The 55,762-nt window shown below is 67.4% G+C and carries 55 protein-coding genes (2 of these 55 running past the window's edge); 39 read left to right on the forward strand and 16 right to left on the reverse strand.

Features of this window, described 5'->3' with window-relative positions:
* The 4 genes in view from fliP to FBZ88_RS30695 are tightly spaced (each overlapping or abutting the next) and all read right to left on the reverse strand, a layout consistent with a single transcriptional unit that may run on beyond the window.
* A protein-coding gene (gene fliP, locus FBZ88_RS03900) for a flagellar type III secretion system pore protein FliP (protein WP_145615520.1) crosses the window boundary here: on the reverse strand, positions 1–695 show its 5' portion. Its footprint begins 79 nt before the window's first position; the window shows 695 of its 774 coding nt (coding positions 1–695); its start codon is at positions 693–695; its stop codon lies off the left edge, out of view.
* Positions 692–1,054, reverse strand: coding sequence for a FliO/MopB family protein (locus FBZ88_RS03905; RefSeq protein ID WP_246138480.1), 363 nt, complete (start codon positions 1,052–1,054; stop codon positions 692–694). Before FBZ88_RS03905 ends, fliP begins: the two co-directional genes overlap by 4 nt.
* Positions 1,044–1,376, reverse strand: coding sequence for a hypothetical protein (locus FBZ88_RS03910; RefSeq protein WP_145615521.1), 333 nt, complete (start codon positions 1,374–1,376; stop codon positions 1,044–1,046). Before FBZ88_RS03910 ends, FBZ88_RS03905 begins: the two co-directional genes overlap by 11 nt.
* Entirely contained in the window at positions 1,373–1,786 is a 414-nt protein-coding gene (locus FBZ88_RS30695; protein WP_326485934.1) for an EscU/YscU/HrcU family type III secretion system export apparatus switch protein, read from the reverse strand. The genes FBZ88_RS03910 and FBZ88_RS30695 overlap by 4 nt, the downstream gene beginning before the upstream one ends.
* A gap of 396 nt (positions 1,787–2,182) precedes the next feature.
* Here FBZ88_RS30695 and flgB point away from each other — a divergent pair, with 396 nt between their 5' ends.
* From flgB to recA, 8 genes are all read left to right on the forward strand, one after another.
* Entirely contained in the window at positions 2,183–2,590 is a 408-nt protein-coding gene (flgB, locus tag FBZ88_RS03920; RefSeq protein ID WP_145615522.1) for a flagellar basal body rod protein FlgB, read from the forward strand.
* A gap of 73 nt (positions 2,591–2,663) precedes the next feature.
* Complete coding sequence (gene flgC / locus FBZ88_RS03925) at positions 2,664–3,074, forward strand: flagellar basal body rod protein FlgC (RefSeq protein ID WP_145615523.1); 411 nt, start codon at positions 2,664–2,666, stop codon at positions 3,072–3,074.
* Between the two features lie 27 nt (positions 3,075–3,101).
* Positions 3,102–3,407 (forward strand): flagellar hook-basal body complex protein FliE, encoded by a 306-nt coding sequence (gene fliE / locus FBZ88_RS03930; protein ID WP_004272110.1) that lies wholly within the window; start codon positions 3,102–3,104, stop codon positions 3,405–3,407.
* 122 nt (positions 3,408–3,529) lie between these two features.
* On the forward strand, positions 3,530–3,808 hold the full coding sequence (fliQ, locus tag FBZ88_RS03935; protein WP_004272109.1) for a flagellar biosynthesis protein FliQ: 279 nt from the start codon (positions 3,530–3,532) through the stop codon (positions 3,806–3,808).
* A complete protein-coding gene (gene fliR / locus FBZ88_RS03940) occupies positions 3,808–4,569 on the forward strand; it encodes a flagellar biosynthetic protein FliR (RefSeq protein ID WP_145615742.1) in 762 nt (253 codons plus the stop codon). Before fliQ ends, fliR begins: the two co-directional genes overlap by 1 nt.
* A gap of 13 nt (positions 4,570–4,582) precedes the next feature.
* Positions 4,583–5,665: a flagellar biosynthesis protein FlhB gene (flhB, locus tag FBZ88_RS03945; protein WP_145615524.1), complete on the forward strand. Its 1,083-nt coding sequence runs from the start codon at positions 4,583–4,585 to the stop codon at positions 5,663–5,665.
* 131 nt (positions 5,666–5,796) lie between these two features.
* Positions 5,797–8,391, forward strand: a complete 2,595-nt coding sequence (locus FBZ88_RS03950) for a hybrid sensor histidine kinase/response regulator (protein WP_281290102.1) — start codon at positions 5,797–5,799, stop codon at positions 8,389–8,391.
* 270 nt (positions 8,392–8,661) lie between these two features.
* Positions 8,662–9,738 (forward strand): recombinase RecA, encoded by a 1,077-nt coding sequence (gene recA, locus FBZ88_RS03955; protein WP_145609610.1) that lies wholly within the window; start codon positions 8,662–8,664, stop codon positions 9,736–9,738.
* 89 nt (positions 9,739–9,827) lie between these two features.
* On the opposite strand, the gene FBZ88_RS03960 is transcribed toward recA, so the two are convergent.
* Positions 9,828–10,319: a DUF2867 domain-containing protein gene (locus FBZ88_RS03960; RefSeq protein WP_145615525.1), complete on the reverse strand. Its 492-nt coding sequence runs from the start codon at positions 10,317–10,319 to the stop codon at positions 9,828–9,830.
* A gap of 145 nt (positions 10,320–10,464) precedes the next feature.
* On the opposite strand from FBZ88_RS03960, the gene FBZ88_RS03965 reads away from it, so the two are divergent.
* The 6 genes from FBZ88_RS03965 to FBZ88_RS03990 all read left to right on the forward strand — a co-directional run bounded on the left by FBZ88_RS03965 (position 10,465) and on the right by FBZ88_RS03990 (position 19,927).
* Positions 10,465–11,499, forward strand: a complete 1,035-nt coding sequence (locus FBZ88_RS03965) for a hypothetical protein (RefSeq protein ID WP_145615526.1) — start codon at positions 10,465–10,467, stop codon at positions 11,497–11,499.
* Positions 11,500–11,785: 286 nt separating this feature from the next.
* A complete protein-coding gene (gene alaS / locus FBZ88_RS03970; protein WP_145615527.1) occupies positions 11,786–14,443 on the forward strand; it encodes an alanine--tRNA ligase in 2,658 nt (885 codons plus the stop codon).
* Positions 14,444–14,597: 154 nt separating this feature from the next.
* Entirely contained in the window at positions 14,598–15,443 is an 846-nt protein-coding gene (locus FBZ88_RS03975) for an AAA family ATPase (RefSeq protein WP_145615528.1), read from the forward strand.
* Positions 15,444–15,653: 210 nt separating this feature from the next.
* Positions 15,654–16,241, forward strand: a complete 588-nt coding sequence (locus FBZ88_RS03980; protein ID WP_145615529.1) for a hypothetical protein — start codon at positions 15,654–15,656, stop codon at positions 16,239–16,241.
* A 372-nt stretch (positions 16,242–16,613) separates the two neighbouring features.
* Positions 16,614–18,305, forward strand: coding sequence for a methyl-accepting chemotaxis protein (locus FBZ88_RS03985; protein WP_145615530.1), 1,692 nt, complete (start codon positions 16,614–16,616; stop codon positions 18,303–18,305).
* 143 nt (positions 18,306–18,448) lie between these two features.
* Positions 18,449–19,927 carry a methyl-accepting chemotaxis protein gene (locus tag FBZ88_RS03990; protein WP_145615531.1) on the forward strand — a complete coding sequence of 493 codons (1,479 nt, stop codon included), beginning with the start codon at positions 18,449–18,451 and terminating at the stop codon, positions 19,925–19,927.
* Between the two features lie 62 nt (positions 19,928–19,989).
* On the opposite strand, the gene FBZ88_RS03995 is transcribed toward FBZ88_RS03990, so the two are convergent.
* Positions 19,990–21,294 (reverse strand): ABC transporter substrate-binding protein, encoded by a 1,305-nt coding sequence (locus FBZ88_RS03995; RefSeq protein ID WP_145615532.1) that lies wholly within the window; start codon positions 21,292–21,294, stop codon positions 19,990–19,992.
* Between the two features lie 326 nt (positions 21,295–21,620).
* Here FBZ88_RS03995 and FBZ88_RS04000 point away from each other — a divergent pair, with 326 nt between their 5' ends.
* The 5 genes from FBZ88_RS04000 to FBZ88_RS30700 all read left to right on the forward strand — a co-directional run bounded on the left by FBZ88_RS04000 (position 21,621) and on the right by FBZ88_RS30700 (position 26,077).
* Positions 21,621–22,814: a vWA domain-containing protein gene (locus tag FBZ88_RS04000; protein WP_145615533.1), complete on the forward strand. Its 1,194-nt coding sequence runs from the start codon at positions 21,621–21,623 to the stop codon at positions 22,812–22,814.
* Positions 22,815–23,039: 225 nt separating this feature from the next.
* A complete protein-coding gene (locus FBZ88_RS04005) occupies positions 23,040–24,491 on the forward strand; it encodes an NADP-dependent isocitrate dehydrogenase (RefSeq protein ID WP_145615534.1) in 1,452 nt (483 codons plus the stop codon).
* Between the two features lie 413 nt (positions 24,492–24,904).
* Positions 24,905–25,264, forward strand: a complete 360-nt coding sequence (locus tag FBZ88_RS04010) for a GcrA family cell cycle regulator (RefSeq protein ID WP_004272076.1) — start codon at positions 24,905–24,907, stop codon at positions 25,262–25,264.
* A 161-nt stretch (positions 25,265–25,425) separates the two neighbouring features.
* Positions 25,426–25,701: a BrnT family toxin gene (locus FBZ88_RS04015; protein WP_145609600.1), complete on the forward strand. Its 276-nt coding sequence runs from the start codon at positions 25,426–25,428 to the stop codon at positions 25,699–25,701.
* Complete coding sequence (locus tag FBZ88_RS30700) at positions 25,685–26,077, forward strand: helix-turn-helix domain-containing protein (RefSeq protein WP_145615535.1); 393 nt, start codon at positions 25,685–25,687, stop codon at positions 26,075–26,077. Before FBZ88_RS04015 ends, FBZ88_RS30700 begins: the two co-directional genes overlap by 17 nt.
* An 84-nt stretch (positions 26,078–26,161) precedes the next feature.
* On the opposite strand, the gene FBZ88_RS04025 is transcribed toward FBZ88_RS30700, so the two are convergent.
* Together FBZ88_RS04025 and FBZ88_RS04030 are read right to left on the reverse strand one after the other, a co-directional pair.
* On the reverse strand, positions 26,162–27,385 hold the full coding sequence (locus FBZ88_RS04025; RefSeq protein ID WP_145615536.1) for an NADP-dependent isocitrate dehydrogenase: 1,224 nt from the start codon (positions 27,383–27,385) through the stop codon (positions 26,162–26,164).
* A gap of 243 nt (positions 27,386–27,628) precedes the next feature.
* Positions 27,629–28,213: an LOG family protein gene (locus FBZ88_RS04030; RefSeq protein WP_145615537.1), complete on the reverse strand. Its 585-nt coding sequence runs from the start codon at positions 28,211–28,213 to the stop codon at positions 27,629–27,631.
* Positions 28,214–28,456: 243 nt separating this feature from the next.
* Here FBZ88_RS04030 and FBZ88_RS04035 point away from each other — a divergent pair, with 243 nt between their 5' ends.
* The 3 genes from FBZ88_RS04035 (at position 28,457) to FBZ88_RS04045 (ending at position 30,850) form a co-directional block, all read left to right on the forward strand.
* Positions 28,457–28,960 carry a c-type cytochrome gene (locus FBZ88_RS04035; RefSeq protein WP_145615538.1) on the forward strand — a complete coding sequence of 168 codons (504 nt, stop codon included), beginning with the start codon at positions 28,457–28,459 and terminating at the stop codon, positions 28,958–28,960.
* A 7-nt stretch (positions 28,961–28,967) separates the two neighbouring features.
* Complete coding sequence (locus FBZ88_RS04040) at positions 28,968–29,684, forward strand: cytochrome b/b6 domain-containing protein (RefSeq protein WP_145615539.1); 717 nt, start codon at positions 28,968–28,970, stop codon at positions 29,682–29,684.
* A 155-nt stretch (positions 29,685–29,839) separates the two neighbouring features.
* Positions 29,840–30,850 (forward strand): Ig-like domain-containing protein, encoded by a 1,011-nt coding sequence (locus FBZ88_RS04045; protein WP_186464188.1) that lies wholly within the window; start codon positions 29,840–29,842, stop codon positions 30,848–30,850.
* Positions 30,851–30,947: 97 nt separating this feature from the next.
* On the opposite strand, the gene FBZ88_RS04050 is transcribed toward FBZ88_RS04045, so the two are convergent.
* Positions 30,948–31,256: a hypothetical protein gene (locus FBZ88_RS04050; protein WP_145615541.1), complete on the reverse strand. Its 309-nt coding sequence runs from the start codon at positions 31,254–31,256 to the stop codon at positions 30,948–30,950.
* Positions 31,257–31,292: 36 nt separating this feature from the next.
* Positions 31,293–31,757 carry a hypothetical protein gene (locus tag FBZ88_RS04055; RefSeq protein WP_040849383.1) on the reverse strand — a complete coding sequence of 155 codons (465 nt, stop codon included), beginning with the start codon at positions 31,755–31,757 and terminating at the stop codon, positions 31,293–31,295.
* A 239-nt stretch (positions 31,758–31,996) separates the two neighbouring features.
* Between FBZ88_RS04055 and FBZ88_RS04060 the strand changes: the two genes are divergently transcribed.
* The 4 genes from FBZ88_RS04060 to FBZ88_RS04075 all read left to right on the forward strand — a co-directional run bounded on the left by FBZ88_RS04060 (position 31,997) and on the right by FBZ88_RS04075 (position 34,585).
* On the forward strand, positions 31,997–33,268 hold the full coding sequence (locus FBZ88_RS04060; protein ID WP_145615542.1) for an FAD-dependent monooxygenase: 1,272 nt from the start codon (positions 31,997–31,999) through the stop codon (positions 33,266–33,268).
* A gap of 126 nt (positions 33,269–33,394) precedes the next feature.
* Positions 33,395–33,898, forward strand: a complete 504-nt coding sequence (locus FBZ88_RS04065) for a hypothetical protein (protein ID WP_040849387.1) — start codon at positions 33,395–33,397, stop codon at positions 33,896–33,898.
* 192 nt (positions 33,899–34,090) lie between these two features.
* Entirely contained in the window at positions 34,091–34,276 is a 186-nt protein-coding gene (locus FBZ88_RS31490; protein WP_425465778.1) for a hypothetical protein, read from the forward strand.
* 3 nt (positions 34,277–34,279) lie between these two features.
* A complete protein-coding gene (locus tag FBZ88_RS04075) occupies positions 34,280–34,585 on the forward strand; it encodes an addiction module antidote protein (protein ID WP_145615543.1) in 306 nt (101 codons plus the stop codon).
* 12 nt (positions 34,586–34,597) lie between these two features.
* On the opposite strand, the gene FBZ88_RS04080 is transcribed toward FBZ88_RS04075, so the two are convergent.
* On the reverse strand, positions 34,598–35,425 hold the full coding sequence (locus FBZ88_RS04080) for a DUF2189 domain-containing protein (protein ID WP_246138481.1): 828 nt from the start codon (positions 35,423–35,425) through the stop codon (positions 34,598–34,600).
* 299 nt (positions 35,426–35,724) lie between these two features.
* Here FBZ88_RS04080 and ccoN point away from each other — a divergent pair, with 299 nt between their 5' ends.
* The 13 genes from ccoN to FBZ88_RS04145 all read left to right on the forward strand — a co-directional run bounded on the left by ccoN (position 35,725) and on the right by FBZ88_RS04145 (position 47,269).
* Positions 35,725–37,206 carry a cytochrome-c oxidase, cbb3-type subunit I gene (gene ccoN, locus FBZ88_RS04085; RefSeq protein WP_145615544.1) on the forward strand — a complete coding sequence of 494 codons (1,482 nt, stop codon included), beginning with the start codon at positions 35,725–35,727 and terminating at the stop codon, positions 37,204–37,206.
* Between the two features lie 15 nt (positions 37,207–37,221).
* Positions 37,222–37,947 carry a cytochrome-c oxidase, cbb3-type subunit II gene (ccoO, locus tag FBZ88_RS04090; protein ID WP_004274100.1) on the forward strand — a complete coding sequence of 242 codons (726 nt, stop codon included), beginning with the start codon at positions 37,222–37,224 and terminating at the stop codon, positions 37,945–37,947.
* A gap of 10 nt (positions 37,948–37,957) precedes the next feature.
* A complete protein-coding gene (locus tag FBZ88_RS04095) occupies positions 37,958–38,164 on the forward strand; it encodes a cbb3-type cytochrome oxidase subunit 3 (protein ID WP_088871312.1) in 207 nt (68 codons plus the stop codon).
* Between the two features lie 9 nt (positions 38,165–38,173).
* Positions 38,174–39,067 (forward strand): cytochrome-c oxidase, cbb3-type subunit III, encoded by an 894-nt coding sequence (gene ccoP, locus FBZ88_RS04100; RefSeq protein ID WP_145615545.1) that lies wholly within the window; start codon positions 38,174–38,176, stop codon positions 39,065–39,067.
* Between the two features lie 329 nt (positions 39,068–39,396).
* Positions 39,397–40,947 (forward strand): cytochrome c oxidase accessory protein CcoG, encoded by a 1,551-nt coding sequence (gene ccoG, locus FBZ88_RS04105; RefSeq protein ID WP_145615546.1) that lies wholly within the window; start codon positions 39,397–39,399, stop codon positions 40,945–40,947.
* 32 nt (positions 40,948–40,979) lie between these two features.
* Entirely contained in the window at positions 40,980–41,495 is a 516-nt protein-coding gene (locus FBZ88_RS04110) for a FixH family protein (protein WP_244411132.1), read from the forward strand.
* 20 nt (positions 41,496–41,515) lie between these two features.
* Positions 41,516–43,906, forward strand: coding sequence for a heavy metal translocating P-type ATPase (locus FBZ88_RS04115; protein WP_145615547.1), 2,391 nt, complete (start codon positions 41,516–41,518; stop codon positions 43,904–43,906).
* Positions 43,906–44,070: a cbb3-type cytochrome oxidase assembly protein CcoS gene (gene ccoS, locus FBZ88_RS04120; RefSeq protein ID WP_004274417.1), complete on the forward strand. Its 165-nt coding sequence runs from the start codon at positions 43,906–43,908 to the stop codon at positions 44,068–44,070. Before FBZ88_RS04115 ends, ccoS begins: the two co-directional genes overlap by 1 nt.
* Positions 44,071–44,095: 25 nt before the next feature.
* Positions 44,096–44,311, forward strand: coding sequence for a hypothetical protein (locus FBZ88_RS04125; RefSeq protein ID WP_145609584.1), 216 nt, complete (start codon positions 44,096–44,098; stop codon positions 44,309–44,311).
* 54 nt (positions 44,312–44,365) lie between these two features.
* Positions 44,366–44,896 (forward strand): mismatch-specific DNA-glycosylase, encoded by a 531-nt coding sequence (locus FBZ88_RS04130; protein WP_145615548.1) that lies wholly within the window; start codon positions 44,366–44,368, stop codon positions 44,894–44,896.
* 189 nt (positions 44,897–45,085) lie between these two features.
* Positions 45,086–46,309, forward strand: coding sequence for a GGDEF domain-containing protein (locus FBZ88_RS04135; protein ID WP_186464189.1), 1,224 nt, complete (start codon positions 45,086–45,088; stop codon positions 46,307–46,309).
* A gap of 159 nt (positions 46,310–46,468) precedes the next feature.
* Complete coding sequence (fliN, locus tag FBZ88_RS04140; RefSeq protein ID WP_186291285.1) at positions 46,469–46,771, forward strand: flagellar motor switch protein FliN; 303 nt, start codon at positions 46,469–46,471, stop codon at positions 46,769–46,771.
* A 51-nt stretch (positions 46,772–46,822) separates the two neighbouring features.
* Positions 46,823–47,269: a PaaI family thioesterase gene (locus FBZ88_RS04145; protein ID WP_145615551.1), complete on the forward strand. Its 447-nt coding sequence runs from the start codon at positions 46,823–46,825 to the stop codon at positions 47,267–47,269.
* 33 nt (positions 47,270–47,302) lie between these two features.
* Here FBZ88_RS04145 and FBZ88_RS04150 read toward each other — a convergent pair whose 3' ends face one another.
* From FBZ88_RS04150 to FBZ88_RS04170, 5 genes are all read right to left on the reverse strand, one after another.
* A complete protein-coding gene (locus FBZ88_RS04150; RefSeq protein ID WP_145615552.1) occupies positions 47,303–53,416 on the reverse strand; it encodes a beta strand repeat-containing protein in 6,114 nt (2,037 codons plus the stop codon).
* A 197-nt stretch (positions 53,417–53,613) separates the two neighbouring features.
* Complete coding sequence (locus tag FBZ88_RS04155; protein WP_145615553.1) at positions 53,614–53,844, reverse strand: hypothetical protein; 231 nt, start codon at positions 53,842–53,844, stop codon at positions 53,614–53,616.
* A 101-nt stretch (positions 53,845–53,945) separates the two neighbouring features.
* Complete coding sequence (locus FBZ88_RS04160) at positions 53,946–54,638, reverse strand: Crp/Fnr family transcriptional regulator (protein ID WP_326485930.1); 693 nt, start codon at positions 54,636–54,638, stop codon at positions 53,946–53,948.
* Positions 54,639–54,816: 178 nt separating this feature from the next.
* Positions 54,817–55,344 (reverse strand): isoprenylcysteine carboxyl methyltransferase family protein, encoded by a 528-nt coding sequence (locus FBZ88_RS04165; protein ID WP_145615554.1) that lies wholly within the window; start codon positions 55,342–55,344, stop codon positions 54,817–54,819.
* A gap of 3 nt (positions 55,345–55,347) precedes the next feature.
* Positions 55,348–55,762 carry the 3' end of a type III polyketide synthase gene (locus tag FBZ88_RS04170; RefSeq protein ID WP_246138482.1) on the reverse strand. The gene runs 689 nt beyond the window's last position, so only the last 415 of its 1,104 coding nucleotides appear in the window; the start codon falls outside the window, past its right edge — the gene reads right to left on this strand; the stop codon is at positions 55,348–55,350.

Genomic DNA, 55,762 nt, shown 5'->3' on the forward strand with positions numbered 1-55,762 from the left:
AGGGAGATCATGGCCGGCGGCAGCATCATCATGCCCATGGACTGCAGCACCGACGACACCACCATGTCGATGACCAGGAAGGGCACGAACACCAGGAAGCCGATCTCGAACGAGCGCTTGAGCTCGGACAGCATGAAGGCGGGGATGACCACCTGGATGGGCAGGTCCTTGGCTGTCGTCACCTTGTCGATCTTGGCGATGTCGGTGAACAGCTGCAGGTCGCGTTCCCGCGTGTGCTTCAGCATGAAGTCCTGGAAGGGGACGACGGCGTTCTTCAGGCCCGTCAGTTCATCCACCTGTTCATCGATCATGGGTTTGATGCCCGCGTCGTAGGACGCCTGGAAGGTGGGCGCCATGATGAAGAAGGTGAGGAACAGGGCCAGGCTCAGCATCACCTGGTTGGGCGGCACCTGCTGCGTGCCCATGGCGGAGCGCAGGAAGCCCAGCACGATGATGATGCGCACGAAGCTGGTCATCATCACCAGGATGCTGGGCGCCACCGACAGCACGCTGATCAGCACCACCAGCTGGATGATGCGGCTGGTTGAACTGCCCCCCTGCGAGCCCAGGTCCAGGTTCAGGCTTTGCGCATAGGCGGTGCCGGCCAGCAGCGAGGCCGCCACCGTCAGCAGGATGGCCAGGAGGGGCACGCCCCAGCGGAACAGGCGGGAGGGGGGGCTGGGGGTGGTGCTCATGGTACAGGCCCCGGGGCGGGCGCCATCGGGGCGGCGGCCTCGTTCAGAACGGTCTCGAAGGTGGAGGTGCCGCCCGGCGGTATGGGGCCCTCCAGGTGCAGGTCCTGGGTGCCGCCCAGCAGCAGCAGATGCTCCACCCCATCGCGCCGGATCAGCACCAGGCGGCGGCGCGGGTCCAGGGCCATGGCTTCCACCACGCCCAGGCGGCGCTGGGCCCGGCCAGGCAGGCGCATGAGGGCGCCGCCGCCGAAGCGACGCACCAGCCAGCCGGTGACCAGGATGAAGCCCAGCACCAGGCCCAGCATCAGGGCGGCGTAGACATAATAGGCGGCGGAGGTGGCCATGGGGTCAGCCGACATCCGGATCTTCGGCCCGGCGGTAGGCGGCGGCCGCCCGGCCCACCGTGGCCTTGCCCTGCGTCAGCTCATTGGCCTTCCTCACCACCGTCTCCAGCCGCTCCAGGGCCGCCAGCACGTCCTCCAGTCGCGGCAGGAAGGATCGGGCTTCCTGCGGCGGCAACTGGACAACTGCATTGCATAATGCAGTGGCTTCATCCTCCAGGCCGGCGAACTCCACCGCGTCGCCGGCCGCGACAAGGTCGGCGGTGCGGTTCAGGATGGCCAGCAGGTCGTCCATGGCCGTGGCCAAGGCATCCGCTTGGGGGGAAAGGAGCGGGGTCATCTGAGCGGCGGTGTTCCGGACGTGGTGCCGGGCCCCGGACCGGGGGCCTGGCCATAAGGGTTGGGGGGCTGGACGCCCCCGGGGAAGGGTGCATCCAGCGGGACGCCGCTGCTGAGGCGGCCGTTGGCACGGTAGACGTGGGCCAGGATTTCCGCCACTGCCGCCAGCGCCTCGATGGGAATTTCGCTGTCGATGTCGATGACCGACAGGATATCCGCCAGGTCCGCATCCTGCCGCACCTTCACGCCGTTGGCGAAGGCCAGCTCCAGGATCTGCTCGGCCACGGCGCCCTGGCCGGTGGCGACGATGCGGGGCAAGCCCTCGGCCATGTGCTGCAAGGCCACGGCCACCTGGCGGCGGGGCTTGTCACTGTCGTCCTTGGGGTCCTGGGGCGGGGGGCCAGAGGGCAAAGGGGGATGAGTCCTTCGTTGAATTGAAAAGCGGCACCGGCCGGCCATATGGGGCCTGGTCGGCACATGCAGGGACGGGGCCAGGGTATATCCCGCCGCCCCCGGACGCAAATGGGCAGCCGCCTGACAGGGCGTCGCCGATGGGCCCGAAACGCTACTGTCGTTGGAAAATGCGGGGATGCCGGACCGGTGCCCGGATCCAGGACGTGGATGCCGGCAAAAAATGCTGGAATCCCATTTGGTTTAGAGCGATTCTCCGGGCGATGGCTTGCAGATTGCATATGACCCTGTGCATATGACCCATCTATCGCGGTAGGGGTGCCTGGGCCTGGTGTTTGGCGCATTTGGGGATGGTGACCCCTGGTTTGACCCTTATGGGGTAGGTGAGTACGGATCATGGACCTGAACAGGCTGGGTATCTTCAAGCTGATGTCGGACAAGATGGCCTGGGACAACCAGCGCCAGGAGGTCCTGGCGCAGAACGTCTCCAATTCCGACACGCCGAACTATCAGGCGCAGGACCTGGTGCCTTTCGATTTCAAGCATCAGCTGCGCGAGGCCGGCCATCTGGAGCTGGTGTCGACGGACCCGGCCCACCTGGCGTCCAGCGGCACGGGCGCGGGCGGCTTCCGCTCCGCCAAGGATCGAACCGCCTATGAGACCTCGCCCACCGGCAACGCCGTGGTGCTGGAGGATCAGATGACCAAGATCGGCCAGAACGCCATTGATTTCCAGGCGCTGACCAACCTCTACCGCAAGCAGATCGGCATGCTGAAGATGGCCCTGGGCAAGGGCTCCGGCTGACCGGTTCTGGTTAACGTGTTCTTGATGGTTCGCCTGGTATTTTAGATTTCAAGGTTGTGGGACGAGGGTTCCGATGGATTTGATGAACGCGCTGAACTTGTCCACCGCCGGGATGAAGGCGCAGGGCACCCGCCTGCGCATCATCGCGGAGAACCTGGCCAACACCGACAGCACGGCCGCCAGCCCGGGCGACCTGCCCTACCGCCGCAAGGTGGTGCTGTTCGCCAACAGCCTGGACAAGGCGCTGGGCATCAACACCGTCAACGTGAAGAAGGTCGATGTCGACCGCAGCGACTTCCAGCGCAAGTTCGACCCCGGCCATCCCAGCGCCGACAGCGAGGGCTATGTGCTGATGCCCAACGTCAACGGCCTGGTGGAATCGATGGACATGCGCGAGGCTCAGCGGTCGTATGAGGCCAACCTGGGTGTCATCGACGCCACCCGTACCATGCTGACCAAGACCATCGACCTGCTGCGCAACTGAGCCGCGAACCGGAGCTGAGTTACCAAGATGGCCATCCCCATTCCGAACGCGATCGCGGCCTACGCCAACACCGCCCGCCAGGGCTCCGGCCCCGGCATGGCGGCCCCCGCCAGCGGCCCCAGCTTCGGCGAGTTGATGAAGCAGGCGGCGGTGGACGCCATCGACACGATGCACCAGGGTGAGCGCATGACCGCGGCCGGTGTGGTGGGCAAGGCCGACCTGACCGACGTGGTGAACGCCGTGAGCAACGCCGAGGTGACGCTGCAGGCCGTGACGGCCGTGCGCGACAAGGTCATCTCCGCCTACCAGGAAATCATGCGCATGCCGATGTGACGCCGGTGCCGGAGGGCACCCTCCGGGCTGGCCCAGTTTCACATTTGTCGGGCGGGTGGTTCTGGGGCAAGCTGGCCCCGACGGGGCGTCCGCCGCCCCTTTTCGCGTCTGTGGACCCGCGCATGAACGAACAGGAAATCATCGAGATCGTGCGCCAGTCGCTGCTGACGGTCATCATCGTCAGCGGGCCCATCATGGCCGTGTCCATGGTGGTGGGCCTGGCCGTCTCGCTGTTCCAGGCGCTGACCCAGATCCAGGAACAGACGCTGACCTTCGTGCCCAAGATCATCGCCATGTTCGTGGCCCTGGTGTTCCTGGCCCCCTTCATGATGCACCACATGGTGACCTTCACCGAAGGCATCATGGACAAGATCGTCGGGGTTGGAACGGGCAGCGAGTGATGTTGCAGACCTTCCTCGTCAGCCAGTTCTACGCCTATCTGATGGTGTTCGTGCGGCTGGGCGCGGCCTTCCTGATCATGCCCACCGTGGGTGAAACCTTCGTCTCCACCCGCATCCGCCTGCTGTTTGGCGTGATGGTCGCGCTGGCGGTGACGCCGGCCGTGGGCGGCACCCTGCCGCCGGAGCCGGCGCAGCCCGCCGACATGGCCGTGCTGATCGTCGGCGAGGCCTTGATCGGCATCTTCATCGGCACCATCGCCCGCACCATGATGGGTGCCCTGGAAACGGCGGGCAGCCTGATCGCCAACCATGTCGGCCTCAGCTCCGCCCAGGCCTTCAACCCCGCCATGTCGCAGCAGACGACGGTGGTGAACTCCATCCTGGGCATCCTGGGTATCCTGCTGCTGTTCGCCACCGACATGCACCACATGCTGATCCTGGCGGCGGTGCGCAGCTATGGCCTGTTCCCGCCGGGCGGGGCCATGCCGCTGGGCGACTTCACCGAACATCTGACGCGCATCTTTTCGGAAAGCTTCATGATCGGCTTGCAGATGTCGGCGCCCTTCGTCGTCATCGGCCTGCTGTTCTTCCTGGGCATGGGACTGGTGGCGCGGCTGGTGCCGTCCATCCAGGTGTTCTTCGTGACCCAGCCGCTGCAGATCGCCCTGGGCCTGCTGCTGCTGGGCGGCAGCCTGTCCGGGCTGATGGTCTATTGGCTGCGCGCCTTCCAGGGGCAGATGATGCCCTTCCTGTCGTCGTAAGGGGAAGGGAGCCATGTCGGAAGACCAGGATCCAGATTCCAAAACGGAAGAGCCGACAGGCAAACGGCTGTCCGAGGCCCGGGGGAAGGGCAACATCCCCAAGTCGCAGGAGGTGCCGCATCTCTTCATGCTGGGCGCGATCCTGGTGCTGGTGGTGGCCGTGCTGCCCTGGACGTTCGGGCGCATCCATAGCGTGCTGGTCCCCTTCATAGAACGGCCGGAGACCATGCCGGTGGACAGGGGCGGGTTGGGCCATCTGCTGACCGAGTTGCTGGGCCAGGTGGCCGTCGCCATGTCCGTGCCCTTCGCCCTGCTGGTGATCGCGGCCTTCCTCGGCTCCGTCCTGCAGGTGGGTTTCGTCTTCAGCGCCGAACGGGTGTTGAGCTTCGACCTCAACCGCTTCAACCCCGTCACCAATCTGCTGAACAAGTTCAAGGTCAGCAACCTGATCGAGTTCGCCAAGTCGGTCATCAAGCTGACGGTTGTCTCGGTCATCGTGCTGCCGGGCCTCATCCCCCTGGGCCACGCCGTGGACCATTTCATCGGCCTGCCGCTGATGGGCCTGGTGAATGAGACCAAGAGCCAGGCGGTGGGCCTGATCTTCCGCGTGCTGATCGCCCTGGGCCTGCTGGCCGGCGCCGACTGGTGGTACCAGCGCTGGAAGTTCATGCGCGACATGCGCATGACCAAGCAGGAAGTGAAGGACGAGCATAAGCAGACGGAAGGCGACCCGCTGATCAAGGGCAAAATCCGCGCCCTGCGCATCCAGCGCGCCCGCAGCCGCATGATGGAGAATGTGCCCAAGGCCGACGTGGTGGTGACCAACCCCACCCACTACGCCATCGCGCTGAAGTACGACCCGCTGACCATGACGGCACCCATGGTGGTGGCCAAGGGCGTGGACTTCATCGCCGCCCGCATCCGCGAGCTGGCGGAGGAGCATGGCATTCCCCTGGTGCCCAACCCGCCGCTGGCCCGCGCCCTGTATGCCACCGCCGAGGTGGACGACGAAATCCCGGCCGAGCATTACAAGGCCGTGGCCCAGGTCATTTCCTATGTCTTCAAGTTGAAGAAGAAGACATTCCCCAAGCGCTGACCTGAAGTGCCCTGCCGGAAGGGTCCCGGCGCCCCCGTTTTATTTCGTCCCCAATTTATTTCAGCGGGCCATCTCGTGCCGCGCGGCCGGTGCTGGTAGGATCGGGGCCCCCGATCCCGAGGTGCCTGCCGGTGGCCGTTTTCCCCTCCCGCCCGTCCTCCGCCCCGTCCGCGACGCCGCCGGAAAACCTGGCTGGCGGGGCGGGCACCAGCGTGGCGTCGGTGGGCGCGGCGCGGGTGGGCCTGGCCCTGGTGGCCGGGGTGCCATTGCTTGCGGCGGCGCTGTTCCTGGCCGCGGCCCTGTCCTGGTGGGGATTGCCGGACCGCACCGCCAGCTTGGCGGCCATCGTCGCCGGCGGCGGCTTTCTGCTGATGGCTTTGCTGGGCGTTCTGTGGCTGCGACAGGTGGCGGCGCGCACCGCCGTGCTGCGCGCGGTGGTGGAGGCGGTGCCCGACGCCCTGGCCGTGGCCAGGTCGGATGGGCGCCTGCTGGCCGCCAACGGCGCCTTCGCCGCACTGGCCAATGCCGTCGATGGTGGGCGGGTGGTCGATATCCTGGCCCGCCATTGCCGGGAGGGGGCCGACAGCCAGCGGCTGCGCGAGTTGGAAGAGGCGGTGCGCCGGGGCGAGGGGGGCGAGGCCTTCGTCGTCTTCGTCGATGACACGTCGGGCCAGGCTGGCGGGGGGCATTCCGCCGGCGGTGTGGGCAGACCGGCGCCGCGCCTGGTGGTGGCGCGGCCCCTGGCCATCACGGGCCAGGCGGGCTTGTCGGAATGGCGGGTGCGCAGCGGTGGCGCCATTCCTGCGCCGGGCAGCCATCCCTGGCGCGAGCTGTGGGACCTGGCGCCCCTGGGCGTCATGCTGGTCGACGGTGCCGGCACCCTGCTGCGCGTGAACCTGACGCTGGCTGATTGGCTGGGCCATACCCGCGACCTGCTGGAGGATGGCAGCCGCCACCTGCGCGACCTGCTGGCCACCCCGCCGCAGGGCGAACTGTTTCCCGGGCGCTTGGCCGGCATGGCGGAGGTGGAGCTGGCGGCGGCCCGCGCGGCCCCCTTGCGCGCCAGCGTGCTGCACGTGGCGTCGTCGTCCGGCGGCAGCCTGATCTTCCTGGGCGACCTTACCCGCGAGACGGCGCGGGAGGAGGAGTTGCGCCGGGCCGAGCAGCGCTTCCAGCGCTTCTTCCAGTTCGCGCCCACCGGCTTCGCCTTCGTGGATGGGGAATTCCGCCTGGCGGAGTGCAACCCCACCTTCCTCACCATGGCCGACCTGCGATTGGGTGACGTGCAGGGCGAACCCATCGCCAGCCTGTTCCAGCCGGAACACCGCGCCAACCTGCTGGCCCGCCTGGGCGAGGTGCTGGAGGGGCGGCAGCCCGTGGGCGCCGGCGGGAGCATGGGCGGCGGCATGGGCACGCCGGTGGAGGCGCGGCTGCGCGGCACGTCGGGCGCCGTGGTGCATGTCTATTCCCGCCGCTTCGACGGCGAGGGCGACGGCGATCGCGGCCTGATCCTGCATCTGGTGGACATGACCGCCCAGAAGAACCTGGAGGCGCAGTTCGTCCAGTCGCAGAAGATGCAGGCCATCGGGCAGCTGGCCGGCGGCGTGGCGCACGACTTCAACAATCTGCTGACGGCCATGATCGGCTTCTGCGACCTGCTGCTGCTGCGGCACAAGCCGGGCGACCAGTCGTTCAGCGACATCATGCAGATCAAGCAGAACGCCAACCGCGCCGCCAACCTGGTGCGCCAGCTGCTGGCCTTCTCCCGCCAGCAGACGCTGCAGCCCCGGGTGCTGAGCATCACCGACGTTCTGGCCGAATTGTCCAACCTGCTGCGGCGCCTGATCGGCGAAAACATCGAGCTGCGCATGCTGCACGGCCGTGACACCGGCCTGGTGCGGGTGGATCAGGGGCAGCTGGAACAGGTCATCATCAACCTGGCGGTGAACGCCCGCGACGCCATGCCCAAGGGCGGGCGGCTGACCATCGTCACCGGCAACCTGCACACGACCGAGCCCATCCGCCATGAGACGGAGGAGATGCCGCCCGGCGACTGGGTGGTGGTGGAGGTGATCGACACCGGCATCGGCATCCCGCCGGAGAACCTGCAGCGCATTTTCGAACCCTTCTTCTCCACCAAGGAGGTGGGGTCGGGCACGGGGCTGGGGCTGTCCACCGTCTATGGCATCGTGCGCCAGACCGGCGGCTTCGTCTTCGTGGAGAGCAAGCCGGGGGAGGGGGCCAAATTCTCCATCCACCTGCCGCGCCTGGACGAGAAGGCGGCACAGGCCGCGCCGGCGGAAGAGGCCAAGGACAAGGCCGCCGCCGACCTCACCGGCATGGGCACCGTGCTGCTGGTGGAGGATGAGGACGCCGTGCGCGTCTTCGGCGCCCGCGCCCTGCGCAACAAGGGCTACACCGTGCTGGAAGCCCGCAGCGGCGAGGAGGCGCTGGACCTGCTGCAGGGGGAACGGGGCGGGGACGTGGACCTTATCGTCAGCGACGTGGTCATGCCCCAGATGGACGGCCCCACCATGATCGAGCAGGTGCGCCGCTTCCGCCCCGACGTGAAGGTCATCTTCATCTCCGGCTATGCCGAGGACCGCTTCCGCCATTCCCTGAAGGACGGCGCCGTGGTCGACTTCCTGCCCAAGCCGTTCAGCCTGAAACAGCTGGCGGCCAAGGTGAAGGAAGTGATGGAAGGCGCCCCGCGCACGGGGGCGTGAAGGCCCGGTTGACTGCAGGCGAATCCAGAACGCGCCCACTAGGCCGCGACCGCGGCCGCCGCAGCTTTCCGGGGAACGCAGTGGACTGGAAAGCGAGGAAGCCCAGCCGGCGGACGCCGGCACCCGGCGCCTGAGGGCATCATAACAAGAACAAAAAAGAACAAACGGCAAACTTTCGAGCTTGGCGAATGAGAACATAGAGGGTACATTCCCCTTCACCGCAGCCGTTGAACGCCCGTTGGCCGTATGCGACAAGAGGGGGACAGCAAGATGTCGGCACCACTTCGTCTGGTAGAAACACCCATGGATAAGCAAAAGGCCCTCGACGCCGCTCTCGGCCAGATCGAACGCGCGTTCGGCAAGGGCTCCATCATGAAGCTCGGCGCCAAGGAGGCGTCGATGGAGGTGGATGCCATCTCCACCGGCTCCCTGGGCCTGGACATCGCGTTGGGCATCGGCGGCCTGCCGCGCGGCCGCATCATCGAGATCTACGGGCCGGAAAGCTCGGGCAAAACCACGCTGGCGCTGCATGCCATCGCCGAGGCCCAGAAGGCCGGCGGCACCTGCGCCTTCGTCGATGCCGAACACGCGCTGGACCCGTCCTACGCCCGCAAGCTGGGCGTGAACGTGGACGACCTGCTGGTCTCCCAGCCTGACGCCGGTGAACAGGCCCTGGAGATCACCGACACGCTGGTGCGCTCCGGCGCCATCGACGTGCTGGTGGTGGACTCGGTGGCGGCCCTGGTGCCGCGCGCCGAACTGGAAGGCGAGATGGGCGACAGCCACGTCGGCCTGCAGGCCCGCCTGATGAGCCAGGCGCTGCGCAAGCTGACCTCGTCCATCTCCAAGTCCAACTGCCTTGTCATCTTCATCAACCAGATCCGCCTGAAGATCGGCGTGATGTTCGGCAACCCGGAGACGACGACCGGCGGTAACGCGCTGAAGTTCTACGCCTCCATCCGCCTGGACATCCGCCGCATCGGCGCCATCAAGGACCGCGACAACGTCGTCGGCAACCAGACCCGCGTGAAGGTGGTGAAGAACAAGCTGGCCCCGCCGTTCCGCGTGGTCGAGTTCGACATCATGTACGGCGAGGGCGTGTCCAAGGTGGGCGAGCTGATCGACCTGGGCATCCAGGCCGGCGTGGTGGAGAAGTCGGGCGCCTGGTTCTCCTACGACGGCCAGCGCGTCGGCCAGGGCCGCGAGAACGCCAAGCAGTTCCTGCGCACCAACCCGGCCATCGCCAAGGCCATCGAGGAAAAGGTCCGCGCCAACGCCGGCCTGGTGGCCGGCGCCATGATGGTGGGCTCGCCCGAAGCCGACGGCGACGCCGACAGCCCCGAGTGACCGGCGCCTCCGGGACATGCGAATGAAAAGGCGGGCCGGGGACGGTCCGCCTTTTCCTCGTCTGCGGGGCATTGTCTGCGGGGCAGGGCTCAGGGCCCCGCCACCTGGCCCAGCATGGTGCGCACCACCAGGCGGTGGAAGGGCATGATCAGGGTGAGATAGGCACGGCCCAGCCAATTGTGGGTGCGCACCACCGTGGTGGCGGTGACCTGCCAGCCGCCCGCCTCTTGGCGCACATCGATCACGGCGCGGAAATCCAGGTGTTTGTCCGCCATGCCCAGCACCACCCGGTCCGGCCCGCTGCTGAGGATGGGGAAGATGCCGATATGGCCGGCGCGCGAAGCCTCCGCCGCCGCCGGCGGCCGGGGCGCCTTCAGGCCCAGCGGCGCCACGATGGCGTTGCGCAGGGCCATCAGCCGGCGCACCCAGTCGGGGGAGGTGCCCATCATGCGTCGGGCTGCGGCCGGGGCATCGATGACGGTCCCGCCAGGGGCCAGCACCAGGCGAAAGGCGTCGGCGAACTGGGCGCCGGGCAGCAGGGCCCAGGTGTCGGCCCCGGGGGTGACTTCGTGCATGGTCATGGCGGGACTTCCTCGCGATCCGCCGGCATTTTACCCGCTCCACCCCCAAAGGTGTAACGCCGCTTAATTGCAGAACTGAGATCAAAAGCGTATCATTCGCACCGATCGCATGAATGCGAAGATCATGGACCCAAAATGGGGGCGGATGATGGTTTCGACCACTGGCGCGTACGGCTATTCCCAGGCGCAAAGCCTGGCTTCTTCGGTGACGCAGCAGACGTCGCTGTTCGGTGGCGCGTCCACCGCCAACGCCCCCAAGACCACCGCTGAAAAGGTCGCCGCCGCCCTGCAAAAGGGCGATACGGCCGGGGCTATCGGTGCCTTCGTCGATGAAAAGACCCTGAAGAAGCTGACCAAGCTGCAGGCCGACGCCACCCAGTTGGACAAGCAGATCAAGCAGAAGTCCGCCGACAACGACAAGAAGGCCGCCCAGGACAAGGTCGATAACGCCAAGCGCCAGCTGAAGGCCCTGCGCATGCGCGCCCAGCTGGCCGCCGCCATGGGCGACAAGCAGGCCGCCGCCCGCATCGCGCGCGAGGCGGCGGACGTGGCCAAGTCCCTGGGCTCCGCCGCGCAGGAATACGCTGGCGCCGTGAAGGACGGCGCCTCGGTCGGCGCCACCGGCGGCGAGTCCTCCGTCGCCACCGGCGCTTCGGGCACCAGCGGGGCCGGCACGGGTGGTGCCACCACCGACATCGCCGGCGTGGGCAGCGACGCCGCCCAAATCCAGGCCACCGCCGCCGGCGCCGGCCAGGCCCCGACCACTTCCACCCAGTCCGCGTCGGCGCAAGCCGCCACCGCAGCCGGTGCCGACGCCACCTTGCAGACGGGCGACGCCCAGGCCGCTGCCAATGACGGCAAGACCGACAAGGCCGGCATCATTCAGGTGCCCGACAGCGAGAAGGACACGGCGGCCCGCAAGGAGCGCATGGATTTCATGGGCAACGTCCGCACCCTGATGGACCAGGCGCGCAGCGTCTACACCCAGGCCAAGCACATCCTGGAGCGCAAGCGCAAGCCGGGCGATCCCCAGGACGCCGACCACAGCGCCCAGGACATCGCCGACGCCGCCAAGCAGGTGGACGCCGCCGACCAGGATCTGGCCGCCGGCACCACCCCCGCCGTGCCCGCGGCGCCCACGGTCATCGCCACGCCCAACAACACCCTGCTGTTGGTCTGATAAGACGCGCTTTCCCAGCTACCATGAGATAATCGTTTTGCTTGGGGATCGCGGTTTCCCAAATAGCGGCCGCATTTTTGCCGGCGATGGCTTTCCTTGCCATCCAAGCCAATTTTCCTTGCTCCCGCAGTTGGGCAAGGATTCATAAATCGGGGAAAAGCCCTATCGCGCCGCTTTTCCTTGTCCCCATACCATGGACAGGTAGCGCGCTCGCAGGCTACAAACCCTGTCCCGGGGTTTTGAGCTACCCCAAGATATTCGCCCGCATGCTTAAGGCTGTTGCCCGATGAAGACCGCCAACGAGATCCGCTCCGCTTTCCTGGACTACTTCGTAAAGAACGGCCACACGGAGGTGGAGTCCAGCCCGCTGGTGCCGCGCAACGATCCGACGTTGATGTTCACCAACGCCGGCATGGTGCAGTTCAAGAACGTCTTCACCGGCAATGAGGTGCGCCCCTATACCCGCGCCACCACCTCGCAGAAGTGCGTGCGCGCCGGGGGCAAGCACAACGACCTGGAGAATGTGGGCTACACCGCCCGGCACCACACCTTCTTCGAGATGCTGGGCAACTTCTCCTTCGGCAACTATTTCAAGGCCGACGCCATCGAGCTGGCCTGGAACCTGATCACCAAGACCTTCGCCCTGCCCAAGGACAAGCTGCTGGTCACGGTCTACCACACCGATGACGAGGCGCACGGCCTGTGGAAGAAGGTGGCCGGCCTGTCGGACGACCGCATCATCCGCATTCCCACGGCCGACAATTTCTGGGCCATGGGCGACACCGGCCCCTGCGGCCCATGCTCCGAGATTTTCTACGATCATGGTGAGGGCATCCCCGGCGGCCCCCCCGGCAGCCCGGACCAGGACGGTGATCGCTTCATCGAAATCTGGAACCTGGTGTTCATGCAGTACGAGCAGGTGACGAAGGAGGAGCGGGTGTCCTTGCCCCGGCCCTCCATCGACACCGGCATGGGCCTGGAGCGCCTGGCGGCGGTGCTGCAGGGCGTGCACGACAATTACGACACCGACCTGATGCGCGCGCTGATCGAGGCGTCGGCCGATGCCACCAACAGCGATCCGTCGGGGGCGCACGCCGTGTCGCACCGCGTGATCGCCGACCATCTGCGCGCCTCCTCCTTCCTCATCGCCGACGGTGTGCTGCCGGCGAACGAGGGGCGCGGCTATGTCCTGCGCCGCATCATGCGCCGCGCCATGCGTCATGCCCATATGATCGGCGCCCGTGACCCGGTGATGTACCGGCTGGTGCCGGCGCTGGTGCGCGAGATGGGCGGCCATTACACCGAGCTGCAGCGCGCCCAGGCCCTGATCACCGAGACCCTGCGGCTGGAGGAAACCCGGTTCAAGCAGACGCTGGACCGCGGCCTGAAGCTGCTGGACGAGGAAGAGGGCAAGCTGGGCGCCGGCCAGCCTTTGGCCGGCGAGGTGGCGTTCAAGCTGTACGACACCTACGGCTTCCCCCTGGACCTGACGCAGGACGTGCTGCGTGGCCGCAACCGCACGGTCGAGGTCGATGGCTTCACCGCCGCCATGGAGCGCCAGCGGGCCGAGGCGCGCAAGGCCTGGGCCGGCAGCGGCGAGGCCGCGACCGAGCGCGTGTGGTTCGAGCTGAAGGATGAGCTGGGCGCCACCGAGTTCCTGGGCTACGACACCGAGAACGCCGAGGGCAAGGTCACGGCCGTGCTGGACCGCCAAGGCAACAAGCTGGACAAGGCCACCGCCGGCCAGGACGTCATCGTCCTGGTGAACCAGACGCCGTTCTATGGCGAGTCCGGCGGCCAGGTGGGCGACAGCGGCGTGATCTTTGGCGCCGGTGGCGTCGAGGTGGCCGTCAGCGACACGCAGAAGAAGCTGGGCGCCGTCTTCGCCCACATCGGCACCGTCACCCACGGCACCCTGGCCCCGGGCCAGTTGGTGGAGCTGCGGGTGAATGGCCGCCGCCGGGGCGACATCCGCGCCAACCACTCCGCCACCCACCTGCTGCACGAGGCCCTGCGCCAGCGCCTGGGCGAGCATGTCACGCAGAAGGGCTCGCTCGTGTCGGCCGAGCGCCTGCGCTTCGACATCAGCCAGCCGACGCCGCTGTCGGACGATGACGTGCGCGTGGTCGAGGCGGCGGTGAACGCCCGCATCCTGGGCAACAGCGAGGTCGTCACCCGCCTGATGACCCCGGCCGAGGCCATTGAGCAGGGCGCCATGGCCCTGTTCGGCGAGAAGTATGGCGACGAGGTCCGCGTCGTCAGCATGGGCGGACAGGACGAAGGCCTGAACCGTCAGTACTCCGTGGAGCTGTGCGGCGGCACCCATGTGCGCCGTACCGGTGACATCGGCCTGTTCAAGATCGTGTCGGAGGGCGCCGTCTCCGCTGGCGTGCGCCGTATCGAGGCGCTGACCGGCCGGGGCGCGTTCGAGTATCTGGAAGGGCAGGAGGGCCGCCTGCTGGCCGCCGCCGGCGCCCTGAAGGTGTCCGCCGCCGAGGTGCCGGCCCGCGTCGCCACCCTGGTGGAGGAACGCCGCCGCCTGGAAAAGGAAGTGGCCGACCTGAAGCGCCAGCTGGCCCTGGGCGGGGGCGGCGGTGCCGCCGCCACGCCGGAGAAGGTGATCAACGGCGTTAAGCTGTCAGCCCGCGTGCTGGACGGCATCGAGGCCAAGGACCTGAAGCCCCTGGCCGATGAGATCAAGGGCCAGCTCGGCAGCGGCATCGTCCTGCTGGTGGCCAAGGGCGAAGGTAAAGTCACCCTGGTGGCCGGCGTGACCGCCGACCTCACGGGCCGCTTCAACGCCGTGGACCTGGTGAAGGCCGCGGCGGCGGCCGTGGGCGGCAAGGGCGGCGGCGGCCGCCCCGACATGGCCCAGGCCGGCGGCAGCGAGCCCGACAAGGCCGACGCCGCCGTGGCGGCGGTCGAGGCGGCGCTCGCCGGCTAATCGCTACTCCTCAAGCAGCGGCATGAGAATTTTCTCATGCCGCTGTAGGACGCGACTGCGTCTGCCGGAACTTTTCGGGTAGCGTAGCGGACTGAAAAGTGAGGACAAGCCAAGGGCGCGGATGCGCCTGCCCGGCGTCTGAGGGAACGCGCACATGAAATTCCAGGGCACGGAAAACTACGTCGCGACCGATGACCTGCGGGTCGCCGTCAACGCCGCCGTCACCTTGCAGCGCCCTCTCCTGGTGAAGGGGGAGCCGGGGACGGGCAAGACCGTGCTGGCGCAGGAGGTGGCGAACGCTCTGGGCCGGCCGCTGCTGCAATGGCATGTGAAGTCCACCACCAAGGCGCAGCAAGGCCTGTACGAGTACGACGCCGTCAGCCGCCTGCGCGATGGCCAGTTGGGCGACGCCCGCGTCAACGACATCGCCAACTACATCCGCAAGGGCAAGCTGTGGGAGGCGTTCGAGGCCGACGTGGCCCCCGTGCTGCTGATCGATGAGATCGACAAGGCGGACATCGAGTTCCCCAACGACCTGCTGCAGGAACTCGACCGCATGGAATTCTTCGTTTACGAGACGGGGCAGACCATCAAGGCGCGGCAGCGGCCGGTGGTCATCATTACGTCGAACAACGAGAAGGAACTGCCGGACGCCTTCCTGCGCCGCTGCTTCTTCCATTACATCCGCTTCCCCGATGCGGAAACCATGGCCCGCATCGTCGAGGTGCATTTCCCCAAGCTGAAGCAAGACCTGCTGCGCGATGCCCTGACCCTGTTCTATGAGGTGCGCGAGGTGCCGGGCCTGAAGAAAAAGCCCTCCACCTCCGAACTGCTGGACTGGATCAAGCTGCTGATGATTGAGGATATCGACCCGGCGGTGCTGCGCCAGCGTGACGTGAAGAAATCCATCCCACCCCTGCACGGCGCCCTGCTGAAGAACGAGCAGGACGTGCATCTGTTCGAGCGCCTGGCCTTCCTGGCGCGGCGGGAGCGGGATTGAGGGCAGGCGTCATGCTGCGCTGCGATGTTTGCTTTTAACGCAAATCTCCCCAGCTTTGGGCACGGTTGAATAGAGAAATGGCGGGCTTCCAGCCCCCTTAGGGTAGGCAGCAGCACCAGCATGTGTGCACTGCAACATTCGTCACAGCACAGTTCCACCTGTTTGCGCTAACACTGTTGACATCTCAACAGCGGGCGAAGGATTGCGGTCATGATTGCCGGTGCCGTGCGGCGGTGGATGGTGGCTTTGGCGCTGGGCGGGCTGGCGGCGGTGCCACGGGTGGCCCATGCCGGGGCCGGACTGGGCTTGGAGATGGTGTGCGCCGACGCGGTGAACGCCGCCCCGGTGGTGGACCGGCTTCCCCCCTTCGCCCGGATGCTGGGCCTGATGCCGGCGCACCCCGCGCCGGTGCCCACGGCCGCCTGCGCGGCGGGGTACCAGGCGCTGTGGACGCCCAAATCCGCGCCTGTCCCTGAAACGCCAGTCGGGGCTGAAACCCCACCCGGCACGATCCTGGGACCGCAGGCCTTCGATGGCCTGGCCGGGGCGCGCGATCTGGGGCTTTACACCCACTATGCCGGTGCCCTGCTGGCGGGCCTGCCCGCTGATCTGGCGGCGCGGGGGGATCGGATGCGGACCGCCGCCGTGACCCGGCTCATCATCATTGGCCAGAGCTTGGCCGCAAGCGCTTACCGCCCGGTCGCGGCCCTGCACCGCGCCTATCGCGATCCCACGGAACCGTCGCCCGTGCGCATGGCCCGTCTGCTGCGTCCCGAGGTGGACACGCAGAGCCCCTGAAGGCGTAGGGCTGTGAGTTGGGTAACGATGCCAGCCCCAGCGCTTTGCGGGAGCTTGAGCGGACAGTACCCGTTTCAATGCGCGGCCCGCCCATTGGCTAATTTATCCGATATGCAATTTTTTACTGCGCGCGCTGACTCCTGTATACTCACGAAATGCAATCGGTTGTATAATTACTATTGTATGCTAACAAGTATATATTAGAGATATTGTGCTCAAGATTTCAGTATTTTTTCCGTTTTGTCGGCGCGGATTCCTCATGCTATGCTTTAGGATATGTTGGATGTACCTTGCTTAATGTGGGCTGTTAGCACTTCGTTAATGTCGCATAGGGGATCATCCGGCCTAAGATATTAACTCCACGGGCTAGAGATGATGAACTTCCTATCCAGCATGAAGGTCGGGCGGAAGCTGGCGGCCGCTTTCACGATCATCGTCGCCATCACCTTGATCGCTTCGGGCATCAACTACCGGGCGCTGTCCACCATTCGCGACACCACGCAGTGGACCGACCATACCTATAAGGTGCTGGAACGGCTTGGCCACGTCATGGCGGCCATGGTCGATCGGGAATCTGGCCTGCGCGGCTATCTGATCGGCGCCGACGCCAAGTTCCTGGAGCCTTATCAGAAGGGCCAAGTGGCGTTCGAGGCGGCGTTTGCGGAGGTCAAGTCCCTGACCGCGGACAACGCCGCCCAACAGGCGCGCCTGGATGAACTGCGCCGGCTGGAGCAAGCGTGGCGGCAAGAGGTGGCGGACGCGGAAATCGGGCTGATGGCCAAGCCGGAAACCATGGAGCAGGCGCGCAAGCTGGCGGCCAGCGGTATCGGCAAGGTGCATATGGACCCCATCCGCGCCAAGGTGGCGGAGATCGACAAGGTGGAGCGCGACCTGCTGGCGCAGCGGGCGACGGTCCAGGCCGACGCGCTCACGACGGCCATGACCGTCGCGCTGGTCAGCAGCGGCCTGTCCATCCTTCTCGCCGTTGTCATGGCTTGGGGGCTGACCCGGTTGGTGGCCTCGCCCATCGTCGGCATGACCGCCGTGATGCAGCGCCTGGCGGATGGCGACACCCGGGTGGAGGTGCCGGCCCGTGACCGCGAGGACGAGGTGGGCGGCATGGCCCGGGCCGTCGCTGTCTTCAAGGACAACATGCAGGAGGCGGACCGGCTGCGGACGGAGCAGGAGGCGCTGAAGCAGCGCGCGGAGAAAGAGCGCCGGCAGGCGATGCTGGACCTGGCGGGCGCCTTCGAAAGCCGGGTCGGCGGCATCGTCAACGGCGTGACGGCCCAGGCCACGGAATTGCTGGCCACGGCGCAGACCCTGAATTCCTCTTCCGGCCATGTGGCCCGTGAGGCGGGCACCGTTGCCGCCGCCTCCATGCAGGCGACACAGAATGTGCAGACGGTGGCGGCGGCGACGGAAGAACTGTCCGCCTCCATCCAGGAAATCACCCTGCAGGTCTCGCGGTCCAGCCAGATGATTTCCAGCGCCGTCGGCCAGGCCGGGCGGACCAATGAGGAAGTGCAGGGCCTGATGCAGTCGGCCCAGCGCATCGGCGAAGTGGTGACCCTGATCAACGACATCGCCAGCCGCACCAATCTCCTGGCCCTGAACGCCACCATCGAGGCGGCCCGCGCGGGCGATGCCGGCAAGGGCTTCGCCATCGTCGCGTCGGAGGTCAAGTCCCTGGCCACCCAGACGGCCCAGGCCACGGAGGAAATCCGGGCGCAGATCGCCGGCATGCAGGCGGCGACGGAAACCTCGGCCAGGTCCATTCAGGGCATCGTGGAGATCATCAGCCAGGTGGACCAGGCGGCCACCACCATCGCCTCGGCGGTGGAGGAACAGGCCGCCACCACCAATGAGATCACGCGCAACGTCCAGCAGGCGGCCCAGGGAACCAACGATGTCAGCCAGACCATCTCGCGCGTCAGCGACGCGGCGCAAGAGACCGGGGGCGCCGCCGGCGAGGTGCACACGGCGGCCAACGATCTCAGCAAGAACGGCGAACTGCTGAAGCAGCAGGTCGACACCTTCCTGCGGGAGATCCGCGCCGCGTGAGGCGGGGAATGACTTGGGACCAGGGCCCGGGGGTGGGAGGCGTTCCTGAATGAACGCGGCCCGCCCCCGGGGCTCATGAACTGCCACGATGCCGGACTTCTTGGGCGGGGCCAGGGCGGCATAACAGGAAAGCGGGGAAAGAGATGTTCGGATTTTCAAAAAACAACGACGCCATCAATCGTAAAATCGCGGCCATTGACGCCCTTCGCGCCAAGGTGATGGTGGCGGACGAGGATCTCAATATCGTCTACGTGAATCCATCCGTGGTCGCCTTGCTTCGGGATGTGGAGCAGGACCTGCGCAAGGAATTGCCGCGCCTGAACGTGGACCGCCTGGTCGGCAGCAACATCGACATCTTCCACAAGAACCCGGCGCATCAGCGAGGCATGCTGGCCAAGCTGGCCAAGCCCCATGCCGCCACCATCAAGGTCGCCAGCCACCAGTTCGACCTGCTGGTCACGCCGCTGAGCGAGAACGGCCGGCGCATCGGCTTCGTGGTCGAGTGGGCGGACGCCAAGGAGCGGCTGGAGAACCTGGATTACGCCGGGCAGATTGCCGCCATCCGGCGGTCGCAGGCGGTCATCGAATTCACCACCGACGGCATCATCACCAAGGCCAACGACAATTTCCTGACGGTCATGGAGTATCGCCTGGAGGAGGTCGTGGGCAAGCACCACCAGATGTTCGTCGACCGCGACTACGGCGCCACGGCGGAGTACCGCCAGTTCTGGGAATCGCTGAAACGCGGCGAGTTCAAGGCTGCGCAGTTCAAGCGCGTCTCCAAGTCCGGCAAGGCCGTCTGGATCGAGGGTGCCTACAACCCGATCTTCGATGAGAAGGGGCAGGTGACCAAGGTGGTGAAATTCGCCGTGGACGTGACGGCCCAGGTCAACCTCCTGAACAACCTGAAGGTGCTGATCGACCAGAACTTCGGCGAGATCGAACGGGCGATCGGCCAGTCGACGCGCGAGGCCTCGTCGGCCGGGGTCGCGGCGGGCACCACGGCCAGCAGTGTGCAGATGGTGGCGGCCAGCGCCGAGGAGCTGGCGGCCTCCATCGCCGAGATCTCGCAGAGCATGTCGCGCGCCCGCACCGCCACCGACAGCGCGTTCGACCGCACCGTGCAGGTGGGCGAAAGCACCGACCGGCTGGCGGCGGCGGCCCAGGCCATGAACGGCATCGTCGGGCTGATCAACAACATCGCCGGGCAGATCAACCTGCTGGCCCTGAACGCCACCATCGAGGCGGCCCGCGCGGGCGAGGCTGGCAAGGGCTTCGCCGTCGTGGCCAGCGAGGTCAAGAACCTGGCCAACCAGTCGGCCAAGGCCACCGAGCAGATTTCGGGTGAGATCGAGGGGATACAGTCCACCTCCGCCGAGGTCGCGGGCGCGCTGAACGCCATCCGCGAGGCTGTCTCCACCGTGCGTGAGCATGTGTCCGGGACGGCCGCCGCCGTGGAGGAGCAGAGCGCCGTCACGCGCAGCATGTCCACCAACATGCACAGCGCCTCCAGCGCCGTCTCCACGGTGACGACCAACGTCACGGCCATTTCCGCCGCCATCGGCCAGGTCGCCGCCGCCGTGGACAAGACCAAGGAGGCGGCGCAGGTGCTCGTGCGCTGACGACAGGTTTGGGGATTGGATGCTGGTGGCGCGGCCTCGGGGTGGCCGCGCCACCAGCGCCTTCAGTGCCCGCCCAGTTGCACCACCCCGGTCTCCTCCGTCCTCGCGTGTTCCAGCTCCGCCAGCGCCGCGTCGATGTCGTGTGGCGGGGCCATGAAGCGGCGGAAGACGCCGCCGGCCGCCGCAGCCAGCGGCGTGGTGGCGTCGCGGTCGAAGTAGGCGGCGAAGCCGGCCGCATCCTCCAGCACCTGGCGCCCCGCGTTCTCGAAGAAGGTGCCGGCGCCCGCCGGTGTGGGACCCGTGTCCCCCTGCCCATCGCGCAGCGGTGACACCATGGCGAGATCGGTGTTGAAGCGGTTCAGTTCCGCCGTCGCCGCCAGGAAGCGCACGAAGCGCTGAACCTCGGGCCGCGCGGCCGCCCGGGGTGCCACTACCAGCACGTCCTGCGGCGCGTCCTCATAACGGGGCATGCCCGGGGTCAGCGTTGGGAAGGGGATGAAGCCCACGTCATCGCGCACCAGGGGCGAGAAGTGCATGGCGGCGAACCCGCCCAGCAACAGCATGCCGACCTGCTGGTGATAGAAATAGGGCAGGGTATCGCGCCAACTGTCCCCGGACTGGGGCGCATGGAAGTATCCCCGGTCCAGCAGAAGCTTCCACCGCGTCATCACCGCGCGCGCGGCCGGGTCGGTGAAGGGGATGTGGCCCGCCAGCAGGCGACGATGGAAGTCCAGCCCGTTCAGACGCAGGTCCAGGTAATCGAACCAGGCGAACAGCGGCCAGTTCTCCTGCGCGCCATAGGCGAAGGGGGTGACCCCCGCGGCCTTCAGGCGCGCCGCCACGGCCAGCAACTCCTCCCAGGTCCTGGGTGGCGCCAGGTTCAGGCGCCGGAACAGGGATTTGCGATAAAAGAAGCCCCAGGGGTAGGTCGATAGGGGCACGGCCACGACTTTGGCACCCACGGTGACGGCATCGACGGCGGGCGGGCTGAACCGGTTGCACACCAGCCGGGCCAGATCCGGGGGCAGGGGCGCCACCATCCGCCGGGCATAGCCGTCACGCAACGCCTTGCCCGAATCCCAGAACGCGACATCCGGCGCGTCGGGCCCGCCGGCCTTGGCGCCGACCCGCTGCCAGTAGAGGTCCATGGGCACTTCGCGATGGCTGATCTGGATGTCCGGGTTGGCAGCGGCGAAGCGGTCCAGCAGGGCGGCCCAGACGGTGTGCTTGTCCCGGCTGCCGACCATCATGTCGATGGTCAGGTGGCCGGCCCGTGCCGGGCATGCCAGGCAAAGGACCAGGACCAGGCAGAGAAGGCGCGCGGCCCCATCCGGCCCCCGGCCCTTTCGCCGCGTGACCGCTACCATCCAACGGCCCCCATCCCGCCTGTCCTATGCCATTTCGATGTCATGCTGGGTAACCTTGGCCAGGGGGCTTTTGGCAGGGGGCTTTTGGCAGGGGGCTTTTGGCAGGGGAGTCTTTGGGCGAGGGAACTTTTCAACGGCGAACTGGGACCGGAGCGCGAGGCCGGGGAAGGGATGCTACCTATACGGTACGGGCGCCGCCAATCCTACGTGGAAATCCAGGTGGAATGCGGTCGCCCCGCGCCCCTGGCCCCACGCCCCCATGGCCCCACGCCCCCTTGGCCCCGCACCCCCTGGCCCCCGGGTCCGCCGTCGCGTAGACTGGCCCCATGTTCAGCACCTTCTTCTTCCAGCTGCGCCAGGCCCGCATTCCCGTGACCTTGCGAGAGTATCTGGCCTTGATGGAGGCCATGTCCGCGCATGTCGCGGGCTACAGCGTGGAGGACTTCTACCATTTGTCCCGCACCATCCTGGTGAAGGATGAGCGCAACCTGGACCGCTTCGACGTCGTCTTCGGCCAAGTCTTCAAAGGGCTGGAAGGGGCGGTGGTCGGGGAGGGCGGCGATGTGGCCGCGCGTGAGCTGCCGGAGGAATGGCTGCACAAGCTGGCCGAGCGGCACCTGACGGAGGAGGAGAAGGCGCAAATCCAGGCCCTGGGCGGCTGGGAAAAGCTGATGGAGACATTGGCCCAGCGCCTGAAGGAACAGCACGGCCGCCACCAGGGCGGGTCCAAATGGATCGGCACGGCCGGCACCTCGCCCTTCGGCGCCTACGGCTACAATCCGGAGGGCGTGCGCATCGGGCAGGAGGGCAGCCGCCACCGCCGCGCGGTGAAGGTCTGGGACCGGCGCGAGTTCCGCAACCTGGACGACACGGTGGAACTGGGCACCCGCAACATCAAGGTGGCGCTGCGCCGCCTGCGCAAGTTCGCCCGCACCGGGGCCGCCGAGGTGCTGGACCTGCCCGACACCATCCGCGCCACGGCGGCCAATGCCGGCCATCTGGACCTGAAGCTGCGCCCCGAACGGCACAACGCGGTCAAGGTGCTGCTGTTCCTGGACGTGGGCGGCTCCATGGACGACCACATCCGCCTGTGCGAGGAGTTGTTCTCCGCCGCCAAGGGCGAGTTCAAGCACCTGGAGTATTTCTACTTCCACAACTGCGTCTATGAGGGCGTGTGGAAGGACAACCGCCGCCGGCGGACGGAGCAGATGTCGACCGTCGACGTGCTGCACACCTACCCGGCGGACTACAAGCTGATCTTCGTGGGCGACGCCAGCATGAGCCCCTATGAGATCACCCACGCCGGCGGGGCGGTGGAGCACTGGAACCAGGAGGCGGGGCAGGTGTGGCTGCGGCGCCTGCTGGACGTCTACCGCCGCGCCATCTGGCTGAACCCGGTCAGCGAAGGCTATTGGCCCTACACCGCCAGCATCGGCCTGATTAAAAATTTGATGGGAGGCCGCATGTATCCCTTGACCCTGCAGGGGCTGGAGGCGGGCATGCGGGAACTTAGCCATTGATTTATTAACGTTTCTTGGCACCCACCCACGCAAGTGCAGGGGGGCAGGGGCGCCCAAAGCACAGTTGCCGCGCCGGGCGTCCCGGCATAGTGTCCGCGCGGGCTCAAAAATTTTGAGCCGGACGCGGGCGGCCTTCCCAGACCGTGCCCCAAACCGCGCCCCCAAAACCGCGCCATGTCCCCCGATGGTTGGGGAAAGGCGCTAGTGCCAAGGATGAAAGAGAAGATGAATTCTCCGACCAAGATCACCATCGCGCGCGGCGACGGTATCGGCCCCGAGATCATGGACGCCACCCTCGAGGTGTTGGCCGCCAGCGGCGCCAACCTCGAGTATGAGGAAATCCAGATCGGCGAGAGCGTCTATCGCCGGGGCATCATGAATGGCATGGAGCCCAGCGCCTGGGAAAGCCTGCGCCGCACCAAGGTGTTCCTGAAGGCCCCCATCACCACCCCGCAGGGCGGCGGCTACAAGTCGCTGAACGTGACCATCCGCGGCGCCCTGGGCCTGTACGCCAACATCCGCCCCTGCGTCTCCTACTCCCCCTTCGTCGCCACCAAGCACCCGTCCATGGACGTGGTCATCGTGCGCGAGAACGAGGAAGACCTGTACGCCGGCATCGAATACCGCCAGACGCAGGACGTGACCCAGGCGGTGAAGCTGATCTCCCGCCCCGGTTCGGAAAAGATCATCCGCTACGCCTTCGAATACGCGCGGGCCAACCATCGCCGCAAGGTGACGGCCTTCGTGAAGGACAACATCATGAAGATCTCCGATGGCCTGTTCCATCGGGTCTTCGACGAGATCGCCGCCGAGTATCCGGACATCGAGGCGGAGAGCATGATCGTCGACATCGGCGCCGCCCGCCTGGCGGACACGCCGGAGCATTTCGACGTCATTGTCACCCTGAACCTGTACGGCGACATCATCTCCGACATCGCCGCGCAGATCACCGGCTCGGTCGGCCTGGCCGGCTCCTCCAACATCGGTGACCAGTGCGCCATGTTCGAGGCCATCCACGGCTCCGCCCCCACCATCGCCGGCAAGGGCATCGCCAACCCCTCGGGCCTGCTGCTGGCCTCGGTCATGATGCTGGTCCACATCGGCCAGTCGGAAGCGGCCGAGCGCATCCATAACGCCTGGCTGAAGATGATCGAGGACGGCATCCACACCGTCGATATCTTCAAGCGCGGCGTCAGCAAGGCCCGCATCGGCACCCGCGACTTCGCCGCCAACCTGATCGACCGCCTGGGCGAGCGTCCGGCCACCCTGGTGCCCGCCAGCTACCCGGCCGGTGTCGCCAGCAGCTTCAGCGGCATCGCCCTGAAGGGCGCCCCGGCCCAGACCAAGAAGCTGGTGGGCGTGGACGTGTTCCTGGAGCGCAAGGGCGGCACCGGTGACGACATGGCGGCGCTGTTCCAGCCGCTGATCCCCGCCGGCCTGAAACTGGTGATGGTGTCCAACCGTGGCCAGAAGGTGTGGCCGGACGGCGCGCCGGAAACCTTCTGCACCGACCACTGGCGCTGTCGCGTCATGGCCGACGGCGCCGATGAGCTGAAGCACGGCCAGGTGGCCGAGCTGCTGGCCCGTGTCGCCAAGGAGGGCCTGGACTTCGTCCAGAGCTCCAACCTCTACACTTTCGACGGCGCCAACGGCTTCTCTGCCGCCGCCGGCCAGTAAGGTTGCGTGAAACGGCACGGGCATGGGAGCGGTCCCATGCCCGTTGCCATTTTGGGGCCGTCCGTTCCTCTTAACGTCCCTTTAATGGGGGATGAACGAGAATGGGCCCGCTAGGAATAGTGGCTGTTCCTGGGATATACCCACTAAGGAGAGGGGTGGCGGGTTTCCCAGGCAGCCTGCGGATCTTCGATGTGGATTCTGTATCCGCGGTCAAAAAACGAGTCGGAATCACCTGTTCAGGCTTTGGCAAGTTTGGTAGTGTCACACGCATCTCGATACCAAATCTTGTTGATGGGAATTTCCCGGTATCGACTGCTGGAGCGGGACGCTCGGCGGTGACGGCATGTTTTTGCGCGCCCGCCGATCTCGGGGGCTAAGGAGCGAGGGCTTCGATGGAAGAAGAAAAAGCGTCGATGAGTTGGACTGACGAGCGTATCGAGCGCCTGCGCCAGCTGTGGGGCCAGGGCATGAGCGCCAGCGAGATCGCCGACCTGCTGGGCAACGTGACCCGCAACGCGGTGATCGGCAAGGCGCACCGGCTGGGCCTGTCGGGCCGGCCGTCACCCATCAAGAAGAAGCCCACGCGCGGCGCCACCATCCTGTCGCTGAACGAGCGCATGTGCAAATGGCCGGTGGGCGATCCCAAGCACGCCGATTTCCATTTCTGCGGCTGCCCCTCGCTGCCCGGCATGCCCTACTGCCGTGAGCACGCGCAGATGGCCTACCAGCCCGCCAAGAAGCGGGATGACGAGCGCAAGCTGGTCATGGCCTGAGGCACTGCTCCTCACACGGAATTAAGCGAACCCCCGCCGGCGACGGCGGGGGTTTTGCTTTTGGGGCCCGGTCAGCCGATCATGCGGTGATGGCAGCTTAATCGCTATACGGGATATCCGCACATTGATATGATACCCGTGACTTATGGCTGGGTTCGTTGATGAACTTTGAGATCGACCCGGCCAAGGATGCGGCCAATCAACTGAAACACCGTGTTCCCCTGGCCTTCGGTGCCTTGGTGGTTCTGGACGAGCGCCGGTTGGATGTTGTTGATACCAGGGCCCTATATGGCGAGGTGCGCGTCCAATGCCATGGTCAAGTCGCGGGGCGGGTTTGGGTAGCGGTTTTCACCGAGCGCGATGGCGTCTACCGCTTCATCAGTGTGAGGAAGGCGAATGACCGGGAAACCAGGCGATACCATGCCCATCTCCTTTAAGCGCTTGGCGGATGGCTCCTTCGTGCGCGTCTTCCCCGATGGACGTACGGAACCCTATACGCTTCCCCAACCGGACTTTCAGGCTTTGGACGGTCTGAGCGATGACGAGGTGACGGCGGCGGCCGAGGCGGACCCCGATGCCGTGCCCATGACGGACGAGGAATTCTCTCGTGGCCTTGTCGCCGGCCAAATCGCGCGCATCCGCAAGGCGACCGGCCTGTCCCAGGACAAGTTCGCCAATCGCTACGGCATCCCCGTAGGTACCCTACGAGATTGGGAACAGGGACGCGCTCGACCTGACGGCCCGACACTGTCCTACTTGAAGGTCATCGCCGCCATGCCGGACCAAGTGGCCCAGGTGCTCAAGGCCGGCTGAGTCGACGAATACGCCCGTCAAAAGAAAACGCCGGGCGGTGGGTGCCGCCCGGCGTCTCTGTCACATCGGAACCGTTGAGAGGCCTCAGGCGTCGAAGCCCATGGCCTTGCGCAGGTTCTCATCCAGCTTGGCCAGGAAGTCCTGGGTGGTCAGCCAGGGCTGGTCAGGGCCGATCAGGATGGCCAGGTCCTTGGTCATGAAGCCGGACTCGACCGTCTCCACGCACACCTTCTCCAGCATCTTGGCGAAGTTGGTGACCTCCGGCGTGCCGTCGAACTGGCCGCGATAGGCCAGGCCCTGCGTCCACGCGAAGATGGAGGCGATGGGGTTGGTGGAGGTGGGGCGGCCCTTCTGGTGCTCACGATAGTGGCGGGTCACCGTGCCGTGGGCGGCCTCGGCCTCCACGGTCTTGCCATCGGGGGTCAGCAGCACCGAGGTCATCAGGCCCAGCGAGCCGAAGCCCTGGGCCACGGTGTCGGACTGCACGTCGCCGTCGTAGTTCTTGCAGGCCCAGACGAAGGCGCCGTCCCACTTCAGGGCGGAGGCGACCATGTCGTCGATCAGGCGGTGCTCGTAGACGATGCCCTTGGCCTTGAAGCGCTCGGCGAATTCGGCGTCGAAGATTTCCTGGAAGATGTCCTTGAAGCGGCCGTCATAGGCCTTGAGGATCGTGTTCTTCGTGGACAGGTACACCGGATAGCCGCGCTGCAGGCCGTAGTTGAAGCAGGCGCGGGCGAAGCCGGCGATCGATTCGTCCAGGTTGTACATGCCCATGGCCACGCCGGCCTCGGGGAACTTGAACACGTCGTAGGTGATGGCCTCGCCGCCGTCATCGGGGGTGAAGGTCATGGTCAGCTTGCCGGCGCCGGGCACCTTGAAGTCGGTGGCGCGGTACTGGTCGCCGAAGGCGTGACGGCCGATGACGATGGGCTTGGTCCAGCCCGGCACCAGGCGCGGCACGTTCTTGCAGATGATGGGCTCACGGAAGACGGTGCCGCCCAGGATGTTGCGGATGGTGCCGTTGGGCGACTTCCACATCTTCTTCAGGCTGAACTCGGCCACGCGAGCCTCGTCCGGGGTGATGGTCGCGCACTTCACGCCCACGCCGTACTTCTTGATGGCCTCAGCCGCGTCCACGGTCACCTGGTCGTTGGTGGCGTCGCGATGCTCGATGCCCAGATCGTAGTACTTCAGGTCGATGTCGAGGTAGGGCAGGATCAGCTTGTCTTTGATGAACTGCCAAATGATGCGGGTCATCTCATCGCCATCAAGCTCGACGACGGGATTGGCAACCTTGATCTTCTGCATTCTCAATGCCTTCTGCGTATAGGTAATTTTTATGACAGCCGGCGCCGCGTTTGAGCGCGCCTCGATATGCCAGAGCCGTTGCCCGGGTAAGAAACGACCGCGATTGGGCGACCAGTATATCGGACGGCCGGTATAAGAGCCCATTCGGGCCCGGCGATCAAGCAAGCGGGGCGGGGAACCGGCGTGCGGTCCCCGCAACGGTGTCCCCCCGATGGAACCGGGGCCGCGCGCCCTTGAAACCGGCTACAGCCGTTCCACCGCGATCTTCTGCAGGGCGTCCGGCGCGCGGCGCAGGGCCGGCAGGATGGCGTGAACGCTGTCGACGAAGGTGAAATAGCTCTCGATCTCGCCCCGGCCGAAACCGGTGGCGCGGATGTGGGTCAGCAGGTCGCGCAGCGGATCCCAGTAGCCGTCGATGTTGGCGATGACCACCGGCTTGTCGTGCAGGCCCAGCTGGCGCCAGGTGATGATCTCGAACGCTTCGTCCAGGGTGCCCAGGCCGCCGGGCATGACGACGAAGGCGTCGGACTTCTCCACCATCATGCGCTTGCGCGTGTGCATGCTGTCCACGACGTGCAGTTCGGTCAGGCCGCCGTGGTCGACCTCGCGCACCTGGATGTGGTCGGGGATGATGCCCACCACCTCGCCGCCCGCCGCCAGGGCGGCGTCGGCGGTGATGCCCATCAGGCCCACGCGGCCGCCGCCATAGACCAGCCGCAGGCCGGCGTTGCCGATCAGGGTGCCCAGGTCGTGGGCGGCCTTCTTGTATTCCTCCGACACCTGGCCTGAGGACCCGCAATAGACACAGACGCTACGCACCTTGGACATTCCTCTCATCCTTATGGAACGGGCGGGATGGGCTTTAACCACCTCATCCCCGCCCGGGATGCCGCCGTCCGCTGACCGCCAGCGGGGCTTGCCGGACGGGTGACGGCCCGTTACACCATCCTTGCGGGCCGACTGCAAGCCATCCGGCAGGCCGTGCAAGGTGGCGGATGGCATTAGGCGGCCCGGACGGGTGGCGGGCAAGGCCATAGAGATAAGTGGTTACAATCAGGGCAGGAGAGAAGAATGCCGCGTGCTTTTCGTGATGTCCCGCAAGCCTTTCGCGCCGGCCCCGCCGTGCGGATCGCCGCCGGCCTGGCCCTGGCCGCCGCCCTGCTGGGGGGCAGCGTCGCCCACGCCGCGCTGGACCCGGCGGAAATCGTCAAGGCCCGCCAGCAGGACATGAAGAAGCTGGGCGGCGGCATGAAGGTCTTCATGGGCTACCTGAAGGACGACAAGGGCACCGCCCAGGATGTGGCCGCCGCCGCCGCCGCCATGGAGGCCGTGACCAAGGGCCTGCCCGACCAGTTCACCGAGGGTACGGACGTGGGCGTGGGCGAAAGCGAGGCCCTGCCCGTGATCTGGCAGGAGAACGCCAAGTTCCGCCAGGGCTTCACCGACCTGGCCCAAGCGCTGGACAAGATCCTGGCCCTGCCGGCCACCGCCGACAAGGCCGCCATCGGCCAGGCGGTACAGGCCGTGGGCGGCACCTGCAAGCAGTGCCACGAGACCTACCGGCAGAAGAAGTAAGCCGGGCATGGCGCCCAAGGACCAGGGCGGGCCCCCGGGGGAGCGCATCCCCATCTGGGACCTGCCCATCCGGCTGTTCCACTGGCTGTTGGTCGCCGATTTGGCCGGGCTGTGGTGGACGGCCACCCATGACAACCTCGCCCTGCATTTCAAGCTGGGCTACGCCGCCCTGGCCCTGCTGCTGTTCCGCCTGTTCTGGGGGGGGATGGGCAGCGACCAGGCACGCTTCGCCCGCTTCCTGAAGGGGCCGGCGGCGGTGCTGAGCCACCTGCGGCACGTGGCGAGCCCCGGCCCGCTGCCACCGCAACGGGGACACAACGCGCTGGGTGGCTGGGCCGTGGTCGTCCTGTTGCTGGTGCTGCTGGCCCAGGTGGGCACCGGCCTGTTCGCCGTGGATGACGATGGGATGGAGGAGGGGCCGCTGGCCCACCGCGTCGGCGCGTCGGCCGCCAAGCTGGCGCGGCGGCTGCACCACGCCAACTTCAGCCTGATCCAGATCGTGGTCGCCGTCCACGTGGCGGCGGTGCTGTTCTATCTGGTGGTCAAGCGCGAGAACCTGGTGCGCCCCATGATTACGGGGTGGAAGCGCCTTACCTTCCTGCCCGGCGATGGGGCGGGGGCGGGGGACAGCGACGTGGGCCACGGCTGGGTTCCGCTCTGGCACGCGGGCGTGCTGGCCGCCGTCGCGGCGGGATTGGTGGCGGGCTTGGTCGTTTTCGCCTGACGCGGCGATCTTCCAGGCTTGATCGCGCGGGTGCCACCGGGCTATTCCGGAACGGCACCCGGGATCGCACCCAGGATGGTACCCAGGATCGCTTGGGGGGCTCATGAACCGGCGGCCGGGGGTCAGCCGCCGGGACAATGACAAAGGAACCGACTGTGACGCAGAACAAGGTCATTGCCGCCGTCGTCGGCGTGGGCGCGCTGGCGCTGCTGGTCTGGGGCTTGTCCCACATGCAGGCCGACCGCACCGCCGGCACGACGCAAACCGCCGCCCCGGCCGTGGCCGAGGCCCCGTCCGGCCCCAGCGCGGTTCCCACCTTCGATGTGGTGCGCGTCAGCCCCGACGGCACAGCGGTCATCGCCGGCCGCGCCATGCCGGGCGCTGCCGTCACCATCTCCGACGGCGACAGGGAATTGGGTACCGTCACCGCCGACAAGCGCGGCGAGTGGGTGCTGACCCCCACCCAGGCGCTGACCCCCGGCTCCCGCACCCTATCCTTGAAGATGAAGACGGCGGAAGGCACCGAGGTCGCGGCGGATGAGACGGTGACCCTGGTGGTGCCGGACGCCAAGCGCGACATCGCCGGCCGCAAGCAGAACGAGACCGGCGGCGCCCTGGCCGTCGTCACGCCGCGCCAGGGCGGCAGCCGCGTGCTGCAAAGCCCGGTCAAGACCGACAAGTCGCTGGCCGTGGCCATCGACACCATCGACTACAACCGCGCCGGCGCCGTCACCGTGGGCGGCGACGCCCCGGCCAAGGCGGAGGTGCAGCTGTACCTGGACAACACGCTGGTGGGCCACGCCACGGCCGACCTGCAGGGCCGTTGGTCCATTACCCCGGAACGCCTGGTCGACCCGGGCCGGTACACCCTGCGCGTCGATCAGGTGGGGGCGGACGGCAAGGTGGCGGCCCGCGCCGAGGTGACCTTCGAGCGCCAGCCCATCGCCGACAGCGACAGCCGCGCCGTGGTGGTGGTGGCCGGCAACAACCTGTGGACCCTGGCCCGCCACCTCTATGGCGAGGGCATCCAGTACACCACCATCTTCGACGCCAACCAGGACCAGATCCGCGACCCCAACCTGATCTATCCGGGGCAGATCTTCATCCTGCCGACAACGGCGGGGCCGGCCGGCGGAGGGCCGGCGGGGGCCGGCGGGCATCATTGATGATTTCGAAAGGTCCTGGGGTTGGTTTATTCAGCCCCAAGCGACCAGCCGGCGGCGGTTGGTTTTTGGATGCCACGAGCTGCTGCTATAGGTGGAATTATTGTGAATTCTGTTCGTTGATGGCATCGAGTTTTTTGGTGAACCGGACCAGAAGAAAGACCAGTCCGATAGCCGGTCCGACCGCTGGAATGGCGTAGAGCAATCGGCCTTCGTGACTGGTAAACCAATCTGTGAGGGTGCCGATAAAGTGGTAGGCGCCTAATGCGGCAGCGAAGGATAGACCGAGAGCCACCACTCGTGCGGCACCGCTTTTCAGCACACGAAAAGCTATGAAAAGCAGGGAATATTCCAGCACGATTAAGACCATTGCGATGAGCATAAAGCCGCCCAGCATGATCTCAAGCATGGCGCACTCCGGTCAGGTACGGGCGCCTATTCTTATTCACAGATAACTGCCGAAGATGCGCAGATACGGCCGCGCCTCCTGGATGAACTGCACCGTCTCATACATCAGGTCGGTCAGGCTGACATGGCCCGGCACGTCCTGCTGGCTCAGCACCAGCACCTTCTGTTGTTCGTCGACGATGAAGCGGGCGGTGCGCAGGCTGGCCGTGGCGCGCAGGATGGACTGCAGCTTGGCGCGCTTCTCCGGCGCCTCGATGGTGTAGGGCAGGAAGCCCACCTCAGCCCAGATCTGGAACAGGGTGCTTTCATCCTGCGGCGTGATCGAGACGTGGAACAGCAGGCCGTCCAGATAGAAATGGTGGCGTGAGGGCGAACGGTCGCGGTTGAGGCGAACCGTGCCATCCTCGCCGAACAGCAGGGCGTCCTTGCCCAGCGGCAGGCCCGCCTGGGCGCTTTGCGCCAGGCCGGCGAGGTTCTGAACGGTGACGATCGCCTGTTCCATTGACTGAACGCCCTCTCAATGCTTTTAACGCCGGTTCGGCAGCAGAACAAACCGGCATCATGCTTACCCTCAGGCGCCGTTGGCCGTCCACCTTAATCCCCGGGCGTCCCTCGTGAACTTGTAAAGGCGCCCTATTGCCAAGGTGCGCATTGCGGCGCGCGTGCAGCGGGAGCATATCGGCAGAGAACTAACAAGAAGTAAGCGGCCAGTTCCTGGGAACCGGGTGGGAGGACGCGGACTTGAGCAGCGATATGGATGTGGCGGTCCTGGTGGTGGGGGCCGGTCCCACGGGCTTGGCGCTGGCGGCCATGCTGGGCCGTACCGGCGTGCCCGTTCGGGTGATCGACAAGGCGGTGGGCCGCTCCCGGAAATCGAAGGCGCTGGGCGTGCACGCCGGCACGCTGGAGGCCCTGTCGGATGTGTTCGGCGTGGGGCTGCCGGCCCGCATGGTGGCCACGGGCCAGCCGGTGCGCACCGTGCATTTCCATCTGGGCGACCAGCGTCCCGTCCCGGTGGATCTGGGCGGCCTGCCCAGCCCCTACAACTTCGTCCTGGTGCTGCCGCAGGGGGAGACGGAGCGCCTGCTGGCGGAGCAGGCGGCGGCCTTCAACGTCGCCGTCGACTGGAACCATGAGCTGGCCGGCCTGCGGCAGGACGGCGACGGCGTGCAGTGCGAGGTGCGCCGGCCCGATGGCGGCATCGAGCTGGTGCGCGCCGCCTATGTCGTCGGTTGCGACGGCGCCCACAGCGTGGTGCGCCACCAGGTGGGCGCAAGTTTCGCCGGTGGCTCCTATCCCGGCACCTTCCTGCTGGCCGACGTGACCCTGGACTGGGGCCCGGGCCACGCGGATCTGGGCCACGACTCCGTGCGCTTCTTCAGTACGGAGGTTGGCGCCATGGCCTTCTTCCCCCTGAAGGATGCGGACCATCCCACGCTGTGCCGCCTGGTGGTGATTCCCAAGGGCGATCCGCCGGTGCCGGAGGCGGAGATCGACCTGGCTGCCTTCAGCACGCTCGCCCGCGCCGTGTCCGGCCTGCCCTTGGTGCTGGGGGAGGCCACCTGGCTGACCCGTTTCACCATCCATCACCGCATGGTGCGGCGGCTGCGCCACGGCCGGGTGTTCCTGGCCGGCGACGCCGCCCACATCCACAGCCCGGCCGGGGGCCAGGGCATGAACACCGGCATCCAGGACGCCCTGAACCTGGGCGCCCGCCTGACGGAGACGCTGCGCCGTGGTCCGCGAGGACGGAAGGACGAGGGCGTGCTGGACCGCTACGCCCAGGACCGCCTGCCCGTGGCGCGCGGCGTTCTGCGGGGCACGGACCTGATCTCCCGCGTCGGCCTGCTGGCCGACGGCTGGTGGGGCCGGCTGCTGCGCCGTCACCTCCTGCCCCTGGTCATCGGCACCCCCTTCCTGCGGCGGCGCATCGCGCTGACCCTGTCGCAACTGCCGGTGTCGCGCCAGGAACGGCCGGTGCGGCTGGCGGCGTTGGGCGGGGAGGAGGAATAACCCGAGGGCGTCTATCCCACCCATTCTTTCGCGCATGCCCGCCCGCCCGTCGGCGGCGCTTTGATCCACCGGGTGGCCTGGGTATACAAGGGTGGTGCGGTGCCCTAGCGACAGGATGGCATACCGGTGGTCAGACGCGTCTATTCCCGCAAGGAAGTGGTGGGCCTGCTGGACGCGTTGGAGCGTCAGGCGCGCGAATCCACCCAACTGGCCAAGCAGGCAGAGGCGGCGGCCGCCCGTGACAGCTTCGAGGCCTACAACGCCTTCCGCAACAAGGTGGGGGAGTTCCGCGCCCTGTGCATCCTGGTGGAAGGCCGCCTGCGCAGCATGGACGGCCCGGTGGATGATGTGCGCGAGCGCTACGCCCAGTTGGACACCCTGATGCTGAGCCTGCTGGTGCGGGCCAGCATGCGCTTCTTCTTCGTGCTGTCGGCCAAGACCGTGCTACCCCTGGGCGCCCGCGAGATCTTCGTGACGGAATTGCGCAGCCTCTATGAGGCCAGCGAAAAACTGCGCAAGCCGGAATACGCCAGCCGTCTGAACGAATCCATCCGCAGCGAGCTGGAGACGGCCGAGATGATCCTGGAAGAGATCATCGACAAGGCGCCGTCCATGCTGCAGTTCAGCTGAATTGGATTGCGGCACTGTATCCTATGGGATACAGTGCCTGTGTGAATACGCTCAATGCCCACCCAGCATTCAGCGCGTGGCTTGAGGCTTTGGCCGATGCGATCGGCAAGGCCCACGTGCTGAATCGCTTGAACCGAGCGCGCGCCGGTAATTTCGGCGACGTGGCGCCGGGTGGGGGATGGCGTTAGCGAGATGCGTATCCATTACGGTCCGGGATATCGCATCTATTTTACGCGGGTGGGTGGTGTCGTTTACCTGCTGCTGGCGGGTGGTGATAAGTCCACCCAGGCAGAGGATATCCGCCTCGCCAAATCCCGCGTTCCTCCCAAACCTCGATCACCGACGCGGGATCAGGCAAAGCGGACCAAAGGAAAATAGGCCATGACCGATGAGACCAAGTGGGAGCCCTTCGACGCCAGTCGCTATCTGAACGACGAAGAGACCATCGCGGAATACCTGCGCCTCTCCATGGACGATGAGAACCCTGACATCTTCCTTTTGGCGCTGGCGGATGTCGCCAAGGCGCGGGGTATGGCGCATGTGGCCGCGACGGCCGGGCTGGGCCGGGAGAGCCTTTATAAAGCGCTGACTCCCGGCACCCGTCCCCGGTACGACACGATCAAACGGGTGTTGAACGCGCTGAACTTGCGCATCACCGTCGTGCCCAGCGCGCCGGCCGGCACCTGACTTGGCCTATTATCAGTCCTCGGCCCGTCGGTCCACAGACCTCACCTCCACCGGCAGCCGTACCACGTCCCGGTAGGCATGCCAGCTGGCGTGCCCGATCAGGGGCAGCAGCGGCACCAGGCCGATGAACAGCGTGACCATGCCCAGTGCCACGGCCCCGGCGATCAGGGCGGCCCACAGCAGCATGGCGCGGGGGCTGGCGCGCACCGCCGTTATGCTGGTGGCGATGGCGGTGAGGACGCCGACGTCGCGGTCCAGCAACAGGGGCAAGGTCACCACGCTGATGGTGAAGGTGGCCAGCGCCAAGGCGGCGCCCAGCAGGGTGCCGACGATCAGGAAGGGCAGGGCCGCTGGGGTCAGCAGCACGGCGGCCAGGCCGTCCGGCGGGACATGCACTTCGCCCAGCATCAGGGCGTAGAGCAGGGTGGCCAGCCGCACCCAGAACAGGTGCATCAGCAGCAGCACCACGCCGAAGGCGCCGATGGCGGACAGGTTGCCGCGCCAGGCGTTCAGGCAGGCGGCGGCGTCGGGCGGCAGGCCGCGCTCGCGCCGGCGCGACGCCTCGTAGAAGGTGACGGACAGCAAGGGCGCCAGCAGCATGAAGCCGCCGGTGAGCGGCAGCAGCAGGGCCAGCCAGCCGTCCAGGATGGCCACGGCCGTGGCGAAGAAGCCCACCGCCGCCAGTATCAGGCCGTAGCCCAGGCTGATGGGGGGCGTCGCCGCCAAGTCGGCCCACCCCAGCCGCAGCCAGTGCCAGGGCCGGTCCATCGGCACCCGCCGCACCGCGGGCGAGGGGTGGGTGAAAACCGGGATCAGGGTCCCGTCCGTCATCGCCGTCATGGCCTTGTGCCGCTCCGCCCAGGGGTTGCAACGCCAACCGCGTCCCGTAGGCCTTCTTGCCGGGCCTTCCGTCACTCACCCAACCATACGCCAGGTTGATGGATGGCGGCTTGACGCAGGTCAATGCGGCTGGGTGTGCCCACCATCACAGTGCCGACGCTGAGGAGCATCGGCCCCGTCGCCCGACGGACACCGCCTGGGAAACCGGGCCCGCCGATGCCCGCAATCGTTGTCTTAAGAGACGAGATCCGGGGTTCAACCCGGGTCCCTGCCGCTTGAGCCCATATTCGGGGGGTGTCATGAGTGTAGCGGTTTCCGGGGGGGTGCCCATCACGGCGGCCCGTCCCGCCAGCCGGGAAGCCTATGTGGAGGATGTGGTCCGCGCGTTCACCATCGCGACCATGTTCTGGGGCATCGCCGCCTTCACGGTCGGCGTCCTCATTGCCTTTCAGTTGGCGTTTCCCGCGCTGAATTTCGGTTTGGAATGGACCAGCTTCGGCCGCGTGCGGCCGCTGCACACGTCCGCGGCCATCTTCGCCTTCGGCGGCAACGCGCTGCTGGGCACCTCCTTCTTCGTGGTCCAGCGCACGTGCCGCGCCCCCCTGTTCGGCGGTGCGCTGCCGGCCTGGTTCATCTTCTGGGGCTATCAGCTGTTCATCGTGCTGGCCGGCACGGGCTACCTGATGGGCATCACCCAGGGCAAGGAATACGCCGAGCCCGAGTGGTACACCGACCTGTGGCTGACCATCGTCTGGGTTGCCTACCTGATCGTGTTCGCCGGCACGCTGATCAAGCGGCGTGAGCCGCACATCTACGTAGCCAACTGGTTCTACCTGGCGTTCATCATCACCATCGCCATGCTGCACATCGTCAACAACCTGGCGGTGCCCGTCAGCTTCACCGGCACGAAGAGCTACGGCGCCTTCGCCGGCGTGCAGGACGCGATGATCCAGTGGTGGTACGGCCACAACGCGGTGGGCTTCTTCCTGACCGCCGGCTTCCTGGGCATGATGTACTACTTCATCCCCAAGGCGGCGGAGCGGCCGGTTTACTCCTACCGCCTGTCCATCATCCACTTCTGGGCCCTGATCTTCCTCTACATCTGGGCCGGCCCGCACCATCTGCACTACACGGCCCTGCCGGACTGGACGCAGACCCTGGGCATGGTGTTCTCCATCATGCTGTGGATGCCCAGCTGGGGCGGCATGATCAACGGCATCATGACCCTGTCGGGCGCCTGGGACAAACTGCGCACCAACCCGTCGCTACGCTTCACGGTCACCGCCGTCGCCTTCTACGGCATGAGCACTTTCGAAGGCCCCGTCATGTCGGTGAAGCCGGTGAACGCGCTCAGCCACTACACCGACTGGACCATCGGCCATGTGCACTCCGGCGCCCTGGGCTGGGTCGCCTTCGTTACCTTCGGCGCCCTGTACTATCTGGTGCCGGTGCTGTGGCGGCGTAAGGGGCTGTGGAGCCAGACGCTGGTGGAATGGCACTTCTGGACCGCCACCCTGGGCATCGTGCTCTACATCACCTCCATGTGGGTGTCGGGCATCATGCAGGGCCTGATGTGGCGCGCCTACGACGACATGGGCTTCCTGCAGTACTCGTTCGTCGAGACGGTGGCCGCCATGCACCCCTACTACATCATCCGCGGCATGGGCGGCGTCCTGTTCCTGACCGGCGCCATCATCATGGCCTTCAACCTGATCCGCACCGTGAAGCATGGCCAGCCGCTGGCGGAAGACCGGCCCGCGGGCCTGGTCGCGGCCGAGTGAGCGGAGGGACCGAAAATGAAATTCTCTCACGCCATCGTCGAAAAGAATGTCGTCATCCTGGCGCTGCTGACCCTGATCACCGTGTCCATCGGTGGCCTGGTGCAGATCGTGCCCCTGTTCTCCATCGAAACCACGATCGAGCGGGTGGGCGGGGTGCGCCCCTACACCCCGCTGGAGCAGATGGGCCGCAACATCTACATCCGCGAGGGCTGCTACGTCTGCCACAGCCAGCAGATCCGCACCTTCCGCGATGAGGTGGAGCGCTATGGCCCCTACAGCCTGGCGGCGGAAAGCATGTACGACCATCCCTTCCAGTGGGGGTCCAAGCGTATCGGTCCGGATCTGGCCCGCGTCGGCGGCAAGTATTCCAACGACTGGCACGTCGCCCACCTGAAGGATCCGCGCGCCGTGGTGCCGGAATCGATCATGCCGACCTACGCCTTCCTGGCCAGCCGTCCGCTATCGGTGCCCAACATCCAGGATCACCTGAAGACCCTGCGCACCGTGGGCGTTCCGTACACGGACGACATGATCGCCAATGCCGCCGCCGACCTGAAGGCCCAGGCCGACCCGGACGCCGATACCAGCGGCTTGCTGAAGCGGTACCCGAAGGCGGTGGTGGGCAAGTTCAACACCGAAAGCCCCGAGCTGACGGAGATGGACGCCCTGGTGGCCTACCTGCAGATGCTGGGCACGCTGGTCGAGTTCAGCAAGCTGCAGCCCGAAGACCTGCACCAGTGAGGGGGACGCCATGGAAGAGTTCCACGCCCTGATCTCGCAGGTTTGGCTGCTGTGGTTCGTGGCCTTGTTCAGCGGTATCGGCATCTGGGCCTACTGGCCCTCGCGCCGGCGCCGCCTGGACGAGTGCGCCCGTATCCCGCTGCTGGATGACGCCGACCACCCGCTGCCCGAGCGGCGGCGGCCCCTACGGCGGACAATGCCGACTATGAAAGGCTGAGGTCCCCCCATGTCGACCAACACTGACAACCATGCCCATGCGGGCAGGGAAAGAGACGCCCACACGGGCCGGGAGACCACCGGCCATGAATGGGACGGCATCAAGGAGTTGAACACGCCGCTGCCCAAGTGGTGGCTGTACACCTTCTACGCCTGCATCGCCTTCGCCCTGGTCTACACCGTGCTCTATCCCGCCTGGCCCAGCCTGCACTCCCACACCAAGGGCGTGCTGGGCTGGACCCGGCGCGACACGGTGAAGTCCGAGCTGGACACCCGCCAGCAGGCGCTGGCGCCCTTGAAGGCCAAGCTGCTGGCCACGCCCATCGGCGACGTCGAGAAGGATCCGGAACTGCGCGGCTACGTGCAGGCCGCCGGCCACATCGCCTTCGCCGAGAACTGCGCCGCCTGCCACGGCGCCGGCGGCGCCGGGGGCAAAGGCTTCCCCAACCTGGCCGACGACGATTGGCTGTGGGGTGGCACGCCAGAGCAGATCCTGCAGACCGTCACCTACGGCGTGCGCAATTCCAACCCGGACTCCCGCGTGTCGGACATGCCGCGCTTCGGCGCCGATGGCCTGCTGACCAAGGAGCAGATCAACGACGTGGCGGAGTATGTGCTGAGCCTGTCGAACACCGGTACGGACAAGGCGGCCGCCGGCCGCGGCGCCCAGGTGTTCGCGGACAACTGCGCCGCCTGCCATGGTGAGAAGGGCGACGGCAACCCCGACGTGGGCGCCCCCCGCCTGAACGATGCCATCTGGCTCTATGGCGGGGACAAGGCCACGGTCGTCCAGACCATCACCTACGCCCGGCGCGGCAGCATGCCGGCGTGGAGCGAGCGCCTGGACCCCGCCACTGTCAAGCTGCTGGCCGCCTACGTGCACACCCTGGGCGGTGGGAAGTAAGGCCGACGGGGGGTGGGACTTTCCTTCCCCCCATCCCCCTGACGCTTGCCTCCCCCAATACGTGTCATAGGGGACCCGCCCAGGGTCCGCACGAGAACCCCCGCCGCACCCCATCCGGCGGGGGTTTTTCTTTGCCCGGATCACAGGTGCAGCACTTTGCAAGCGGTTGTTTTCACGGCTGTGACCTGCCGTCGCGGCGCGGCCGTGGCTGGCGGGCGGTTGATCTATCGCAAGGCGAGGGGAGCGGTGCGGGCATAGGGTCCGTCCATATCCGCGTTGGTGGCCCAACCATTGGGGCTGGCCCGCGTATGGTTACTAGGATGGATCCCATGGAAACCAATCCCCAGGACGGCAGCCTGCTGGAACGCCCGGTCGAACAACGCAAGGCGCCGCCGCGTGACGGCCGCCCGCAGTCGATCAAGGCCAGCCGTGACAGCCAGGAAGGCGGCCTGTATGCCGAGCGGGTCAAGGTGTACCCCAAGGCGGTTTCCGGGCCCTTCCGTACGCTGAAATGGGCGATTTTGGTCTTGTGCCTGGCGGTCTATTACACCGTTCCCTGGGTGCGGTGGGACCGCGGGCCCGGGGCGCCCAACCAAGCGATCCTCATCGACCTGGCCGCCCCGCGCGCTTATTTCTTTGGCATCGAGATTTGGCCGCAGGAGGTCTACTACATCACCGGCCTGCTGGTGTTGGGGGCCGTGGGCCTGTTCCTGGTAACCTCGCTGGCTGGGCGTGTCTGGTGCGGCTACACCTGCCCGCAGACAGTGTGGACCGACCTGTTCATGGCGGTGGAGCGCTGGATCGAGGGTGACCGCGGCGCCCGCATCCGTCTGGATAACCAGCCTTTGAACCGGGAAAAGCTGCTGCGCAAGACGGCCAAGCACGCCGCCTGGCTGGCCATCTCCCTGGCCACCGGTGGGGCCTGGGTGTTGTACTTCGACGATGCGCCCACGGCGCTGAAGGCGCTGCTGACGGGCCACGCCACCATGCGTGAATACTTCTTCGTCGGCCTCTTCACCACCACCACCTATGTCCTGGCCGGTTGGGCGCGGGAACAGGTCTGCACCTATATGTGCCCGTGGCCCCGTTTCCAGAGCTCGATGCTGGACGTGCATTCCCTGGTGGTGACCTATGAGGCGTGGCGCGGCGAGCGGCGCGGTCCGCACAAGGCCGGCACCAGTTGGGAAGGCCGGGGCGACTGCATCGATTGCGGCCAGTGCATCGCCGTCTGCCCCACCGGCATCGACATCCGTGACGGCCAGCAGCTGGAATGCATCGGCTGTGGCCTGTGCATCGACAGCTGCAACGAGATCATGACCAAAGTGGGCCGTCCGCCCAACCTGATCCGCTTCGACACCCTGGCCAACCAGGAGACAAAGGCCGGCGGGCAGGCCAATCGCTATCGCCTGCTGCGGCCGCGCGTGGTGATCTACACCCTGGTGCTGGCGATCGTGGCGGGGGTGATGCTGACCGCCCTGGAAACGCGCGCCACCATGGGCATCAGCGTGCTGCGCGACCGGGCGCCGCTGTATGTCACCCTGTCGGATGGCTCCTTGCGCAACGGCTACACCATCAAGGTCATCAACAAGCGGCGGGGCGAAAGCGCCTTCCAATTGGGCGTGGTCGGCCAGCCGGGCGCGACCCTGGTCGTACAGGATGTGGGCGAGGCCCATGGCAGCGATGGCGTGACGCTGCCGGTGCACGGCGACGCCGTCGCCACCTTCCGCGTCTTCGTCAGCCTGCCGCGCCAGTCGATGACGCGCGACGGCGGCGCCCAGGGCTCCATCCCCCTGGTGTTCAGCCTGACGGAGCAGGGGCCGGCCCCCGCGCGCCCCACCTTCTACGAGGGCGTCTTCATGGGCCCCGGCGCCAAGCCCTGATCCTGAGGCCCCGAATCCGAGGAATGACCGTCATGACCGTCATCGACATGCCCCGCCGCCAACCGCTCAAGCCCAAGCGTTCCCTCATCCCCTGGATCTTCGTGGGCGGCATGGGTGTGGTGATCGTGGTGAACAGCATCCTGATCTACTACGCCATGCACAGCTGGACCGGCATCGTCACTGCCAAGCCCTATGAGCGCGGCATCGAGTATAACAAGGTGCTGGAGGCGCAGGCCCAGCAGGACGCCCTGGGCTGGGTGTTCGACGCGGATATCGAGCCGGCCGCCGACAGCGCGAAGGGGACGGGTGTGCTGACCGTGCGCATCACCGACCGCGACGGCGCCGTCCTGGACGGGATGGCCCTGACCGGCCGCCTGGTCCGGCCCATCGACATCATGCCCGACGTGCCGCTGACCTTCACCGCCAGCGGCAACGGCCGCTACACGGCCACGGTCGCCCTGCCCAAGCATGGGCAGTGGGACCTGAAGCTGAAGGCGGAGAAGGGCCCCCACTGGTACCACCTGACCCGCCGGCTGTTCGTGAAGTAAGGGCGGAGAGGACGCGACTCATGCCCTTGGACAGCCTGACGACGCACTGCCGGCACTGCGGCCAGCCCCTGCTGGGGGCGGCGACGGAGCGGGGCGCCTTCTGCTGCCAGGGCTGCGCCGGCGCCTACACCCTGATCCATGACCTGGGGCTGGACGCCTATTACGACCGCCGGCCGGCGGAGGCTGCGGCCCCCGCCGTGGCGGATGACGCGGACGGCGCCGATCCCCTGTTGGGCCTGCCCGACGCGGTGGCGGTGGCGCCGGACGGCAGCTGCCTGCTGCGCCTCAGCGTCGACGGCTTGCACTGCGGCGCCTGCCTGTGGCTGATCGAGGCGGCGGTGACCAAGCACCATCCCGAGGTGCAATCCGCCCGAGCCAACCTGACCACGCGCTGCCTGACCCTGCGCTGGACGGGCACCGCCGCCCAGGCGGTGGAGTATGCCCGGCTGGTGACGGGCTTGGGCTATCGCGTGGCCCCCTTCGGCGGCGCCGGCGCGGGTGCCGATCCGGCAGCGGCACAGGAACGGGCACTGCTGCGGCGCCTGGCGCTGGCGGGTTTCGCCGCCGCCAATGTCATGCTGCTGTCCGTGTCGGTCTGGTCCGGCGCGGATGCCATGGGCGATGCCACCCGAACGCTGCTGCACTGGGTGTCGGCGCTGATCGCCCTGCCCACGGTGGCCATCGCCGGCCAGCCCTTCTTCCAGTCGGCGCTGGCGGCGCTGCGGGCCGGCCGCACCAACATGGACGTGCCCATTTCCGTTGGCGTACTGCTGACCACGGGCATGAGCGTGGTGATGACGGCCCAGCATGAGGAGCACGCCTATTTCGACGGCGCCGTCATGCTGCTGTTCTTCCTGCTGGTGGGCCGCTACCTGGACAGCCGGGCCCGCGGCCGGGCCCGGTCCGCCGCCGCTCACCTGCTGGCGCTGAACCAGGCGCCCGTGTCGGTGCTGGGTGCCGACGGCCTGCCCCAGGTCCTGCCCCCCGCCCGCGTGCCCCTGGGCGCCACGGTGCTGGTGGCAGCGGGGGAGCGCATCGGCGTGGACGGCACGGTGGCCGAGGGCGTGTCCGACCTGGACGCCAGCCTGGTGACGGGCGAGACGCTGCCCCTGGCGGTGGCGCCCGGCACCCAGGTCTTCGCCGGCATGATCAACCGCACCGCCCCCTTGCGCCTGACCGCCACCGCCAGTGGCGAGGGCACGCTACTGGCGGAGATGGTGCGCCTGCTGGAGGCGGCGGAGCAGGGAAGGGCGCGCCATGTCCTGCTGGCCGACCGCATCGCCCGGGCCTACACGCCCGTGGTGCACCTGACGGCGCTGGCCACCTTCCTGGCCTGGGTGTTCCTGGGCCATGCCGCCTGGTACCAGGCGCTGCTGATCGCCGTGTCCGTCCTGATCATCACCTGCCCCTGCGCGCTGGCGCTGGCGGTGCCGGCGGTGCAGGTGGCGGCCAGCGGCCGGCTGATGCGCCAGGGCATCCTGCTGAAGTCCGCCACCGCCCTGGAGCGCCTGGCCCCCATCGACACCGTGGTGTTCGACAAGACCGGAACCCTGACCCTGGGCCGCCCCGACCTGGTGGCCGATTCCACCCTGGCGGCAGAGGAACTGGAAATGGCCGCCCGTCTGGCCCGTGTCTCGCGCCATCCCCTGTCGCGGGCGCTGGCCCGCGCCGCCGGTCCCGGCCCCGTGGCCGATGGCGTGGTGGAGGTGCCGGGCGGCGGCCTGCGCTGGCGGGGGCCGCAGGGCTTCGTCCGCCTGGGATCGCGCGCCTTCTGCGGCGTGACGGATTCTGATGAGGGGCGGGCGGGGCCGGAGCTGTGGTTCAGCCGCTGCGGCCAGCCGCCCCGGCGCTTCCTGTTCGCCGACCGGCCCCGCCGCGACGCCGCCGCCGTGGTGGCGGAGCTGAAGGCCGCCGGCTACCGGGTGGAGCTGCTGTCCGGCGACCGCGCCGTCACCGCCCAGGCCCTGGCGGCGGAGGTCGGCATCGATATCGTGCGCGCCGACGCCCGGCCAGCCGACAAGTGCGCGCACCTGGCGGCGCTGCGGGCGGAAGGGCGGAAGGTCCTGATGGTGGGCGACGGGCTGAACGATGCCGCGGCGCTGGCCGCTGCCGACGTGTCGCTCAGCCCGGCCAGCGCCGTGGACGTGACCCAGACCGCGGCCGACGTGGTGTTCCAGGGCGATGGCCTGGCAGCGGTGGCGGAGACGCTGGCCGTGGCCCGGCGGGCCCGCGCCCTGGTGCGCCAGAACCTGGCCTTCACCCTGCTGTACAACCTGTGCGCCGTGCCGGTGGCCATGGCCGGCCTGGCGACGCCGTTCGTGGCGGCCGCCGCCATGTCCGGCTCATCGCTCGCGGTCATGGCCAACGCCCTGCGCCTGGGCGGTAAGAAATCCCCCGATGGAGGTCAGTGATGAACAGCCTGCTTTTCCTCATCCCCGCCGCCCTGCTGCTGGGCGGGCTGGGGCTCTGCGCCTTCCTCTGGGCGGTGCGCGATGGCCAGTTCGAGGACCTCGACGGCTCCGCCACCCGCATCCTGTACGAGGATGAAACGCCGCTGCCCAAGCGGCACACCTGATCCGTTTAGTCTGATGGAGTGAGTCATGAAAGCGTCCAACACCCTGCCGGCCGTCATCGTTCATGGCATGGGCATCATCGTGGCCGTGCTGGGCCTGTTCTTCGCTGCCGGGTCCACCGACCTGGCGGGCTACATCGACGGCCTGCTGTTCGTCGCCTTCGGCGTGCTGGTCAATTTCTTCACCATCGCCCGCACCGTCGGCGGGCATACGGACGAGCTGGCGCAGCAGCCGGCGGAGTGAAGTCAAAGGGGGGCGGCACTGGCGCGGGATGGGAACCATCCCTATCTTTGCGCCATGCTGATCCCCGACGTCCTAGCTCCCGGCCTTGATCTTGTGTTCTGCGGCACGGCGCCCAGCCGCGCCTCCATGGCGGCCAAGGCCTATTACGCCAAGCCCGGCAACGCCTTCTGGCCCAGCCTGCATGCCGCCGGTTTCACGCCCACGCGCCTGACCCCCCAGGAATATCCCACCCTGCCGGGGCTGGGCCTGGGCCTGACCGACCTGAACAAGACCCAGTTCGGCAACGACGTGGATCTGGACCCCGCCGCCTATGACGTGTCGGCCTTCGTGGAGAAGATGCGGCGCCATCGTCCCGGCGCCGTGGCCTTCACCAGCAAGACGGCCGCGTCCGTCTTCCTGGCGGGGCACTTCGGCCTGGTCGGGAGCCCGGTGTATGGCCGCCAGGCCCAGGATTTCGAGGGCATCGCCCTGTTCGTCCTGCCGTCCCCCTCCGGTCAGGCGCGGCGCTTCTTCACGCTAGAGCCCTGGCGGGAAGCGGCGGCCTTCGTGGCCCAGCGGCGCACCGCATCCGCCCGGCTCCCCTGATTTTGCAGACCTGCATTTCCAGGTAGCGCGTGGGCGTCGTCCACTCCGGTAACAGTTGTGTGCTAGTATCATCACTGGGTTCCGGTGTCGGGTTGACGGATTTATTTTCGCTGTCCTGTCGCGGGCGCCCCGGTCGATGCCATGGGGAATATCCGGCCGTCATCGGTATTGCGCGGCGGTGGAAGTGAAATGCATGTCCTGACACTTCTCGACGTGAATATTCTGCTGCATGTCATCGCCGCCTTCTGCTTGTTTCCCGTCGGTCGTACGCTGAAGGCGGGCAGGGCGGTCTGGTTCTGGGTTTCCTCGAACCTGATCAATGCCGCTGGCATGCTGATCGTCCTGACGCCCCATGCCAACCGGCCCATACCGGCGTTCAGCTTGATCGGTAACCTCTTGCTGGATTGGGGAACGATGCTGGCTTACGTCGGCATCCTATCGTTCCTGGACCGGCCCCGGCGCACGCTCTGGCTGTTGCTTCCGGCGGCGGCGCTGTCGTGCGCCAAGATCGGCCTTTTCCTGGGGGTCGGTCTGAACTTGCCCATCAACGTCATCCTGGGTTGCGGCTGCCGCTTCCTGCTGGCGATGGGCTGTGCCTGGCTGCTGCTCCGCCATGCGGAGCGCGATCTGAGGATCGCCGCCTGGACGATGGCGGGATTCAACGTGGCCTGGGCGGCGGTGCTGCTGACCCGCATGGGTTGGGAGGCGCTGATGGTGCTGCCGCACGGCCAGGTGGTGATCGGTGACGTGCGTGATTCCACCACCTCTATGGGGCTGATGCTGCGGGCCGGTGTCACCTTCACGCTGACCCTCGGCTATTTGTGGATGGTCGGGCAGCGGTTGCAGGCGCGCCTGATCCGCCTGGCGGAGCAGGATCCCCTGACCGGCATCGCCAACCGTCGCGTCCTCTGGGAAAAGGGGGAGCGTCTGGTGGCGCGGGCCCAGCAGCGGGGCGGCATGCTGGCGGTGCTGATGGTCGACATCGACCACTTCAAGGCCATCAACGACCGGTGGGGCCATGGCGTGGGTGACATGGTGATCACCCGTGTCGCGCAGACCATCGCCGGCGTCATCCGCGCGACGGATATCCTGGGTCGCGTCGGCGGCGAGGAATTCGCGGTCGCCCTGCCTGACGCCGACACGGCCACGGTGGCCGCCGTGGCGGAGCGCATCCGCCAGGCGGTCGCCGACCTGGTCGTGGACCCGCAGACGCCGCTGCGATGCACGGTCAGCGTGGGTCGCGCCACTCTCGCGCCCGGCGTGGATTGGGCGGCCCTGGTCCATGCCGCCGACCAGGCGCTCTATCGCGCCAAGGCCGGCGGCCGCAATCGGGTGGAGGCGCACCTGTGGGGTGAGGCGCGGCGGGACGCCGACGCGGAAACCCCCGGACTGGCCGCGGCCGGCTGGATATAGGCACCCGCCCGCGCGGAAAGGCTCAGCGAGCGCGTCTGGTTTCACGCAGCCGGCTCCCGCCGGGGCATCCAACCAAATCGCTGCTCCCTTGGCTGCCGGGTCATGGTAATGTCATCCGGTATCCCACGGGCGGGACTTGCGAATACGGGATCCGGCGACATGAGCAACCAGGACGATATCGACGCCATGTTCGGCGGTGGCGGCGCCACCATGTCGTCGGCCCCCGAACTGTCGGCCATCTATGACACGGTGGTCGAGGTGTCGGTGGTGCTGGGCACCTCCACCATCCGCGTGCGCGACCTGCTGAAGCTGGGCCGCGGCGCCATCGTGGAACTGGACCGCAAGATCGACGACCTGTCCGACATCATCGTTTCCGGCCGCACCGTCGGCCGGGGTGAGGTCACCATCGTCGAGGACAAGATCGCCGTGACCTTCCGCGAGTTCACGCGGGTGAACGGCTGATGTCGTTCACCTGAGAACCAGGGCCTGAGAACCAGGGGAGGGGCCGGGCACATGATGGCGGATGGCGGCGTGGTGGTGGAGACAAGTACGGAGGGCTGGGCCCTGTGCCCCGTGACCCCCGGCTTCATCGCCCATATCGGCCCATTCTGGGAGGGCCGGCCGACCCGTGGCGGCGGGGATGGCGGCTGGGTCCGCGCCTTCGTCGCCGATGAACGCCACCTGGCCGGCACGGGCCAGATCCACACCTCCGTCCTGGCCTCTTTCGCCGAACTGGTCTGCCTGCGCGCCATCAGCGACGAAGGCGTGCCGGAGGGGGAGGCGGTGCTGCTGAACCTGACGCTGAACCACCTGGGCAGCGGTCCGCGCGGCACCCTGGTGCAGGGGGAGGCGCGGCTGATCCGCCGCAACTGGTCGCAACTGGTGACCGAGGTCCGCGTCCACGACGGCGACCGCCCCCTGGTGGCCGGCACCGCCCTATGGAGCCTGGCCGGCGCCTGAGGGACGCCCTTCGCCCCCTTTCGGTCCTCAGGCTCAGGACGTGCGGGCCGTCTGCCACGCGTTGGTCTGGTCCGAGGTGAACACGCCCAGCTGGTCGCCGCTGAAGGCGTTGGCCTGGTCCGACGACATCGCCACGATCTGGTCGGTGCTGAATCCCGGGATTTGGTCGGTGGTGAACATCGGCACCTGGCTGACCGTGAACTCCCGGATGTCGTCCGTGGTCAGGGCGCTGATCTGCGCCATGGTCAGGGCGTCGATCTGGGTGCTGTTCAGCAGGGCGACCTGGGTGCCGCTCAGCGCCGACAGGTTGGTGGAGCTAAGGCCCGCCAACTGCGCCGTGGTCAAGGCCGTCACCTGCGCCGGCGTCAGGTTCACGATGCGGTCGGTGGCCAGGGCGTCCAGCTGCGCCGTACCTAGCGCCTTCACCTGGGCCAGCGACAGGCCGGAGACCTGGGTGGTGGTCAGCGCCGCCGCCTGGGCGGTGGTGAGGGCCCCGACCTGCGCCGTGCCCAAGGCGGCCACCTGTGCCGCCGTCAGGGTCGACACGTCGTCCGTGGTCAGGGCGGATATTTGACCAGTGGTTAGCGCGCCCAGTTGGCTGGCGGACAATTCGCGGATATCGGCGGTGGATAGGGCGGTCAGCTGGCTGGTGGTCAGCGCCTGGATCTGCGCCGTGGTCAGCACGGTGGCCTGCGGGCCGCTCAACGCCGAGAGATTGTCGGTATCCAGCCCCGATATCTGCGCCGTGGTCAGCGCGGCGATGAGGGTGGGCGACAGGCCCCTGATCTGCGACGTGCTCAGCGCGTTCAACTGGTCGGTGCTGAGCGTCTGGATCTGGGTGGCCGACAGGCTGCTCAGCTGCGTGTTGCTCAGCGCCGACAGCACCGTGGTGCTGAGGCCGGAGAGCTGGGTCGTCGTCAGGGCGGCCAGTTGTGTGGCGGACAGCGCGCGAGCGTCGCCGGTCGTCAGGGCGTTCAACTGGTCGGTGCTGAGCGTCTTGACCTGGGTGGCCGACAGGCCGGCGACCTGGGCGGTCGTCAGGCCGCCGACTTGGGCGGTGGTCAGGGCGCCGACCTGCGCCGTGGTCAGCGCCGCGGTCTGGGTGGTGGTCAGGGCGGCGACGTGGGCGGTGTCCAGGGCCGCCAACTGGCTGGTGGTCAGCAGGGCGACCTGGGCCGCCGTGAACTCGGTGACGTCCGATGTGGTCAGGGCGTTCAGCTGACCGGTGCCCAGCGACTGCAGCTGGGCGCTGGTCAGGCTGTTTACCTGCGTGGCGCTCAAGGCCGACAGGTTGTCGGTGCTGAAGCCGGCGATCTGGTCGGTGGACAGGGCGGCCAGCTGGGTGGCGGTCAGGGCACGGGCATCGGTTGTGGACAGCGCGTCCAGCTGGTCGGTCGACAGCACCTTGACCTGGGCGGCGGTCAGGTTGGACACCTGGGTGCTGCTCAGGGCCTGCAGGAAGTCGGTACCAAGGCCGCTCACCTGATCGGTGCCCAGGCTGCTCAGTTGCGTCGCCGTCAGGGCCCGTATGTCCCCCGTGGGTAGGGCGTTCAACTGGTCGGTGCCCAGCGCATGCAGCTGCAGCGTGGTCAGGTTGGCCACCTGGCTGGTGGTCAGGGTGGATAGGAAGGAGATGCCGAGGCCGCTGATCTGGTCCGTGGTCAGGGCGGCGACCTGGGTGCCTGTCAGCGTCCGGACCGTATCGGTGCCGAGCGCGTTGATCTGGTCGGTGGACAGCACCTTGACCTGGGCGGCCGACAGGCTGGTGACCTGCGCGGTCGTCAACACCCCCACCTGGCCGGTGGTCAGGGCGCTGACCTGGGCCGTGGTCAGGCTGGGCACCTGGCTGGTGGACAGGGCGGTCAACTGGTCGGTGCCCAGGACGGACAGCTGCGCCGTGGTCAGCTGGCCCACCTGGGCCGCCGTGAACTCACGCACGTCGGCGGTGGTCAGGCTGTTCAGCTGGCCGGTTGTCAGGGCCTGCACCTGGGCGCTGTTCAGGGTTCCCACCTGTGTGGCGCTGAGCGCCGACAGGGCGTCGGTGCCCAGGGAGGATACCTGGGCCGTGGTCAGGGCCTGGACCTGGGTGGCGGTCAGGGCGCGGGCGTCGGCCGTGGGCAGGGTGTTCAGCTGGTCGGACGTCAGTACCTTGATCTGTGTGGCCGACAGATTGCTGATCTGCGTGGTGCTGAGTGTCGCCAGGAAATTGGTGCTGAGCTGCGACACCTGGGTGGTGGTCAGGGCCTGCAGCTGGGTCGCCGTCAGGGCGCGGGCGTCGTCGGTGGACAGGGTGTTCAGCTGGTCGGTGGTCAGGCTGGCGACCTGTGTGGCCGTCAGGCTGACCACCTGGGCAGTGGTCAGCACCGACAGGTTGGTGGTGCTAAGGCCCGCCAGTTGCGCCGTGGTCAGGGCCGCCACCTGCGTGCCCGTCAGTGTCCGCACCGTGTCGGTGCCAAGGGCGTCCAACTGGTCGGTGCTCAGGGCCTTGACCTGGGTGGCGGTCAGGCTGGTGACCTGCGCCGTGGTCAAGGTGGCCACCTGGTCGGTGGTCAGGTTGCTCAGCTGGGCCGTGGTCAGGCCGCCGATCTGGGTGGACGACAGCGCGGTCAGCTGGTCCGTGCCCAGGGCGGACAGTTGCGCCGTGGTCAACTGGCCCACCTGCGTGGCGCTGAGTTCACGGATGTCGGCGCTGTTCAGGCTGTTCAGCTGGGTGCTGGTCAGGGCCTGGATCTGGGCGCTGTTCAGGCTGGGAACCTGGGCACTGCCGAGGGCCGCCAGGTTGGCGGTGCCCAGGGCGGCGATCTGCGCCGTCGACAGGAAGCCGACCTGGGCGCCGGACAGTTCACGGATATCGGCCGTGGTCAGGCTGTTCAACTGGTCGGTGGTCAGCGCGCGGATTTGGGCGCTGCCCAGCCCGGCCACCTGGCTGGCGGTCAGCGCGGACAGCGCATCGCTGTTCAGGGCGGCCACCTGGCTGGTGGTCAGGGCGGTGACCTGGGTGGCGGTCAGGGCGCGGGCGTCGGCCGTGGGCAGGGTGCCCAGTTGGTCGGTGGTCAGGGCCTTGACCTGGGTGGCCGACAGGCTGGCCACCTGGGTGCTGCTCAAGGCCGTCAGGAAGGCGGTGCCCAGCGCCGCCACCTGGGTGGTGCTGAGGCTGGTCAGCTGCAGGGACGTCAGGGCCCGCGCTTCCGCCGTTGACAGGGTGTTCAGCTGGTCGGTGGTCAAGGCGCCCACCTGGGCCGCCGTCAGGCTGACCACCTGGGTCGTGGTCAGGGCCGTCAGGCTGCCGGTGGCCAGGCCCGCCACCTGACTGGTGGTCAGGGCCGAGACCTGGGTGGCCGTCAGCTTCTGCAGGTTGGCGGTGGGCAGTGCCGACAGCTGATCGGTCGTCAGCGCCTTAACCTGAGTGGCCGACAGGGTGACCAGCTGCGCCGTGGTCAGGGCCGCCACCTGGTCGGTGGTCAGAGCCCCCACCTGGGCGGTGGTGAGGCCGGCCAGCTGCAGGGAGGTCAGTGCCGTCAGCTGGCTGGTGCCCAGCGCGGACAGCTGCGCGGTGGTCAGGGCCCCCACCTGGGTGGCGCTGAACTCCCGCACATCGGCGGAGGTCAGCGCGTTCAGCTGGGTGGTGGTTAACGCCTGGACCTGGGCGCTGGTCAGGCTGGGCACCTGGGTGCTGCTGAGCGCCGACAGGTTGGCGGTGCCCAGGCCGGACACTTGGTCCGTCGTCAGGCTCGCCACCTGGGCGGCTGAAAACTCACGGATATCGGCGGAGGTCAGGCTGTTGAGCTGGTCGGTGGTCAGGGCCTTGACCTGGGCGCCGGTCAGGCCCGTCACCTGGGTGGCGCTGAGCGCCGACAGGGCGTCGCTGCCCAGGGCGGACAGTTGCGCGGTGGACACGGCCGCCAGCTGGGTGGCCGTCAGGGCGCGGGCGTCGGCGGTGGACAGCGTGCCCAGCTGGTCCGTGGTCAGCGCCCGCACCTGGGCGGTGGTGAGGGCCGCGACCTGGGCGGTGCTCAGCGCCGCCAGGGTGTCGGTCCGCAGGCCGGCCACTTGGGTGGTGGTCAGGGCCGCGATCTGGCTCGGCGCGAATTCCTTAAGGTCCGCGGCTCCCAGCGCGTTCAGCTGGTCGGTCGTCAGCGACTGCACCTGCGCGTTGGTCAGCTTCTGCACCTGCGCGCTGTTGAGCGCGGACAGGGCGTCGGTGCCCAGCGTGGCGATCTGCCCCGTGGTCAGGCCGGGAATCTGGAGGGAGGTGAGGGCGCGCAGGTCCGCCGTGGACAGGGCGGACAGCTGGTCCGACGTGAGGGTGCGCAGCTGGGCCGTAGTCAGGTTGGCGACCTGGGTGGTGCTGAGCGCCGTCAGCGCGTCGCTGCCCAGGCCCGCCACCTGGGTGGTGGACAGCTGGCTCACCTGCGTCGCGGTGAATTCGCGGATGTCGGCGGAACTCAGCGCGTTCAGCTGGTCGGTGGTGAGGGCGCGGATTTGCAGGCTGCCCAGCACGGCCACCTGCGCGCTGTTCAGCGCCGACAGATTGTCGGTGGACAAACCGGCGATCTGCGCCGTGGTCAGCGCCGCCACCTGGGCCGGCGTCAGCTTCTGCACCGATGCCGTGCCCAGGGCGCTGAACTGGTCCGAACCCAGGCCCTTCAGCTGCACGGCCGTCAGGCTGGCCAGTTGGGCGGTGGTCAGGGCCGCCACCTGATCGGTGCTTAGCGCCGACAGCTGGGTCGAGGTCAGGCCCGTCAGCTGCGCGGTGGTCAGCGCGGACAGGTTGTCGGTGTCCAGGGAGGATATTTGCGCCGTGCTGAGCGCCGTCACCTGGGTGGCGGCGAATTCCCGCACGTCGGCAGTGGTCAGGCCGTTCAGTTGGTCGGTGGTCAGGGCGCGGACCTGGGCGGTCGACAGCTTCTGCACCTGGGCGCTGCTCAGGGCTGACAGGTTGCCGGTGCTGAGGCCGGCGATCTGTGCCGTGGTCAGGGCGGTCAGCTGGATACTGGACAGCGTCCGCACCGTGGCCGTGCCCAGCGCGTCCAGCTGGTCGGTCGACAGCGCCTTGACCTGGTTGGCCGAGAGGTTCGCCACCTGCGCCGTCGTCAGCCCCGCGACCTGGTCGGTGCCCAGGGCCGCCACCTGGGCGGTGCTCAACGCCGCCGTCTGGATGGTGGTCAGGGCGGCTAAATTCCCGGTGCTGAGGGCCGAGATCTGCGCGGTGGTGAGGGCCGCCACCTGCAGGCTGGTGAATTCGCGGATGTCGGCCGTAGTCAGGCTGTTCAGCTGATCGGTGGTCAGCGCCTTGACCTGGGCGGTGGAGAAGGCGGCCACCTGGATGGAACTGAGCGTCGACAGCACGTTGCTGGTCAGGAAGGGAACCTGGCTGGTGCCCAGCGCCGACAGCTGCGTCACCGACAGGGCCTTGGCGTCGGCCGTGGACAGGGCCGACAGCTGGTCCGAGGTGAGCGAGCGGATCTGCGCCGTGGTCAGGCCCGCCACCTGTGCGGTGGTCAGGGCGGCAACGGCGTCCGTCGTCAGGCCGGCGGTCTGGCCGGTGCTCAGGGACGCGATCTGGGTGGCGCTGAATTCCCGGATGTCGGCGGTGGTCAGCGACGCCAGCTGGTCGGTTGTCAGGGCCTTGACCTGGGCGGCGGTCAGGCTGGCCGTCTGCGTGCTGTTCAGGGCTGACAGGTTGTCGGAGCCCAGGCCCGCCAGCTGGGCCGTTGTCAAGCCGCTCAGCTGCGTGACGGTCAGGGCGCGGATGTCGGCGGTGGACAGGGCCGCCAACTGGTCGGTGGTCAGGGCGCCGATCTGCGCCTTGCCGAATTCCTGGATGTCGGCGGTGGTGAGGGCGGACAGCTGATCGGTGGTCAGCGCCTGTATCTGGTTGGAGGTGAGGCCGGCGACCTGGGTGGATTTCAGGGCCTTGAAATCGTCCGTACCCAACGCCGTGATGTCGGCTTCGCTGAACGCCTGCAGCTGAGTAGCGCTGAACACCATTTGGCTGACCTGGAAGGCCGCCGCCTGCTGCGTCGTCATCGCCTTGATTTGGGCGGTCGTCAGCGCCTGGACGTCCTGTGTCGTCAGCCGCTGGATATTCGTGGTCGTGATGGCGGCGAACTGCGCCGGCGTCAGAAGACCGATCTTCGAAACCATACCCACCTCCGACCGCACCTCTTTGAGATGCCTCGTATTCGGCGTAAACCCACACCCCTTCTGGGTGTCGCCACGGACCGGTGGCGATAACGTCCGCCTTTTCCCCCGCCCCCTACTGGCTGCGCGGGAAAGGTACTGAGACACGGATCACCCCGGCGCCCCTTTGGGGTCGCCATGACCGGGCGACGCGATGCCAATCACACGATTGCATTCAAGGGATGAATGTATCCGTTTTTGTAGTGCTTCGCATCCACGAATGCACGGGGCGGCTTAGTGCCGCGCAAGAGCCGCAAAGGGATGGGATGGGCGGCGGCCGCGGCCGCCGGCGGATCAAAAAAACGCCGGCTGTCTCGAAGACAGCCGGCGAAGATGAAGGGAGCCTCATAAGGAGGTTGAAGGCTTGAGAGTGTCAAATCCGTCACGGTCAAGCCCCTCCTATATAGCTCCGACGCTGATTGATGAAAAGTTAAAAAACCGTGGCAAGCGTGTCACACTTCAAAAAACTGACCTCATGGTTAACCCCAAAGGCTCAGTCGCCGCGCACTTCCTCCACCATCTCCTCCAATCGGGCGAAGTCGCGGACGAGAAGGGAGTTGTCCTGGCGGATGACCAGCTTGTCGCGCGACAGGTCGCCCAGCACCCGGGCGACCGTTTCGCGGGTGGTGCTGACCCGGGCGGCGATGTCGCTGTGAATCGGGATGGGGGAGATGGCGGCGGTGTTGTCGTCCTTCAGGGTGGGCTTGGCCAGGCGCAGCAGCTCGGCATGCACGCGGTTGTTGGCGCCCAGGGTCGACAAATCCATGATACGTCCGGTGGCGGAACGAACGATGCTGGCCAGGCGGGTCATGACGCCCCAGGCGATGGTGGGGTTTTGGGTCACCACCTGCTGGAACAGGCGCGGCGACATGAAGGCGACCATGACCTCGCTTAGCGCCACGATGCTGGCCGATCGCGCCTCGCCGTCGATGGCGGACAGTTCGCCCAGGTAGCCGCCGGCTTCCACATCGTCGAAGGTGACCTCGCGGCCGGAGAGGGAGTAGTTCACTACCCGCACCCGGCCCTCGACGATGAAGCAGACGTCACGGCTGTCCGACGCGCGGTCGATCACCTGTTCCTGCGGATGGAAATGGCGCCAGCTGCATTGCTTGGCCAGGCTGGCGCGCTGGTCGGCCGTCAGGGGGGCCAGCAGTTCGATGCTGTCGAGGGACGCGGCTTCGATCACGGGGTGGGCTCCGGATAGGGGCGTTTGCGGCGTGGCTGCCGGTCCGGCATCCGCGCCCGGCTCCCGCACAGATACGGGGGCCTTACACAAGGGCTGGCCGGACAATAACGACCCGCGCGCCCGCCGTAAACGGCCCCACGCCTTTTGGTGGCGTCTCCCTTACCCAATGCGCCGCCGTTCAGGCCTGCGGGACCACGTCGCGGCGCGGCGCCAGCGCCGCTTCCTCCACCCGGATGCGGTAGGCCAGCAGCAGGGCGTTGGCGATGGAGAAGGCCAGGGCCAGCCGCCAGGCGCCGAAGGCCAGGGGCACGGCCGCGATCTCCGCCACCACCACGCAGTAGTTGGGATGGCGGACCCAGCGGAAGGGCCCGCCCTGGATCAGCGGTGCCTGGGGCAGGGTGATGATGCGCGTCGTCCAGTAGGGCCCCAGGGTGCGGATGACCCAATAACGCCCGACCTGCAGCAGGACCAGCAGCGCCACCAGAGGCCAGACGACGGGCGCGTTCGCCGGAACCAGGAAGAACAGCGCCGCCAGCCAGGCGCTGTGCAGCACGATGAACAGCGGGTAATGCCCCCGCCCGACCTCGCGCCCGCCCTGGTCCAGCAGGCGGCGGGTGTTGCGGTTGGCTACGCGCAGCTCCGCCAGGCGCTGCACGGCCAGCAAGAGGACGACGATTTGCGGGGGGCCGAAAGCAAGTCCGTCCATGGCTTAGAACCGCATCAGGCCCAGGGCGGCGATGAAGCCGGGCCCCAGGGCGGACAGCAGGTGCAGGCCCCGCGCGCCCTGGCCCACGCGGCGTTCCAGCACGAACAGCACGGTCGCGGCCGACATGTTGCCATGTTGGCGCAGCACGTCGCGGGCCTCGGCCAGCCCATCGGTGGCCGGGGCAAGAACCTCCTCCAGCGCGTCCAGCACCTTGGTGCCGCCGGGATGGCAGATGGTTCCAGCCAGGTCGGACAGCGTCATGCGCTGGCGATCCAGGAAGCCGGCCACCACCTCGGGCAGTTTCTCCCGCACCAGGGTGGGAATGCTCTGGGCGAAGATGACGCCCATGCCGTCGTCCTCCACCTGCCAGCCCATGATGCCCAGGCTGTCGGGCCAGCGATGCTCGGCCGATGCCAGG

This window comes from Nitrospirillum bahiense, assembly GCF_007828025.1.
Taxonomy (GTDB): domain Bacteria; phylum Pseudomonadota; class Alphaproteobacteria; order Azospirillales; family Azospirillaceae; genus Nitrospirillum; species Nitrospirillum amazonense.

Coding starts and splice junctions, on each gene's coding strand:
- FBZ88_RS04055 (WP_040849383.1), bottom strand. CDS start 31,757: ATGGAACAGGCGATCGTCACCGTTCAGAACCTCGCCGGCCTGGCGCAA.
- FBZ88_RS04050 (WP_145615541.1), bottom strand. CDS start 31,256: ATGCTTGAGATCATGCTGGGCGGCTTTATGCTCATCGCAATGGTCTTA.
- FBZ88_RS04000 (WP_145615533.1), top strand. CDS start 21,621: ATGTTCAGCACCTTCTTCTTCCAGCTGCGCCAGGCCCGCATTCCCGTG.
- fliR (WP_145615742.1), top strand. CDS start 3,808: ATGTTGCAGACCTTCCTCGTCAGCCAGTTCTACGCCTATCTGATGGTG.
- FBZ88_RS03960 (WP_145615525.1), bottom strand. CDS start 10,319: ATGACCATGCACGAAGTCACCCCCGGGGCCGACACCTGGGCCCTGCTG.
- fliN (WP_186291285.1), top strand. CDS start 46,469: ATGAGCAACCAGGACGATATCGACGCCATGTTCGGCGGTGGCGGCGCC.
- FBZ88_RS04110 (WP_244411132.1), top strand. CDS start 40,980: ATGACCGTCATCGACATGCCCCGCCGCCAACCGCTCAAGCCCAAGCGT.
- ccoG (WP_145615546.1), top strand. CDS start 39,397: ATGGAAACCAATCCCCAGGACGGCAGCCTGCTGGAACGCCCGGTCGAA.
- flgC (WP_145615523.1), top strand. CDS start 2,664: ATGGATTTGATGAACGCGCTGAACTTGTCCACCGCCGGGATGAAGGCG.
- FBZ88_RS03910 (WP_145615521.1), bottom strand. CDS start 1,376: ATGACCCCGCTCCTTTCCCCCCAAGCGGATGCCTTGGCCACGGCCATG.
- ccoO (WP_004274100.1), top strand. CDS start 37,222: ATGAAATTCTCTCACGCCATCGTCGAAAAGAATGTCGTCATCCTGGCG.
- FBZ88_RS04150 (WP_145615552.1), bottom strand. CDS start 53,416: ATGGTTTCGAAGATCGGTCTTCTGACGCCGGCGCAGTTCGCCGCCATC.
- FBZ88_RS04130 (WP_145615548.1), top strand. CDS start 44,366: ATGCTGATCCCCGACGTCCTAGCTCCCGGCCTTGATCTTGTGTTCTGC.
- FBZ88_RS04035 (WP_145615538.1), top strand. CDS start 28,457: ATGCCGCGTGCTTTTCGTGATGTCCCGCAAGCCTTTCGCGCCGGCCCC.
- FBZ88_RS04025 (WP_145615536.1), bottom strand. CDS start 27,385: ATGCAGAAGATCAAGGTTGCCAATCCCGTCGTCGAGCTTGATGGCGAT.
- FBZ88_RS04165 (WP_145615554.1), bottom strand. CDS start 55,344: ATGGACGGACTTGCTTTCGGCCCCCCGCAAATCGTCGTCCTCTTGCTG.
- FBZ88_RS04145 (WP_145615551.1), top strand. CDS start 46,823: ATGATGGCGGATGGCGGCGTGGTGGTGGAGACAAGTACGGAGGGCTGG.
- ccoN (WP_145615544.1), top strand. CDS start 35,725: ATGAGTGTAGCGGTTTCCGGGGGGGTGCCCATCACGGCGGCCCGTCCC.
- FBZ88_RS03905 (WP_246138480.1), bottom strand. CDS start 1,054: ATGTCGGCTGACCCCATGGCCACCTCCGCCGCCTATTATGTCTACGCC.
- FBZ88_RS04030 (WP_145615537.1), bottom strand. CDS start 28,213: ATGTCCAAGGTGCGTAGCGTCTGTGTCTATTGCGGGTCCTCAGGCCAG.
- ccoS (WP_004274417.1), top strand. CDS start 43,906: ATGAACAGCCTGCTTTTCCTCATCCCCGCCGCCCTGCTGCTGGGCGGG.
- recA (WP_145609610.1), top strand. CDS start 8,662: ATGTCGGCACCACTTCGTCTGGTAGAAACACCCATGGATAAGCAAAAG.
- FBZ88_RS04095 (WP_088871312.1), top strand. CDS start 37,958: ATGGAAGAGTTCCACGCCCTGATCTCGCAGGTTTGGCTGCTGTGGTTC.
- alaS (WP_145615527.1), top strand. CDS start 11,786: ATGAAGACCGCCAACGAGATCCGCTCCGCTTTCCTGGACTACTTCGTA.
- FBZ88_RS04080 (WP_246138481.1), bottom strand. CDS start 35,425: ATGACGGCGATGACGGACGGGACCCTGATCCCGGTTTTCACCCACCCC.
- flgB (WP_145615522.1), top strand. CDS start 2,183: ATGGACCTGAACAGGCTGGGTATCTTCAAGCTGATGTCGGACAAGATG.
- FBZ88_RS04005 (WP_145615534.1), top strand. CDS start 23,040: ATGAATTCTCCGACCAAGATCACCATCGCGCGCGGCGACGGTATCGGC.
- FBZ88_RS03985 (WP_145615530.1), top strand. CDS start 16,614: ATGATGAACTTCCTATCCAGCATGAAGGTCGGGCGGAAGCTGGCGGCC.
- FBZ88_RS04135 (WP_186464189.1), top strand. CDS start 45,086: ATGCATGTCCTGACACTTCTCGACGTGAATATTCTGCTGCATGTCATC.
- FBZ88_RS03965 (WP_145615526.1), top strand. CDS start 10,465: ATGATGGTTTCGACCACTGGCGCGTACGGCTATTCCCAGGCGCAAAGC.
- flhB (WP_145615524.1), top strand. CDS start 4,583: ATGTCGGAAGACCAGGATCCAGATTCCAAAACGGAAGAGCCGACAGGC.
- fliQ (WP_004272109.1), top strand. CDS start 3,530: ATGAACGAACAGGAAATCATCGAGATCGTGCGCCAGTCGCTGCTGACG.
- FBZ88_RS31490 (WP_425465778.1), top strand. CDS start 34,091: ATGCGTATCCATTACGGTCCGGGATATCGCATCTATTTTACGCGGGTG.
- FBZ88_RS03990 (WP_145615531.1), top strand. CDS start 18,449: ATGTTCGGATTTTCAAAAAACAACGACGCCATCAATCGTAAAATCGCG.
- fliE (WP_004272110.1), top strand. CDS start 3,102: ATGGCCATCCCCATTCCGAACGCGATCGCGGCCTACGCCAACACCGCC.
- ccoP (WP_145615545.1), top strand. CDS start 38,174: ATGTCGACCAACACTGACAACCATGCCCATGCGGGCAGGGAAAGAGAC.
- FBZ88_RS04125 (WP_145609584.1), top strand. CDS start 44,096: ATGAAAGCGTCCAACACCCTGCCGGCCGTCATCGTTCATGGCATGGGC.
- FBZ88_RS04115 (WP_145615547.1), top strand. CDS start 41,516: ATGCCCTTGGACAGCCTGACGACGCACTGCCGGCACTGCGGCCAGCCC.
- FBZ88_RS03980 (WP_145615529.1), top strand. CDS start 15,654: ATGATTGCCGGTGCCGTGCGGCGGTGGATGGTGGCTTTGGCGCTGGGC.
- FBZ88_RS30700 (WP_145615535.1), top strand. CDS start 25,685: ATGCCCATCTCCTTTAAGCGCTTGGCGGATGGCTCCTTCGTGCGCGTC.
- FBZ88_RS04075 (WP_145615543.1), top strand. CDS start 34,280: ATGACCGATGAGACCAAGTGGGAGCCCTTCGACGCCAGTCGCTATCTG.
- FBZ88_RS03995 (WP_145615532.1), bottom strand. CDS start 21,294: ATGGTAGCGGTCACGCGGCGAAAGGGCCGGGGGCCGGATGGGGCCGCG.
- FBZ88_RS04040 (WP_145615539.1), top strand. CDS start 28,968: ATGGCGCCCAAGGACCAGGGCGGGCCCCCGGGGGAGCGCATCCCCATC.
- FBZ88_RS03975 (WP_145615528.1), top strand. CDS start 14,598: ATGAAATTCCAGGGCACGGAAAACTACGTCGCGACCGATGACCTGCGG.
- FBZ88_RS04015 (WP_145609600.1), top strand. CDS start 25,426: ATGAACTTTGAGATCGACCCGGCCAAGGATGCGGCCAATCAACTGAAA.
- FBZ88_RS04010 (WP_004272076.1), top strand. CDS start 24,905: ATGAGTTGGACTGACGAGCGTATCGAGCGCCTGCGCCAGCTGTGGGGC.